This is a genomic window from Sellimonas catena (genome assembly GCF_027924685.1).
In the GTDB taxonomy this organism is placed as follows: Bacteria; Bacillota; Clostridia; order Lachnospirales; family Lachnospiraceae; genus Sellimonas; species Sellimonas catena.
Map to the genome: position 1 here is coordinate 1 of NZ_BSBO01000021.1, position 55048 is coordinate 55048.

Here is a 55048-nt window from a genome sequence, read left to right on the forward strand (position 1 = left end):
TAAGACCCCTTGAAGACGACGAGGTAGATAGGGCAGAGGTGGAAGTGTGGTAACACATGGAGCTGACTGTTACTAATAGGTCGAGGGCATAACCAAGGAATGGTGGATAGGAAAAAGCAGGATGACAAAGAAGTGGACTTATATGTGGTTTTGAAGGTACATGAAGTATCTTGAATATTCCTCCTTAGCTCAGTCGGTAGAGCATGCGGCTGTTAACCGCAGTGTCGTTGGTTCAAGTCCAACAGGGGGAGTTTTCCTTTATAAGGAAAGAATGGCTCCGTGGTCAAGCGGTTAAGACATCGCCCTTTCACGGCGGTAACACGGGTTCGATTCCCGTCGGAGTCATTTAAGTTAATTGTAACTTAAGAATAAAACGCCAACGTGGCTCAATTGGCAGAGCAGCTGATTTGTAATCAGCAGGTTATCGGTTCGAGTCCGATCGTTGGCTTGTTCCTTTAAAGGGGACACTAAAATTGTGGACCTTTAGCTCAGCTGGTTAGAGCAATCGGCTCATAACCGATCGGTCCCGGGTTCGAGTCCCTGAAGGTCCACTTTAATAAAGGTAAACAATATGGCCCGGTGGCTCAGTTGGTTAGAGCGCCGCCCTGTCACGGCGGAGGTCGTGGGTTCGAGTCCCATCCGGGTCGCTTTTTAATTTAAATATTGTTATTTATTTGGGGTCTTAGCTCAGCTGGGAGAGCATCTGCCTTACAAGCAGAGGGTCATAGGTTCGAGCCCTATAGGCCCCATTCACACGTCTGTGTGAAATATGCCACAGTGGCGGAACTGGCAGACGCACAGGACTTAAAATCCAGTGGATGGATTGTTAAGCTGTGGCGGATTTTCCTTGAAAAATCAAGGAATTTAAAACTTCATATTTTGCAAATGTGTTTGCATCCCTCCAAAACATCCCTCCATTTTTTGAGGTGGTTTTCATGGATTAGATGTACACATATTTGCCGGTGTGGCGGAATTGGCAGACGCAAAGGACTTAAAATCCTTCGGAGAGTAATTTCCGTGCCGGTTCGAGTCCGGCCACCGGCATTAAGTAAAAGAGACTAAGACATCCTGTTTTAGTCTTTTTTCTTTTTAGTGAGCTTCAATGCCCGGTAAAATATTTGTCGGCAAGGTTTCGGACATTGCATTTGCCGTCTTGATTTTCTTGTTGTAATCAAAATGCGTATAAATATTCGCTGTAGTAGAAATTGTGCTATGCCCTAACCATTTTTGAATAGCCTTTAGGTCTTCGCCAGCAGAATACAGCAATGAAGCACAACTATGACGTAGATCATGAAACCGAATTTTACGCAGACCATTCTTTTTTAAAATAAGCTGGAAATGATCTGACACGTATCCTGGTTTCAAAAGCTCGCCAGTCTCATTCTTATTGACGTAATCCAGATATTCTTTGCAGTAGGAATCACCACATACATATTGCTCATAATGCTGTTTCTGATAAACATATTTCAAGGCTTGCTCAAATTGAGGAACCAGTGGCAGTGTACGAGTGCTTGACTTCGATTTTGTTCTATCTTTCATTACACGCTGGCAATGTCCGTCAATGTAAACATCTGTGACTACATGGTTCACAGTAATCGTTTTGTTTACCAGATCAATGCTGGACCACCGGACGCCTAATGCTTCACTACGACGCATACCGTAAAATGCCGCCAAGAAGATGCATATTTCCAGCGGATCACCATGTGCAGCTTTAAATAACTGCATCATTTCTTCCACCGAGTAATATTTTGCCTCGTAAGTATTTTCTTCCGGTCTGCTTACCCGATTAGCAGGATTATCCTTCAGCAGTTTCAGTTGGACTGCATACTCAAGGCTGCTGTGGATATTAGCATGGCGTCTGATGACGGTATTTGGCTTTACATGCCGTTTTTCCAGCTCATAGGTATAATATTCCTGAATGTACTCCGGATTGTCTGAAAGCTCATTTAACGTGTAGCCTTTCTCACGGAAATATGGCTCAATTCTTTTTACTACATTAGTGCGGTATCCGGCATAGGTTGTATCCTGCACCTGGTACTTGACAACTGTCAGCCATTTCAAAATAAAATCTGCAAACAGGATTTCTCCCTTCCCAGTCTCCGGATTAATCGAAGTTAATGGGTTTTGCTCGATCCAACCGCAGTTGACTGCATGGCTGAAAGCCATCAGTAAAATATGGTGGCTGGTAGAAATAAGCTGCCGGGTACTTGCCATTTGCGGATTATCTGCTTTTCTGAGAAATAAAAAGTATTGTTCCAAATCCTGTACGGAAAGTTGCTCAATAGTGAGGACCTGCTCTTTAAAATACGGTACGATCCACTGAGCAATGTGCAGCTTGTACTGGGAAAATTCAATCGCCTCAAGTGGAGCAAATTTCAGCCATTGAGAAATATATATATGGACATATGTATCCTTGTTCCATATCGGCGGTATAAATTCTTTCCTTGTCTGCTCCAGAAGCGCTTCCGCTTTTGTTTTATTTCCTTTTATCGGAAGCCCGGTGCTGATAGACTTGCTGCATCGCTTATTATTTGTGTCCTTGTAACATAATATCATCTGGTAAATGCCATTCTGTTTTCGAAGATGACCTGCTACCATTAATCAAACCTCCTTTACAGGGTAACAGTCAACTTTCACATATTGGCATTGATATTATACCACTCTGGCACAAAATTGGCAGTACCTGTTGCAGAATTCACGGGTTGCTGTTTTTCTGGTCAAGAATTTCCAGATATGTAAGAATGTAATATTTCGGTATCTTATAAATCCTGCCGATCATAAAATGTTTGATTTTATTCTCTTTCAAAAGTTTATAGGCAGTCTTCGTGCTGATACCTAACATTTCACTCATTTGTTCTACAGTAACGACATCCGGATAGTTTTTAAACACGGATGCGTATGTCTCAGATTTTTTCGTATTGATACCTCCCTGATGATCATTATTTAATGTTTCTCTTCCAGAAGCCAGTTCCTGCGCCTTCTCAAGCCGCGTCTTCGGCGTTGCTATGCAATCTTAAAGCCTGCAGGCACGCATCATGCTGCACTATCTGCAGGCACCCGTATCCCTCTTCCGGGAGTGTATGAAATTTTCAAGGTACTTTATGGACTTTGCCATTTGTAAGGAAAATAGCGGAGAAAATGCAGAATGTGTAAAAAAATAGAAAAAAAGCTGTCCGTGTGGACAGCCTCTGAAAATTATTTATGTCTGGCAGCGAGCCGATGTAGTATACTGATTACAGCGATCATATCCTCATCGTCGAGCTGCTTTAATAAGTCAGCCGCTTTTTCGTATAGAGGAAGATTGTGAAGAGCTGTATCGAAGAACTGGCAGGGAGTTACTTCCAGATATTCGCAGATTTCCAGGAAGTTCTCCATGGTAGGCAGGGAGCGCCCGGAAGAAATGGACTGGATGTAACTTTTGTTTTTGCCGAGATCCAGGCTCATCTGATATTCGGATACATTCTTTTTTATCCGCAGTTCGGTAATCCTGTCACCGATAAATTTTTTCTCCATGTCATCCACCTCTCTTCCTACATCTTCCTTCGATTTTAAACTATTTACTTCCGGCAAATTACGGAATAAAATAGAGTTATTCACTATATAAATGCTTATATTACGGAATATAACCAGAATTTACTGCTATATACCTGATTGCAAAAAAATGTGATAGAAGCGCTGTTTTAGGGTATGATGTTAATGAGGTGTTTTTAATGAAAATCATAGGTACGCAGGAAGAATTGAAATGGGTCCGCAGGGCGCTGGCAAACAACTGTGAGGGATGTATCTTTGAAGAACGATGTAATCAAAATGCCAGTGAGGAACTGAAGAAGCATGGAAAAACTCTGACAAGCTGTGAGGAATTTATGGCAAGACAGATCACGTTTGTCAGCGAGGAGGAAACAAAAACCACAAAATAGGATATTTATACCGTTATTGCATACCATATATAGTATAAAACAAATTGACAGCACCTATATCCTGTGCTACTATACTGATATAGTTCTTTTTTATGCGTTCCCCGGCGGGGGATCATGTTTTGGGATTTTGAGAAATCCCGTACATGAAGAGGAAAAGCAGGAGCTTTTCCCGGCATAAGTTGTTTATGTTTGTAGTGAAGTGTCACCGTATGCCTGAAATGGCTGTGTGGCACTTTTTTTGTTTTATCGGTGAAGAACCAGATTGGAAAAGGATGAATGGAGAAAACAAGAGGTTTCTCTGCTCATCCTTTTTTGTTGCCGTTTATCCGGAAGAAAATGTTTCTGCCGGATTTTTGTGTATGTATGTGGCCTGCCACAATCAGCTTCGGCTGTTTATGGATAATTATTTTAAAGAAAGGTGGAAGAAACAATGAATGAAACAATGGTTTACGCAGATGGTTTTGAAAAGACATTTGCCACGGCAGAGGAGATGCTTGATTTTCTTTCAAGAAGAGGGAAAGCCTCAGAGTGGATCCGCAAGCCCATCCGGGCCCTCCGGCTGGTGCCGCTTGAAAAAGAGGCGGACAATCTGGATAACGGAGACGCAGAGATGGAGGAAATCCTGAAGGATACGGAAAAGCACACCCGGCTTGTACTGAAGGTACGAGGCGAGGCATATCCGGTCCGGAACTGTGCAATCCAGACAATCTTAGGACGTGCCGGTATCGGCGGGGACGGCCTGCGAAAGCTGGATCTGGCAACTTATGCAAAGGTTGTGAATTGCTGCCTGAAAGCAGCGAAAGGGGAATGCCTCATCAAGATTGCGGATGGAAAAGTCTCTGCAGTCCACGGGGGAGACGCCCATGATTACAGCGTACTGGACATGAAAGCAATCTTTGAGATGACCAGCGAATATCTGCACACGAATTTCAAGGGAAGCGCTTATCTGGAAGGCTCCGGAACCTATGACCATTCCGTCATGAGTGCCATGTGGACGCTTTCCGGGAACCAGGAGCTTCTGGACACCTACAGGGATGCGCTGGACCGGTACGGAGTAAGCAGAAAGAATATTACACCGGCGCTGCGCCTGACCACTTCTGATGTCGCAGCCAGCGGTGTCAATCTGTATCCTATGCTGCTGACAGACGGGAACAACCATACGCTCAGTCTGGGAAGCCCGATCACTCTGGCGCACAGGAACCACAGCACGATCCTGGATTACCGCAACAATTTGAAAGAAGTATATGCAAGATACAAGGATGCCACAGAGCGTCTGGCAGCGCTTCTGGAAATTGAGATCCATAACCCGGTGAACTGCTTAAGGTTACTGATGAAAAAGCTGAAGATCAAGGCGGCGATCCGTAATGAAGTGGTGGAGATGTATGTGGCACAGAACGGGGAACAGGCCTGCACGGCCCATGACCTTTACTATGCCATGAACGAGGCACCCTTCTATGCCGCCTGCCAGGGATTTACCGGCAGCCAGCTTTTGCGGATGGAGGAAAACCTGACCAGGGCCCTTGCCATGGACTGGAAGGAATTTGATGTATATGGCGCCGTTAAGTGTTAAGGAGGAGCTTATGAAACAGACGTTACAAATGGATTATGAACCGGAACAGGTCGTGGATATCAGTACCCTCTCCAGAGAGCAATGGCTCGCATTCCGCCGTTTGGGTATCGGAGGCAGTGATGTGGCCGCTATCATGGGAATCTCGCCTTTTGTTACCAGCCGTGATCTTTACTATGACAAGATCGGCGTTACCCCGGTGATTGAGGAACTTGAAGCCAACTGGGTTGCCAAGGAATTTGGACACAGACTGGAGGATCTGGTAGCGGAGATTTTCTCTAAGAAAACCGGCCTGGAGGTGTTTCCCGTGCGGATCATGTTCCGGCATCCGCTTTACCCGTTTATGCTTGCCGATATTGATTTCTTTGTGCGTATGCCGGATGGCAGCTTTGCCATACTGGAGTGCAAAACCTGTAATTATAACGCCAAAGAGAAGTGGGATGACGGGAAAATCCCGGAGCACTATGTCTATCAGGTGCGGCACTATATGTCGGTGGTGAACATCAGTCATGCATTTATTGCGTGTCTGTGGGGAAATAACGAGAACGACTTTGTATACCGTTCTCTGGAGCGTGATCTCATGGAAGAGCAGGATATCATCGAGCAGGAAGGATATTTCTGGCGTGAATTTGTAGAGAAGAAGGTGGAACCGCCGTTGGTGGGAAAACCGGATCTGGTGCTTGCCAGCATCCGCCGTTACAGCGGCTATGCTGATAAGTCGATCCCGGAAATCCCGATCACAACGCTGGATTCCAGAAGCCTGGAAAAGTATCTTGCTTTATCAGATGAAAAATCTCGTTTGGAGAAGCGCAAGAAGGAAATTGACGCAGAACAGCGTGCGATCAGTGTTCCCTTTGTGGAGCTGATGGGACAGGGATGCAAGGCCTTTCTGGAAGACGGAACCAACCGTTACAAGATTACCTTTAACCCGACACGCAGGACGATGATCGGGAAAGAAAATCTTGAAAAGCTGAAAATGCAGCATCCGGATATTTTCAAAGAGTATGCTACAGAAACAGAAAACCGGATCTTCCGGTTAAAGAAGGAGGCGGCGTGATGTTAAAAGGAAAAAGAGCGTATATCTGCTCTCCGTTGTCTGCAAAAACCCGGGAAGAACGAATGTTTAACATGGGGCTTGCGAAGGCGTATCTGGATACGGTCAGCCAGGTATTCCACTGCCGTACATATGCCTCCCATGCCTATCTGCCACTGATGCTGGATGACACCATACCAGAGGAACGGAAGCTGGCGCTTTCCATTGGGAAACAGCTTTTAGACTTCTGTGATGTGCTGATTATCTGTGGAGAGAGGATTTCTTCCGGCATGGAAGGAGAAATCCGTTATGCCCATGATACCGGGAAGGAGGTGTACTGGCTCAAAGGAGGCCGGGATCCGTTTCAGTTACGGAAGATAAAAAATTGGAAGGAGATCGAATATGCGGTGCAGATACCGGAAAACCATATTTCTGAATGAGGAGAATGGATACACCATTGCGGTGTTTACGACGAAGGATGCTTCTGTACCGCTTGCTGCCAGAGACAAATACTTACAGGGCCAGAAAGTGATCGGGTTTATCGCCATAGGCTTTGACCTGCCCCAGTCTGACCAGATCGAGATTGAGATGGAAGGACAGTGGGAAAAGTCCAGCCACGGCCTGCAGTATCAGGTGGAAAATTTCATGGAGATCGTGCCGCGCACGAAGGAGGGGATCTTAGGCTACCTCTCCTGCGGCTCTGTAAAGGGTGTAGGGGCAAAAGTTGCAGAGGCCATTTACAAAGAATTTGGCCTGAACACACTGGAAATCATGGAGGAACATCCCCAGGAGCTTCTGAAGGTAAAAGGAATTTCCAAGAAAAAGCTGAAGGGGATCGTGGAATCCTACGGAAAGAACAAGGTGTTCCGGGAACTCATGACGTTCCTGGCACCCTATAAGGTAACACCTAAAAAGGTGAACCTGATCCTCCAGCGGTTTCGCAATGAGTCCGTGGAGATTGTCCGCCACAGACCTTATCGGCTCTGTGCTGTGAAAGGGTTTGGCTTTTTAACGGTGGATGCCATTGGACGGCAGAATTGCAAGGCGCTCAATGATCCCATGCGGATTTCAGGCTGCCTCTCCCATCTCATGGAGTCTGCCATGAAGGAGGAGGGACATCTGTATCTGGAGCGCCCGGAGCTGATCCAGCGGGCATATGCCATGCTAAACCAGGATCTCCCGCATCAGGCAGTGACAGAAACAGACATCCAGCGGGTACTCTACCGGCTGGTCATGCAGGAAAGCATTGTGGTAGACGGCGAGCGGGTGTATGTGAAGAAGCAGTATGAGGAAGAAAACCAGACCGCTTCCATGATCGCCCGGCGTTTGTTGGATCAGGGCGAGGCGTATGACATCGAAAAGGAATTGGCGCAGGCCCAGACTGCCCTGGCGATTACCCTGTCAGAGAAGCAGAAACAGGCAGTGCGCATGGTGTTCCGAAACCAGATCAGCATTATTACCGGCGGGCCTGGAACCGGAAAGACCACCGTGTTAAAGATCATCCTTTATATCCATGCCATTGTCTGCCGATCACAGGTACAGCTCATGGCTCCTACGGGGCGTGCGGCACGCCGGATGGCGGAAAGCACCGGGCATGAGTACGCCTCAACGATGCACATGGCTCTGGGGCTTCTGGGTGACTTTGCCGATTATGAAGACGCAGTAGAATACCTGGAAGCCGGTTTTTTGAATCTGGATGAAGTATCCATGGTAGATATGCATTTGGGATATGAATTTTTCCGCAGGGTAAAGCCTGCCTCCCGTATCCTGCTGGTAGGCGACGTGGATCAGCTCCCGTCTGTGGGGGCCGGTGATGTGTTCCGACAGTTGATCGGCTGCGGGCTGATCCCTGTGACGGTGCTGGATCTGGTATTCCGCCAGGGAAAGACCAGCAACATCCACTTAAATGCCCGTAAAATGTTGGCAAACCGGACGGATTTTGGGTTTGGAGATGATTTCCAGTTTATCTCCTGCAATTCGGCAGATGAGACAGCAGCCATGGTACGCCAGCTTTACCAGGAAGAGGCCGCAAGGAACGGCCTGGACCATGTGCAGATTTTGACACCCTATCGGGTAAAGACGGTAAACGGCGCTAACGAGCTGAACCGGAGCCTGGAGGACCTGATCAATCCGCCAAGTCCTGGGAAAAAGGAACTGTCCGCAGGAGGACAGACCTACCGGGAAGGGGATAAGGTGCTTCAGAACAAGAATACGTTGATGGCCAGCAATGGGGACCTGGGAAGGATTACGGATTTTTATACGGATGAGGAAGGAACCGTAAAAACGGTGATCGAATTTCCGGATGGACGTGTCGTGACCTACGAGACGGAAGATCTGGAGATGATCGAACACGCCAATGCCATTACCATACACAAGTCCCAGGGATCCGAGTGCGATATTGTCATCATCCCCTGGGTGAGAGCCTTTTATATGATGCTGAAGCGGAATATCCTGTACACAGGCATTACCCGTGCAAAGAAAAAGGTGTATCTGGTGGGGCAATGGAACGCAGTCTGCCAGGCAGTCCATACGGACGATGCCGGCAGGCGCAATACAGCTCTTGGGGAGCGGATCACCCGTTACTATTATCAATACCTGAATGAGCGTGAGCCGAAACAGCTTCGGCTTGCGGTATAAAAATAATTTCCACTTATGAAGAAAGGCAGGCTATTCCTTATGTAGAGGGATATCCTGCCCTGTTTGTGAAAGGAGCAGATGTATGAACGAATTACTGTATCAGAAAAATCAGGCAGTGGCGGCTTTGAACCGGGTGGAGGGATTTGAACCTCTGGAATTTGCCCGGACGATCAAACAGGAGGATCAGGAGGACCAGCTTTATCTGGATGTGAAATACCGGAAACTCTGGTTCCGTCTGGCGAATCCTTTGGGGCGGATCTCCAGTCATATTGTCTGGTTTAATGAGAACGTGGCGCTGGCGGAGGCAAAGATCTATCTGAACTACACGGATGCACCGGAGAATTACATTGCCAATGCGTTTTCCATGAAATTCCGCTCAGAGGATCCAAAGTTTGGAGACAAGTTCCTGGAGATGGCAGAGACTGCCGCCGTGGGACGTGCGCTCTCTGATGCGGGTTATGGCGTCCAGTTTGCGGACGTAGGAGAAAGCAACGATCCGGCGCAGGTGGATGCGGGGATCCCCGTACCAATGCAGTATCCGGAAGCTGCCGCAGGTGCTCCCTCTTATGGAGGGCAGCCGGTTTCTGCCGGACAGCCGGGCTACAATAGCCAGAATCACTATGCAGGGAATACGCCTGCAGGAAATATGGTGTATCCGGGAAGTACGGCAGAATCCAGCCCCAGCCAGAGCATGATGAACCAATTTTATCATCAGGCACAGGCGCAGGGAAATATGATGGGAGCGTCTGTACAGCCGATGCGACAGCCTGCACCTGTGAAGAACACTCCTCTGGATGGAAACCTTCCTGTGGAGGAGCTGGTGAAGCGCATGACCTATGAACAGGCGAAAGCCGTGGTCATCGGTGGCAAAGGAAAATTTGGCGGAAAATCTATGGGGCAAGTGGCTGTGGAGAGCCCTTCCAGCCTGGATTATTTCGCTAACAGCTACCGGGGGCATAACAACCTGATCCCGGCGGCAGCCAGGGTGCTGTTAAACCAAGCGTTGCCGCTTGCAGGATAAAGTAATACACAATACCCGTAGTCTGTCAAAGGGCTGCGGGAGAAAGGAGGACGGGCATGGATGTATGACGGACCGGAGTTTGATTACGACATTTTAGATGTAGTCCATCTTCTGAGGCTTCATAAGCGACGGGGGAATTACTATGACTGTCCCTTCTGCGGCGATACCAAAGGGCGGTTTAACATTAATCCGGCAAAGAATGTATTCCGGTGCAACCGCTGTGATAAATCTGGCGGGATGCTAAGTCTCTATGGCGAGCTGCATAATTTGACACTTTCTGAAGCAAACCGTGAGATCCGGGAAGCTCTTAATCGGGGAGAATACCGGCAGGTGCGTCAGACAAGGGTACAGGAAGAAAAGGAAGAACCCGTGCAGTCGAACCTAGCGTCACTGGATGAACGACACCGTACCTATACGGAATTATTGGATCAGCTTCCCCTTTATAGTATACATAGGGAAAACCTGATCTCCCGTGGCCTTACAATCGAACAGATAAAAGAGCGACGCTACCGGAGTGTTCCGATGTACGGGCTGCATAAGATTGCAGAGACACTTCAGGAGAGCGGCTGCGTGCTGGAAGGCGTACCGGGATTTTACCGGGATACGGAAGAACGCTGGACGATGAATTTCAAGACGAAGAACTCCGGCTTCCTGGTTCCTGTGGAGTCCATGGACGGAAAGATCCAGGCGTGTCAGATTCGTCTGGACCATCCCAGGGATAACAACAAATATCTCTGGTTTTCCAGTGCTGGCTATCCACACGGTGTTTCCTCCGGAAGCCCGGTTCATGTGATCGGAGATCTGGATGCGGAAAACGTCTATCTGACAGAGGGCGGGCTGAAAGGCTCGATTGCTTATTATCTGTCTGGGCATACATTTATCTGCCTGGCAGGTGTGAATATGTACCGGAGCCTGCGCCCGGTGTTGGAGGAATTTCAGCGAAGAAAGATGAAATTTCTCTTTGAGGCGTTTGACATGGACAAGAAACTGAAAACCGACTGTGATAAGCATTATCATAAATGTTCGGTCTGCAGTGAAAAGGGTACGCCGGAAAACTGTCCGTATAAGGTGGAAAAGCGCCGGATCATCCAGAACGCCTGTGGAAAAGTCTATGGGATCTGCCAGGAGCTGTCCCTGCCGGTCAGCCGTATGGTCTGGGACCAGGATGCAGATGGTAACTGGAATGGAAAACTCAAAGGTATAGATGATTATTATTACGCAAAGCGGGCTGCACAGACAGCCCCTTTGCAGAAACAGAAGGGAGTGGACATATGAAAAAGGGAGAAAAGCTGCTGTTTCTGGCAGGGATCCTGCTTGCCATCGGCGCTCTTGCTTTTTCTGCGTGGAAACTGAGAGGAATCTATGGAGAATACCAGGAAGGCGAGGATACCTACGAAGAGCTTGCTTCATTTGTGGAGGAGCCGGAGGATAAGCCGGAACCAGACGGGGGCGAACCAGATGCAGAACCGGACGGATATTTGAAGATTGACTTTGAAGGACTGCAGGCTGTGAACCCGGACGTGATCGCCTGGATTGATATTCCCGGCCTATCCATCAGTTATCCGGTGGTACAGGGAACCGATAATGCTTATTATCTGCATCATCTGTTTACCGGGGAGTACAACAGCAGCGGCAGTATCTTTGCGGACTGGCATAACCAGCCGGATTTTGCGGATCCGAACACCATTGTATACGGCCACAATATGAAAAACGGCAGTATGTTTGGAACCCTCTCCCATTATCAGGATCAGGCTCTGTGGGAAACATCTCCTTACTTTTACCTGTATGTGCCGGGAAAGGTGCTGAAATATCAGATCTTCTCCTGTTATGCCGGGTATGTGGGGAGCGAGGCTTACACCTATGCGTTTCCGGAAGAGACAGACTTTCTGGATTTTCTGAGGAAGATCCGTTCCTATGCGGGATATGATACCGGTGTGGAAGTCGGGGAAACAGACCGGGTGGTGACACTATCCACCTGCGTCAGCTCCAGACGGGATTATCGGTATATTGTCCATGGGAAACTGGTAGAGGAAATAGAAAATTGAAGCAAAGAAACGTAACCGAAGGCTGCGCCGGTATGGGAAAGGAACACACTATGCCGGTCATTTTTATGGAGGAAAAGATCATGTTGGAAGCTGAATATGAGAAAGAACGGGAGAAAATTGAAGGGAAAGAAGATGACAGGAGTGAGGAGGAGTTGATACAAGCACTCCAGACAATCATTACTTCTTTGCAGGGACCGCTTAACATACACGGATATAAACGGTATGAGGAGTTACTCTGCCCCATTTTACCGGAAATTAAATGAAAAAATGCAGCGTAAAGGAGAAGAAAATGTATATACAGGAAAAGGATTTAAAGTTGAATAAGGGATACTATATACAACGGAAATATCTTCCCTATGAGGGAAAACTGATGTTGGCCAGGCGGCGGATCATGGAATGGTATGATTACTGGGATGGACAGGTCTATGTCAGCTTCAGCGGCGGCCTGGATTCCACCGTGCTGCTGGCGCTGGTCAGGATGACGCTGGGAAGTGAAATCCCTGCCGTTTTCTGCAATACCGGATTGGAGTTCCCCGAAATCATCCAGTTTGCCCGTTCTTTTCAAGCCTATGGCGCTTATGAGGAGATACGGCCTGCCACGAATTTCCGGCAGGTGATCCTGAAGGAAGGGTATCCGCTCATCAGCAAAGAAAATGCAAGCAAGATCCGGAAACTCCGGCATGGGAAGCTATCGCCCCGTTATCGGAATTACCTGCTGAACGGTGACGAGAGAGGAAAATTCGGTATGCTGCCAAAGAAGTGGCAGAAATACATTTACGGTCCCTATGATATTTCAGAAAAGTGCTGTCTGATCATGAAGGAGAAACCCTTTAATCAGTATGTGAAAAAGACTGGCAGACAGCCTTTTGTGGGAGTAACACAGGATGAATCCTTCCGCCGGGCGCATCAGTATGCGAAGACCGGATGCAATGTATATGACGGCAGAATGATCAAAAGCCAGCCGCTGGGTCCCTGGACGAAACAGGATGTACTCCGGTTTGCTTATGAGCATATGGGAGAAAAGATCATCCCGGAAAAGGGATCAGCCTATGAGTTCTCTATCTGCCCGGTATACGGAGAAATCACAAAGGATGCGCAGGGAATTTACCATCTGAGCGGGGAGCAAAGAACCGGCTGTATGTTCTGCGGGTTTGGAGTGACGGAAGAAAAAGAGCCGAACCGGTTCCAGCGGATGCAGACAGCTTATCCAAAGCAGTATGAGTTCTGTATGAAATCTACGGAGAAAGGCGGCCTGGGGATGCGAAGTGTGCTGGAATATCTGGGCGTACCCTATGAAACCTGGGAGTCCGTAGGCCAGATGTGTTTGGAGTTTGATGAAAATAATCAGGCAAAAGCGGCCTGAAGAATGGAGAGTGGGTATGACGATCAGAGAAGCTGGAAAAGAGATTGTGACAACCGGAGGCGGTACTTACCGGATCGGCTTTATCAATACCGATGGACAGGAAGATGAGACGGAACTGGATGGTTTCAACCTGACGGAACTGGAGGAATTATACAGGGATTTTTGTAAAGAGAATGGATTTAGACAGAATACCGTGACTTATGTGGAACGGTAAATGAAGCGCAGGCACCGGGAAACCGGCGCCTGCTTTAATAGAGAAAAATTGGGATTTAGCAAATAATTTCCTTTCTTTCTCCTCTGATTAATACTGTTTGCCCATCGGCTAATTCAATCAGATCGTCATTATCTATTTCACCACAGGGATATTCGTTTTCAGCATGTGCTATTAATGGATTGGATAAATAAGATAAACCATCCACAAAATTTCCTGCTGCAATCATACTCCCAGCGCTGATTCCCAAATATACTAAACCTTTCTCTATTGCTTGTTTTAAAGGATCAGAAAATCCCGTCCTATTCATTTCCTTCAAAAGTGTTTGGGCATTTCCGCCACAAAAAACAATTATGTCATATTGGTTAAGTTCTGGAGCACTCATTAAACGGAACTGTACAGGTATGTTACGTACATAATCCGAATATGTCCTTTTATATCCGTTAGACAGTAAATATGTCAGATTATATATAAGAATATTGTTCAATGGAATCCCCATACTCATTAGACGCTCCACACATACGATTATTCCTTCTCGCGCATTGTCATTTCCAACTGCGGCTGACGGTACCATAATCGCTTTTGTATTAATGGGTTCTTTCCTGATATATTGCCAAAATAATGCAGTAGTCTTTTCATTTAAGCCGCTGGAGCTCAAAAAAAGTGTTCTCATTAAATTTCTCCTCTATTTAAGCAAATAATTAGTATCCTATACCTTGTTTTTTGCACTTATTTTTATCTTTTCACAAATTAGGATTTGTCATAATCCTAATTCGTGAAATGAACCATCTGTAATTGATAATGATATATCAAATTTTGTATTTTCTCCGGCAATTATTTTTATTCGATATTCACCTCGTGGCAAAGTAAGCGAAGTGCTATTACTACTGTTATCCTGATTAGATATACACTCCGCTAAAGTAGTTAATTCTCCATCTGGATAAATCAATACCACTTTAACTTTCCCGTTATACAAGGTTATATCATACGAAATGTCAACAGTTGTTTCTTCTTCTGTATCCAGCGTCCATACAGTGTCCATGCCTTCCATTTTTTCTATTGTAGCATTATAACTATTGCCCTCAATTTCTTGCTCAATTCCATCGAGGTTAAAGGAATTTGTATCGCTGGTTATTTTGCTTTCATTATCATAAATATCTGCCATAGCATTAGAACATCCAGACAAAAGAAAAACGACTAGCAATGTACCAACAATCATTTTTCTCATTGCGTTATACTCCTCTCTTTACTATTGTTAATTTTCGCCTCAAATTCCAATTTTCTGCTCTACAACTTAGGATTTATCGTTTCTTCACAAGCCAATTATCATTTTGCGTTTTTCTTTCCGCGTAGTAACCACATGGCATATCTTTAAGAACACCAACAGAATTGTCTAAATCGAACGCTTCTTTTAGAGATACCAGCCTTGCTTCGTCTGTATCATGTGTTGAACCACACAAAAATTGCCACATTCCATCATCTTCATCATGAGATACATATAAAATAGGTTTGCCATCATCTATAATATGACAACAGATTATCGTGGCTGTATTAGGTGCATCATAAAAAGGGAAATCCATATGCAGCGCTCCTTCCAAATTCCAATTTCTATCCTTTTTTCTTATTTCATTCTCCAAACTCAACCTGCTTATTTAAAAGCCATACTATTTCAACGGCTATAAATCCACTCTAAATCCACTATCCACAAAACGCTTGCAAACCGTTTTTAGTGTAAGGTATAGAACAGTCAAATCAGAATTCTGCAGCTTGGGCTCATACTTTTAAATCATATTCTCCTGGACTTTGAACACTTATAGTTGCAAATCTTAATTGCTCTTTTTTATCATAAGCATTTTTTAATATCATATATCCGTTGACTATGCTAACAGCATATCTCTTCATGATACTCTTTAAATTGTTGTATACTCTTTTGCTGCTTTCATCATACCAAATTGTAGATACAGTTGTAGGCAAAATAGTATTTTCATCATATAATCCACCCAGATCGATAACAATACTTGTTTCATTTAATTTTTGATTTATATGTTTATATTTATCAAGTCGCACTGTTTCATCATCTTCTATAACAAGATATTGATTTCCTATATGACGCCCACTAAGAGAAATGCCAAAGTTGTCGATTTTAGTAATATCTGTTATCTTATCGCTATCGCTTTTGCCACACCGATAATATTTTATCATATTGTTCTTTTGGAATTCTCTGAATATGTTTTCTAAATCTTTTTTCGTTCCAAACACTCTAAAGCTTCTTGAACTCATTTTATTTTATCACCCGTACAAATCCTGATTTGTGGATTTAGCTTTCTAATTCCTCTTGGACTAATTCCAAAATAAAATCTCCAAAATCATCTGCTACTGTTTCACTAACACCATATTTTAAACCGTCATATTCCAGAATTACAATTCGAGGTTCTCCCTCATCATTGAGAGAAGAATAATCAAAATAAGCCATATACCCATCATTGTAATTATAAAACGGGAGAAAATAATATGGCGGTTATACTCTTTGCGGTCATTTAACGCATAAGCAAGACTATTTCCCTCTAATTCACCCAAATTATTCGTATCTATCCCAAAAATTTCATTACCGTAAAAAGACAGATACCCATATTTCTCATTAAAATCTCGATATTGTTTAGAAAATTTTATACCGAGTAATTTTTCTGCTTCTTCTATTTCCTGTGTTGATTTTCCACCTGCGGTAGTATAGAACCTACATTTTTTGGCCAATTCCATTGAACGCTCGTAGTTTTCCCAACTCATATTTTATTTCCTCCGCAAATTCCAATTTGTTGCTGTCTTCATTCTACCAAAGACACCTCCCGAATACTATCCAAAATATAAAATCTCAAAAAATTTCTCTCCAGAGTTGCTATCTACATATCTCCTACGTATGGAATAAGTAGAAAACAATATAAGGAGTGACGCATTATGATAAAAAAATTGACTATTCCCGTGGATCACGGGAACCGGAACATGAAGACCACCCATTTTCTTTTCACCACGGGGCTCTCTTCCACAGACCGTAAGCCTGCGGGACGGGAGGATTTCCTTCAGACTGACGGGAAGTATTATGTTTTGAGTGGCAAGCGGATCCCGTATCAGAGGGACAAGACTCAGGATGAACGCTTTTCCATCCTGACGAGATTTGCTATTGCGAAGGAATTGGAACGCACCGGTCAGATATCGGAAGAAGACGTAGTACAGGTATCGCTGCCTATCGGTGTACCGCCCAAGCATTACGCAGAACTGGCAGAACGGTATCGGGAGTATTTCCTGGGAGACGGAAAGGTACAGGAACTGGTGTATAACGGAAGAACCTACCATACCTGCATCCAGGACGTAGCTGTATATCCCCAGGCGTATGCCGCCATGATGACTGAGGGAGAAAAAATCCGGCAGATCCCAAAGGCTGTAGGGATTGATATTGGCGGATTTACTTCAGACTTTCTGCTGATGCGGAGCGGAAGCCCATGTCTGGACTACTGCGATTCCATGGAAAAGGGTGTCATCACCATGTATAACGATATCATTTCCAGTGTCAACGGGGATCACGATATGCTGCTGGAGGAAACTGACATTGACAGTATCCTGGAAGGCAAGACGGAATATTATCCGGAAATGGTGGTACATACCGTGGAAGAAATGGCCCGGAATTTTGTGACCGACCTGCTCAGCAGTGTCCGGGAACGGGGCATTGACACGAAATCTACCTATACTATATTCATCGGAGGCGGAGCCATCTTACTCCGGCGGTTCCTGGAAAGTTCCAGCCGTCTGATCAAGTATCAGTTTATGGATGATATTTTTGCAAATGCGAAAGGGTACGGCATCCTGTACCGCAGTTCTTTAGCAGGGAAGTGATGATGTGGGAAAGAAAAATCCATATGTATTTACGATAGGGTTTGACAAGAAAAATCCGGAGCATTTGGAAGTCGTAGAGATCCTGAACGGGACGGAGAAAAAGGCGGCGCTGATTGCGGAAGCAATCCTGCAGTATACGGGGAAGAAGTCTGGAGGAGATACTGGAGTCTCCCAGGAAAACATCCAGGCGATGGTGCGTCTTCTAGTACGGCAGGAAATGCAGCGAATCACTGCCCAGACTCCTGCTTCAGACGCTGGAACTTCAACCAGCCAGCAGAGGCAACCGGAGGCAGATAAGCAGTCTACAGAGGCCGTGATTGAGGATCTGAACGAAGAAGGCCCTCCGATTGATAAACGAACAATGCAGGATATTGCGGATGCCATGGCAGCATTTAGAAATATGTGATACAGGTCTTTAGTTTAGGGAGAACTCGCAGTGGTTCTCCCGATTTTTCACCGTTTTTTCAGAATTTCCATAGAAAATCCATAGAACTTCTATAAAGATTTCCGAGAAGTGTATCTTACAATGGCAGAAGAGGTGGTTATGTGGGGTTCTCTGTCCGGGTATGTAGTCCTTTCAAGAGGCCTCGCAGCGTTTGCAGCACAATAACCTGCTCTTCTTCGGAGCAGGACTCCAATTCTATCAGGATCTGCTGCATCGTCGTACTGCCGCTATTGTTCTTACGGTCTTTGATCACCGCATCAATAGAAATGTTCAGATAGGACGCCAGGGAGCAGAGACTGTCAAAACGAGGGTTCGCCTTATAAGTTTCGATATCTGAAATTGTACGAAGGGATACGTGGGACCGTTCCGCAAGCGTATTCTGCGATAAATCCAAATTCATTCTGGCTTCTCTTACAGCATCCCCCAATCGTTGTCTATACATCCAATCACCTCATTTCCTGCATATATTTTACCGCAGACAAGCAGTATATGAAATGCGCTATCATGCGTGTTGATAGGCGATATAACGCATACATAGAGGGGGAATCTACGGAAGATAAGGTGTGAACAGCCGGATGGATCAGACGCTATCTAAAACAATTTCAAAAAAATCCTGCTTCTTTTTGCAGGTGAAGAAACTCTTTTACACGCAGTATATGTGTTGGTTTCGACCACATATACTGCGTGTTTTCATGTAAAGTTAAATCCGCCGGATAGGATCGGGCTGCCGTTGGCAGTTTTCGGTCTTATTTTTTTGCCGTGGAAGTGGAACGAAAGACTGCCAAGGTGCCGCTCGCCGCCAGCCTTCTGAATTTCTTTGAAACTACAGATGAAATTCAGGAGGAATCAATATATGAATGAAAAACATACCTATACAGGAGATCGGACAAAGAACCATTTTACAGCATATTTACTGGAGTTTATCAAAGGGCGCAGGAGCAGTTACCTGGACAAAAAGATACGTACAGAGAAGAACTCCTTCTTGATGGAGGAAATTGCGGAGATTGAAGAACGGATCACTTTTGAGGAGATAAGGGAAATCCAGGAGCGGGAAGAGATTTTGCTCAAAGAGGCTGCAGGCAATTACCCGGAATGGGGAGAACTTTCGGATGAGAAACTTGTAAAATCGCTGCTGATGCTCAGTGATACAGAACGGGAGCTGATCTATCTTCATGTATTTGAGGAGCGCTCGTTTAAAAAGATCGGTCAGATGACCGGGATGACAGCAGAGCGCTGCAAGGATGCGTACTTCTATGCAATCCGTAAAATACGTAAAAGATTGGGGGATAAATAGGATGAGCTTTGATGAATTATTATTCCGGGCGAAAGCCGGCGACATGGAAGCGAAGACAGAGATCTTTGCGATGTACCGTCCATTGCTGATCAAGAACGCACTGGTGAACGGAAGATTTGATGAAGATCTGTACCAGGAGCTGGCAGTGGAGCTGATGAAGTGCATCCGGTATTTCCGGGATGCGGAGTAATTAAGAAGGGACCGGGCGGCGTAAGCTGCCCGGTCTTTGATAAGTACACTATTATGGTTTATGTAATGAAGATATGATAGAAAGTGATCCGGGCCATCCTAAAGGACAGACAGCATATGAAAAACACACGACTCAGGGCAGCCAGGTTGCTGTGTCCGGCACTTTCTTATGGATATACCTACACCAAAATACACAACCAATCATAAAAATATTTGGTTGATATGGTTTGTGAATGATTGTATATTTTGTACACTGACTATTTATTTTCATGGCATCGTTGTGCGACAGATTGTATCTTGATATAATATAACCCTACATTATAACACCAGACTTTTCGTGGGAGGTATAATTGTATTTATGGTACAAGGAGGTGATTGAGTTGAATACATATAGAACAACAGAGGTTGCAACTGTAATTGGAATACACCCTAACACAGTACGGCTATATGAAGAGTTAGGTCTTATTCCAACACCAGAACGCGAAAGTAATGGATACCGTATTTTTACAGAATTTCACATTCAACAATTCTTACTGGCTCGGACTGCATTTCAAATCGAAGTGCTTCAAGGTGGTTTGAGAAAGAAGATTGTTTCTGTGGTTAAACTCTCTGCGCACAAAAAATTTGACGAAGCACTTAACCTCACACAGGAATATTTAGAAGGTGTTCGGATGGAGAGAAATAATGCAGAAGAAGCTATCCAAATTGTACAAGATATTCTTTCGGGTGAGATTGAGGAACATCGTTTTTCTATGAAGCGAAAAGAAGTGTCGGAATATTTGGATATTTCTATGGACACTCTGAGAAATTGGGAAATGAATGGCTTGCTTACAGTTAAGCGTAAGGAAAATGGATATCGTGTCTATACAGACGAGGACATTAAAAGGTTAAAGGTTATACGTGCCCTGCGCTGTGCTAAATATTCTTTGGAAGCAATTTTGCGGATGCTCCGCCAACTATCTAAAAATCCAGATCTGGATATTAAAGCTGCGTTGAATACCCCCTTACAGTCGGAGGATATTATTTCAGTTTGTGACCGTCTAATTATATCTTTGACGACGGCAGAATACAACGCAAAAAAAATCATGGAAATGTTACAAGAAATGAAGGAAAATTATTAAAACCCTCCACTTTGCCACCAGTCTTTGAACTGGTGGTATTCTTTTTCTATCAAAGGAGGTATAGTGATGAAAACAATTATCCAAGTGCGGGGGCTTACAAAAGCCTATGGTCAACTTCCAGCGGTAGATCATGTGAGTCTATCGGTAAAGGCAGGTACCGTGTTCGGTCTGCTGGGGGCAAATGGAGCTGGAAAAAGCACAACGATTGAGTGTATTTTAGGAACAAAGAAAGCTGACAGCGGTGAAATATCTATTCTTTCTCTTGATCCTCAAAAGGACAGACGCCACCTTTTCCAAAGAGTTGGTGTTCAATTTCAAGAGTGCGATTATCAACCAGAGATTAAAGTTTCGGAGCTGTGCGAAGAAACCGTTTGTCTGTATAAGAACCCGGCTGACTGGAAAAAGCTGTGTACACAGTTTGGACTTGCGAACAAAACAAATTCAGCAGTCAAAAGTTTGTCCGGGGGAGAACGTCAACGGCTTTTTATCGTACTTGCCCTAATTCCCAATCCGCAGGTTGTTTTTCTGGATGAATTAACCACCGGACTTGATACAAAGGCCCGGCGTGATGTTTGGAAAATCCTCGAAGAACTAAAAAATCAAGGAATGACAATTTTTTTAACTTCTCATTTTATGGACGAAGTTGAGGCCCTGTGTGACGAGATTTGTATTATCAAAAAGGGAAAAATTGTGTTTTATGGAACGATTATGCAGGCCATAGAAAAGAGTGGGTGTGAAAAATTTGAGGATGCGTATTTAGCACTTGCTGGTGAGGAGGTCGATGCGGAATGAGGTCTTTTACTGTGCTCTTAAAAAATGAGTTGAAATTGAATATCCGAAACATGAATATGGTGATCTTTGCCGTTATATTGCCTTTGGTAGTGTTGGTGATCCTTGGCTTTTTGTACGGGACAAGTCCTGCTTCAGAAGGGGCTGGCTTTACCTTTTTGGAGCAATCTATTGGTGCGCTCTGTACCATTTCCATCTGTGCTGGCGGTTTGATGGGGCTGCCTCTGGTGGTATCGGAATACCGGGAAAGAAAAATACTTAAGCGGTTCAAGGTAACACCAATCAGCCCGGTTATGTTGTTGACTGTGGAATTTTTGATTTATGTTATTTATTCCGTTATTTCTCTTGCAACTATAATTCCTGTGGCTATGATGTTTTGGAAAGTTGAAATACATGGATCATGGATTGCTTTTGTCGGTAGCTGGCTTTTGACTACGGTTTCTACTTTGAGCATTGGAATGATGGTAGGAGGTATTGCCCAAAATGCTAAGACTGCAAGTGTAATTGCCTGTATATTATATTTTCCTATGCTCATATTCTCCGGGGCTACCCTGCCTTTTGAAGTAATGCCAAAGGGGATGCAAACGGTTGTACAGTTTTTTCCGATAACACAGGGCATCCAGCTTATGAAATCTACTTTTTTGGGAACACCGCTTTCCAATGCGTGGCTCCCTGTTTTCGTTATGCTGGCTATTACCATTATCTGCTCTGGCGTTGCAATTAAGTGTTTCAAATGGGAGTAAGGGTTATTTTTCTATCATATAGAGAAAATAACATAAATATCAGATGGTGGTGCTAAATGATAGAATATAAACAATGTATTAGCAAATTAATAAAAGGGGTTGAATGACTCTGAAGAAACAAATGGTGATTGAATTTCCAGAGAAGTGGCTGCCGGAGATCTGCAGCATCAAAAGAAAACTCCAGACTCTGGAAGGTGTAAAGATTTATATGGAGCCGAAGCAGATCCGATATCCGGGATTTTCCCTGGATATGCTCCAGCGTAAGGTCATGGTGGAGGAAAAGGAGGTACTGCTGACTGCCAGGGAATTTGATGTCCTTGCAGTCATGGCCCGGCATCCGGGACGTGTGTATACCTATGCTCAGATCTGTCGCATGATCTATGGAGAAATGGATGTAGGGGAAGAAATGTACAGCAGTGCCTACTGTCTGATCAGCAGCCTGCGGAAGAAGCTGGAGAAGGAACCACGGCACCCCCGGTACCTTGATACCGTATATGGTGTCGGGTATCGGTTTGAGATTGCATAAATAATAATCGTTATAACCATCAAGGGGCGCTGCTTTTTACACAGCGTCCCTTGAGTTCATTCATAAGATATTTACAACATTTTTATTCTGGGAACGGCAAAGTCGGGCGATAGTAGCCATCCACATGAAGAGGAAGGACTACCGACCCGGCTTCGATTTTTTTAATCTGAACGTCATGGGAATAGCCCAGGACAACGCAGCCACATGAAACGTTTTCAATGCCTGACCGACCAGATGCCCGGTCAACGATTGTTTGTCCGCCCATTGTTCCAATCCGTGCATTCCCATTCAGGCGCAGAATACGGGAGTTGTCCAACATATTATGTATATGGCTGTTTCCATATACACTACGAATAAGCGAAATGCCTTTCATCTTATGGACGACTGCATTCCCACACAATTCACAGATCATGGAATGGTCAGCCAGATTTTGAATCTGAACGTTTCCACAAGCATGTCGAATCAAAGAGTTCCCTGTGATCAACTCTGCCTGAGCGTGATCAGACATAGAACTTATGACAGAATTAAAACAGTAGATTTCTGCATCTCCACAAACGTTCGTTACGTTACAGTGATACAAAATATGCTTACCGCTGCTGATCATCTTGATTGTCTCATATGTCCGTAAGTATTTTTTCTGCCAATCCTCCAGTGCGGCAATTATTCTTTGTTGGATAGGTTTGTTCTTCCGTAAAGGTCTGTCAAGCCAGGAATCAGCAGAGAACATTGAAAAATCGATTTTCTGGTGCTTTGGACTGATCCACCATTCCCAACAAGATTGATATAATGTGATAATTATGGGAAAGGTGCCCTCCTTGATATATCCGGACTCGGTTTTGGCTGCCAGAATATCCTGTACCCCTTTATCTCCTCTAGCTGTTGCATAACCTTCATTTTCAAATAGTACAATTCTAAAATCCATTCTTTTCTCCTTTCTTGTGGGTGTTCCTCCGGAAATTTAATTCAATCCTCCTCTCCTGCTTTCAGGCATAAAAAAAGAGAATGATGCCGGGTGCTCATTCTCAAACTTCGTACAGAAATCTCTGCAAAATAAAAAGCCAGAAGGTACTGCCCTGGTGGCAGAATATCCCCCTGACTGATTACAAACCTAAACAGCATATCCTTTTCCGGATAAACACAAGTAATGATTACAAAGTAAGTATAATACTATATGTGGGAGAAATCAAGAAGATGCACAAGATATTGTACTATATTGATATAAAAATCGGATATGTGGTAGAATAATAGTGGCATGAACCAACTCATGCCATACGAATGTAAAGGCTCCCATCCGTTAAGATGGGAGTTCTTTACAATACATATTCTTTTTTAATACACTTTGATTGTATACAGTTCTTTGCCGTTATCAGTCGGTAATCTCTCCCCTTTACGTTCTATATTATAAAGCAAGGCTTGACTTAAAATTTTTATTCAGTTACCCTTAGATAAGAGTTACCGGTAGCTCTTTATCTAATCAATAAGGAGCGTGTAAAAATGTATCATACACATTTTAGGGGAACACACTACGAAGCTGGTTTTCGATGGGGTTCCTTACTGTTGAAACACCAAAATATAATTTTGGAAAATATTCCTTTTGAAATTACACAGGAACGAATCGACTATGCTTCATCCTGCCTTCCCATCTATGAGAAATTTTACCATGAAATCATAGAAGAAATTCAAGGACTTGCAGATGGACAGCATTGTGATGTTCGTATCTTGCAGGCAGTATTATTTAGTATGTACTCTATGCCACCAGCCTGTAATTGCTCTTGCTTTGCGTTCACGACCGGGCAGGAAATTCTCCTGGGACGGAACAGTGACTTTCTAACAGAAATCGAAAAGCTGAATATGAATGTAATATATAGGCTGACTGATGGGGCATATTCTTTTACTGGGAATACAACCGCTTTTGTAGAGGTTGAAGATGGTGTTAATGAATATGGTCTGGCTGCTGGACTGACTTCAGTTTACCCTATTCAACGCAAGCCAGGATTTAATGCGGGCCTGCTTCTCAGATATCTATTAGAAAAATGCAAAAATGTATTGGAAGCCATCTCTTGCTTACATCAATTACCAATCGCTTCCGCCCAGACCCTGACTTTGGCGGATATATCGGGAGAGATAGCGCTTGTCGAATGTACTCCGGATTGTGTAGAAGTTACAACATCATTGAGTAATACGCATTCTTTTGTCTGTGATACAAATGCTTTTCATCTTACAAAAATGATGCAATATAACAGTGTTGGCATTGATGATTGGTTTGCAGAGACAAGGTTTCAAACTATGATTTCAGCCTTCCAAAATACTAAAAAAATTGATTTGGTATTTGTGAAGAAACTGTTATCCGGTGATTATGGTTTTCTCTGTCAATATGACAGGAGTACCGGCAAAGATACCGTATGGTCTGTTATTTATGATCTGAAACAGCATAAGATCTATCGGAGTGAGGGAAATCCCAGACGCTTCAACTTCAAAGAAGATACCCGTTTTTGTTTTTGATTTTAGTCTTCTGTAACAATCAAGAAACACCTAAATATAACCGCACTCAGCGGTACCACCGAGCAGGAAATCATTGAGCGGTTTCCTGCTTTTTCTATTCTGAAATTCTCTTCCTGATGTTGCTCTTTTCATGCCTCTTACGTATGAAATAAGTAACAGAGCCATATGAAGCGTTCAGGGAAGTTTTAGTATTGAACAAACAGAAAATCATCCACTCTGCGAAAATGCAGCCCTATTATTCTTATGAAAAGTAAAAATACAGGAGGAAATTACTATGGTAAAGAAAAAAGGCGTTTTATGCTATGACCGGGAATCTGGGAGGTATGACATCTACTTTGGAAACGGAAGCTATTACGGCGGTCTGCATTGTGGGGACTGCTTTGATGTGGAGATGGATGGAGACTGGGTGCCAGTTCGGATTGAAATGGATGATGACTGGTATCTTGTGGGAGTTCCGAAAATCCGACTGGACGGCCTGACAGTCCGGGCTGATTGGTACGAGTAATCTTGTCAGGAGGGCGAACATGAAAAAGGAATGGGTGAAACCTGAGATCAAGTTTATCACGGATCCGGATATTATCCTGGGATGCCTCCATGAAGTGTATGGTCAGGAACAGAAGTCTGTATTGGCTGGGAAGAATATCCGGCATACGATGATCTTCCCTTTTCTCCGGATGCTAGCAAATAACACAAAGGGAGATATCAGGGATCTGGAGGCTCTGCATCAGCGGCTCTGGAAGATCTATGAAAAAGAACCGGAAAAGCAGGTGTTTGTACAGCAGGCAGAGAAAATCCTGGAAGCTGTCAGGAAAGGAGAAGATGGTGGATGATTTCCTTTGAAAAGGCAAAAATGGGGAAACGGCTGATGAAGCAATTCATGGCGGAAGAGGAACTGGAAAAAGCGGCGTTTATCGGGCTTATGTACCAGATGCCGATCCGGATAGGGGATGCGATAAAGCTGCGGAAAAGCGACCTTGCCGGAACGATTGTTTTAAAAACTGCCAGCAAATACGGAAGAATTTATACAAATCTGTATGGCAAACCTTATCGGATCACCAGACAACTGCGGAGTCTTCTAAACTCCATCAACAGAGACTCGGATATGATCTTTACACGAAAACCGGAATATTATATGCGGGTATTCCGTAGATACCAGGAGAACTTTCATCTTCATGACTTCCGGAGGGAACGTTTGGCTAACGAGGAACTTCTTGAGAGTCGGAGATGGAGAAAACAGTCCAAACTAAGACGAAGGTTCTCTGTTGGGATAAAAGATGGCAAGCGAATTTACAGAAGGGTGAGACGGCTCCCGTAATCATCCAGATTGGACAGTGGAAAAATCTGCTGTCCTTTTTGCGTTTTTATGCTGTGAAACGTATGGATTATATATAGGAAGTGTGTCAGAACCGTGCCAATTCCTGAACGCAACATAATAGCAATTATGTTGTGTTGGAGGCATGAAAGACAGAAGAAATCCTATCTGGACGCAACATAATTACGCAAATCTCACGGAGAAGTGAGCGCAACATAATCGCAGAGAGGAAGAAGTACCGTGGCATTACTGGAGGATTATAAAAAGTTCCTTAGAGAACAGGGAAAATCAGAGAATACCATTAAGACCTATAGCGGTCATGTAAATGAATATTATCGTTGGTATAAAGATACTTTCGGGGAGGAGCCGACGCTGCTATACCATACCAACATTTTGGATTTTCGGTCATACCTGCAGAACATTAAAAAACTGAAATTTAAAAGCATTGATACGAAACTATCCTCGCTGACCAGCTTTAATGAGTTCTTGGTGCAGATTGGAGTTCAAAAAGATCTGGTCATCTCAGCAGAGGACCGGCTGAAATTTCAGCAGGAAATTGCAAGCCCGGCAGAGATAGACAAGAAAGATGTGGAGGCGTTTCTCCAGAAGGTGTTGGTAGAGACTGGGAAGAGAAACTATGCAATCGCCGTGATCCTTGCATATGCTGGCCTGCGTGTCAGCGAGTGCATCAGCATCAGCCTGACAGATATTGATTTTCAGGCAAGGGAACTGTTGGTGACTGGAAAAGGCAATAAGCAGCGGATCGTATTCATCAATGACAAGATCATCCATGCAGTTCGTGAGTACCTGAAGGTAAGAAACTCCCAGTCTGAGTACCTGTTTATCAGCAGGAATGGCGGAAAGCTCCACCGCAGCAGTGTGAACCGTTTTTTCAATCAGTGTTCGGACCGGATTACCCCTCACAAGCTCCGGCACTACTTCTGCTCTCATGCCTTGGAAATGGGCTATACGATGGCCGAGGTAGCAAACCAGGCCGGCCATGCCAGCGAGCGGACCACGCTGATCTATACCAATACGAGCCGTGAAAAGATGAAGGAGAAATCGAACCTGCTGTAAGTAACTATAAGAATAAAATTGTCTTTGTATAAACAGACAATAAGTTGATTATAATAAAAGTGTGAGGTATAATAATGACAAAACTAACGAAGGACGTGGAATGTATGGAGATGATAAGACGAAATTTGTATTTGAATAAGATACGTCCATTCATTGACCAGGATCTGATCAAGGTATTGATTGGCCTTAGAAGAAGTGGAAAGACGATCCTGCTTTCGCAGATCCGTGATGTTCTTTTAGAGCGTGGAGTGCCAAGGGAAAATATCATAGAGATCAATTTTGAATCCCGGCGTTTTAAAAAGCTGGAGGATGCAGATAACTTCTATCAGTATGTCACGGAACAGGCAGAGCAAGCGGATGGAAAAGTATATCTCTTTTTTGACGAAATCCAGCATGTGAAAGAGTGGCACTCAGTCATCCCTTCCTTCCGGATTGATTTTGACTGCGATATCTATGTGACAGGTTCCAACAGCAAGCTGCTGTCCGGAGAACTGGCGACCAATATGGCCGGAAGGTATGTTTCTTTCCATGTATATCCCTTTGTATTATCGGAGATACAGGAATTTTATGAGGTCAATGGACTCCCATACACCAGGGAACAGCTTTTTACGGATTACCTGAAATATGGCGGTCTGCCAATGCGCCTGGTGCTGCCGGATGAACATTCCGTCCGCACATATCTGGAGGATGTTTATGATTCTGTCGTGATGAAAGATATTCTCTCCAGATATGCCATCCGCAATGAGAGTCTTTTGCGAAAGCTGCTGGAATTTCTGTTGGACAATATTGGGAACCCGTTCTCGGCAAGATCCATCTGCCGGGCGTTGACCACAGGCGGGCAGTCAACAACGGTGGACACGGTACTTAATTATATTGATAAGCTGCAGGCAGGTATGATTCTTTCAAAAGCGGAAAGATATGATATTAAGGGGAAAAACATCCTGGCTTCAACAGAAAAGTATTATGCGGGTGATATTGGGCTTCGCAATGCGAGCAAAGCAAGCGAACAGATTGATACAAGCAAATTGTTTGAGAACGTGGTGTATCTGGAAATGTTAAGCCGGGGATATGACGTGAAAGTAGGCAAGCTGGATACTCAGGAAATTGACTTCGTATGTTACAAAGGGCAGAAGAAACTCTATATCCAGGTGGCCTATGTATTGTCAGAGGACTGCATTGCAAGAGAATTTGGCAATCTGGAGAAGATCGATGACAATTATCCGAAATATGTGATCAGCAGCGACATCGTAGATATGAGCAGGAATGGAATTGTCCATTATAATATTATCGACTTTCTGCTAGATGGGAAGGATATATAACTCAGTGATAATAAAGAGCCGTCCAAAGTGGGCGGCTCCAATTAATATCCCGTTTGTTTATACATATAATTAATCTTTGACTATTTTGTTTCATTATTTCAGAGGTATAGTCAAATAAAATGTGGCCCCGCCACCAGCCGTATCTTCAAATCCTATTTTGCCTCCAAGTATTCTTGAGAGTTCTTTCGCAATACTTAATCCCAGGCCAAAATGAGATTTATCTGTTCGTGATTTATCTGCACAGTAAAAACGGTTAAATATAAAAGGTTTGTCTTCTTCAGCCACTCCGCACCCATGATCAACAACATAAAAGGTCAATTCTTTAGAAGTCTGTTTTGTTCGTATCTCAATGGTGCTGTTTTCTGGTGAATAGTAGACTGCATTATCAAGATAGATACTTAAGATCTGGAACAGTCGTTCCCGGTCTGTATAGAGTACAGGGTAGCTTTCTTCACTAATATCAAGTTTTAAGAAGATGGATTTACGGATACATACTGGCTCAAACGCTTCATACAGTGTAATCAATAGTGTATCAATATTTACATCATTCTTCTGGATGGTCCATTTATCAGCATCAGAAGACGCAAGGAGAAGCATATCTCTTACGAGCTTAGACATTCTGCTACATTCTGAGTCAATCGTTTTCAAGCAGGTTTGTGCCTGGGGGTCTTGTATTTCTGTATTATGGACTGCTTCAACATTTGCCATGATAACAGCCAGCGGTGATTTTAATTCGTGTGAAGCAGCGGCAACAAAATTTTTCTGGCTCTGCAGGATCTGCTCAGTTGGCTCAAAGGCTTTTCGCAGGAGAAACCTGCTGATAAAGAGGATGCTGATCAGGGAAACGATCCAAATAGATAAATACTTTGGCGCTTCCCGTAACAGCAGGTCTACAATAGATGTCCGCTCATAGAATAAAGCTAATGTATAAACTGTTCCCGCTTTCGTGCTGACTGTAGCCGGGATAGCATAATAGTGGTCATGATCTGCTCCATCCATTTCTATAAATCCGCCCTGTTCCGTTACCGTCTGAAATTTCTGACTGTCCGCTGCGCTTTCCGTGGAAATGCTGTTACTTATTTTTTTGAAGAGATTGGCAAAGTCAGTAGCGGTATCAGGAATACTTTGATATAGCACCTTTCCTTCAGAATCTTCTAAAATGCTGTAAACATTTGTCCCACTTTCATAGTTTGAGAGAACCGCTTGCGGGTTAGAAGTATCGTCCTCCAACTGATAGATGATCAGGGAAGTCATACGTTGAATATAGGATATATCAGCAAGCTGTTGTGACTGATACATATTCCAGAGGGAAAAACACAGGATCAAAGTAATGATGACCATTAGGATTCCTGCTAAAAACAGATGTAGTCGGTTGGATAATTGTTTAAGCATGAGTGTTCTCCAATCTGTAGCCTGTAGCATATACTGTTTTAATGATACAGGAGCTTTTAAGCTCTTTCAGCCTTTTTCTTAGAAAGGAAATATAATTATCAATATTTCCTGGAGTAATATCCGAGTCAGTTCCCCAGACCTTTAAAACAAGCTGTTCTTTTGTAAAAAGGGTTTCCGGCTGTTTCATAAATGTATACAGAAGCTCCGCCTCTTTTCCTGTCAAGTCTAATTTTTGCTCATGGCAGGTCAATTCCCTTATTTCTCTGTCAAACTGCAGATCCCCGTAAGTTAATATTACATCGTCATGGATCTCTTTGGAGCGCCTGGTTAATGCCCTTATCCGGGCAAGTAACTCCCGGTTATGAAACGGCTTAACCAGATAATCGTCCGCTCCGCCGTCCAGACCATCGATCCGGTCATCGAGGGCAGACATACCGGTAATAATAATAACCGGAATCTGTATGTCCTTTCTTCGCATCGCCTTGATTATTGTCAGTCCATCTATAATGGGGAGCATCCGGTCAACAAGGGCAAGGTCATAGCCATAATCTTTATTGAGTGCGTAAAGCATGGCTGTTTCCCCGTCATTACAGCAGTCTACGGTATGCCCGCTTTTGGACAATTCTTTCTGTATCAGATCGCATAGATCCAGGTCATCCTCCAGAAGCAATATTTTCATAATCCATTCATCCTTTTTTATTTCATATCATCAGTATAACAAGTATAGCAAAGAAATCCTCTAAAAGTTCTCTAAAAACTGAGGTCGATTTCTTTATTTCTTAGATGAGTTTTACAGAAGTTTTTTTGTATGATAGGCCCATAAAACAGAAAGGAGCTATGTCAAATGAAACATATGAAATTAGTAATGGTAACTGGAGTCTTGATTTTTGCACTCTCACTGGCAGGCTGTGGAAATTCCAAAGGGGAACAGACTGCAAACAATGGGACTTCTGTGAACAGTCAGAGCGAGAATCAAGCTGGAGACACAGGCGCATCTGACGATGGCAACGAAAATTCGACAAATCTGGACGATTTGTTAGAGACAGCTAGTTTAAGAGGCAGCGTAGCCGATTTTCAGGATGGAAGTTTTCAGGTTATCCCAGATCAGGATGATGGGCAGATAGCAAAATCAGCGGCAGAGGGAATGGAAAGCGGCATGGAAAGCACTACGGTTTCTTATGGAGAAGATTGTACCTTCCAGATTGCCAACATCAACAGTTCCACCGGCGCAGTGGAATTAGAAGCGGCTACGGCTTCCGATGTAAAAAAATCTACGTCTGTTTATGTTTATGGAGAAACACAGGATGATGGGGAAATCCATGCTACAAAAGTGCTGATTACCCGGTTTAATTAACAGGAGGGATAGATCGATGCCTTTTTATAAGAGAGGCTTCCTTTATCTGATGCGGAAACGCGGAAAGTCGGTGCTGCTGCTGTTGATTTTCCTTTTTGTCAACAGCATGATCCTCAGTACAAACATGATTTTACACGCCACAGAAAGCACAGAGGCTGCCATGCAGGAAAAAGCAGGAGCAAAAGTGGTATGTGAAATTTCAGACACCGCCAATCCGATTACAGACAAAGAAGCCGAAATGATTAAAAATATAGCGGAGGTAACGTCCATCAATCGAATGGGGCAGCAATCCGCATATTTAACGGATCTTGCGCCTGTGACCGCAAGCGCTTCCACAGAACCGGACAACTTGAAAGTCAGCCTGCTATCCTTTGATGATATGGATACAGACAGTCCCTTTGCGGATCAGTCTTATCGGCTGACAGACGGTGAACTGGTCAAGCCGGAAACCAAATATGGCGCCGTCATTAATGCAGGATTTGCAGAATACAATGGTTTGCAGATTGGCGATACACTTTCTTTTGAAACAGAAAACGGGAAAGCTGTTACCGTGGAAGTGATTGGGGAATATCTTACTGGCAATGAAAGCCAGCAGGAAAACAATACACTTGCCGTCTATCGGATGGAAAATCAGATTTATATAGATAATACGGCATATTTAGAATTATTTGACGGCAGCGGATTTTATAAAGTATCGGCATATACCGGCCAGCCGGAGCTTTTAGATCCATTGGCAGAGAGCATACAGGGCATTTTGCAGGATAAAGCGGACATTACCACGTCGGATGTCCTGTATCAGCAGATGAAAGCCCCATTAACACAAATAACAAGGGTAGTATCACTAATGCGTTTGCTTACCTTTTTCGCCGGCACGGTGATTGTCTCCCTACTGCTTTGTATGTGGATGCGGAGCAGACAAAAGGAAATGGCTGTATTTATCAGCTTGGGCGAACAGAAAGCCACTATCTTTTTGCAGGCTCTTTTGGAAGCGGCAGCCGTGTTTCTCATTGCCCTGCTTTGCTCCTGCGGTCTAGGTTCGCTGGCTGCAGGAAGCCTTACAGAACTGTTGCTGTCTTCTGTGGAAACAGGCGTTTCTCTGCAGGTTTCCTTACAGTTTACCGATATCGCATTGCTATTGGGGATTGGCAGCGGAGTGGTTGTGATTGCGGTATTGCTGTCTTTGCTGCCAGTGATCCGTGCAAATCCGAAAGATATTCTGTCACGAATGGAGGGATAATACGATGAACTTATTTCAACGGGCAATTCGTTCCTGTTTTAGAAAGCCGGTTAAAAGTCTGCTGCTTCTGCTTGTAGTTTGTATCATCAGTCTGCTTTTCCTGTCTGGTATGGCAAGCCGTTCTGCAAACATTGCTACGCAAGACAGTACACGACAGGCCATCGGTGCAGGATTTCTTCTGGAATATAATCCAGAGAGCAGAAGCCAACGATTGGAAGAAGCCAGTCAAAAAATATTAGAACGCAAGCCGGACGGTCAGGGAAGTTATGGTGGAGTCCATTTGAAAAACGTGACTGTCATGGGTTCCGAAAACCTGATGATAACGACGGATCATTCCTTTGAGTCATTAAAAGCTGATGATATTGAAAAGATTGCTGCTGTGGAGGGAATCGCCGACTATAATATAACCACGGTTCCTACTGCGGTAAAACAGGCAAATTTTGAACGGATTGAGGATGCCGATGCAGACCAGACCAATGATTTTCAGGGTGTAGCCTTGATTGGTAATCGGGATATGTCAATGGATGCCAATGTCCTCAGCGGCAATGTTACCATCCTGGAGGGACGGATGACGACAAAGGATGATACAAATGTTTGTGTCATTTCCGAAGAACTGGCAGAAAAAAAACAGCTAAAGGTCGGCGACCATCTGCAATTTCATTCAGTAAAAGCGGAGGAACCCGTGCAAGAGGCAACGATTGTAGGAATCTATCAGGTAAAAGAACAGATGAAACCTTATATGTCCGGTGATACTTACCGTTCCGAAAACGTTATTTTCACGGATTTACATTTTCCTGAGAAGGTGGAGCAGGATGATCCGCTGTATGAGAAGGCTTATTTTAAAGTGGCAAATGTGGATGATTACGATGCGGTAAAGGAGGCCATCAAGAAAACGGATATTAACTGGCAATGGTATGATTTGATCGACAACAACGGAAATCTTGACACAATGGCTTCCAACTTCAATGATTTGGAGAAAATCAGTAACACGCTGCTTCTGGTCGTGACCGGAGCAAGCTTTGTGATCCTGTTTTTGATTTTTATTTTCTGGATCAGGAACAGAACAAATGAGATTGGCATACTTCTGTCCATTGGAATTGCAAAGGGAAAGATATTTTTGCAGATTTTAACCGAAGCTGTTCTGATCGGAGTTTTGGCGCTTGCACTTTCGTTCCTGATTGCTCCGGCAGTTTCCAATGCCGCTGCTGATTATCTGGTGGGTCAGCAGGCACAACAGGCCGAATTGCAGGATGAAATGGATACGGGCAAAGTTGCCACCGATTATCAGGCACCGGAACTTACCGTCACGGATGTAGAAACAGAGATTACCTCTACTATGCTACTTGCAGATAGTCTTAGCGTAGGTGTCTTGATTGTTTTATCTACAGGTGCGGCAAGCGTCCTGATTTTCCGCAAGAACCCGAAAGATATTTTAAGCGAAATGAGTTAGGAGGAATGGAAATGATTTTAGAGGCGAAAAATGTCTTATACTCTTATAAAACGAAGCGGGATAAAATAATTCTGAAAAATGTATCTGCCACTTTTGAGGAAGCTACGTTCTATGCGATTGTCGGTTCCAGTGGTTCAGGAAAAACCACATTCCTTTCCCTTTTGGCGGGCTTGGATAACCCGGTATCAGGAACCATTCTTTATAATGGAGAGGATATTCGTAAAAAGGGGCTGAATTATCACCGGAGGCACGATATCTCTCTTGTTTTTCAGAACTACAACCTGATTGATTATTTGACAACGGAAGAAAATGTGAAGCTGGGTGGAAAGAAAGATGCAGAGAAGCTATTACAGGAAGTTAGTATTCCAAGGGAAGACTGGAAGCGGAATGTGCTGCAGCTTTCCGGTGGCCAGCAGCAGCGTGTGGCGATTGCCCGTGCTTTGGCAAGTGAAGCCAAGGTGCTCTTAGCGGATGAACCCACTGGAAATTTGGACGAGGATACGGCAGGGGAAATTATTGAATTGCTAAAGAAAACTGCACACGAATTGGGAAAAAGTGTAATTGTGGTGACTCATAGTAAACTACTTGCAGAAGAGGCAGATAAAATTTATGAGATAAAGAATGGCAAATTGTGTACAGAGTAAGGGCTGCGATCTATATGAACCCGATAGAAACAGTTATTTGATTGGAGATGGGAATATAGGATATATTTTACTCGCAGAATTTGATGATACAGAAAAGGCTATTTTAAATGAAATTATGGCTGTATTAAAAAGATATTCTGCTAAGTATAAATGTGAGGAAGAGAACATAAGAAAGATCGTTTTTCGTGGGCTTGTTATTTATCCAGATCAGCGGAGGATATTAGCAGCGGAGAATGAAGTATTTCTATCACATTATGAGTTTGATATCTTACTGATTCTTGTAAATCATCCAGGCTGGGTATTTACCAAAGAACAGATCTATGAAGCAGTCTGGGATGACATCCCTGTAAGTGTGGATGCCAAGGTTGAGTGTATGATTTACAGCATCCGGAAGAAGTTTCGGGAGTATACTGACAGGCAATACATTCGGACTGTCTGGGGTGTAGGCTACAAATTCGATCCGGAAACATAGAAAGGAGCCGTCCGTGAGGGCGGCTCCAAGTCATTTGTTATTTGCTTTTCTTCTTCGGACACCATGCCGGAGAGGTCTTTAGCGGAACCTCATCGGACCAGGCCTTTCCATAATCCAGGAATCCTGGATCTTTCGACATTCTATGTTCCTGAAAATAATCAAAAATATAATGCTGATCCGGATGCTTACAGCGAAAAGATGCCCGGCTGTTACCGTAGGGACGAAAGGAATTGCAAAATTCACATTCACTGCATTTTATCTTTTCTTTCATATTCGATTACCTCATTATTCTATTCGGATTGCCTGAGTACATAAGAGCTTGCGCCACGCTGATCTGAAATGTCTCTTCAAACCAGTGCCAGATTTCTTCCCGGTGTGTTCCAGCTGAAAATCCGTGCCAGGCTTGCTCAATACATTCTGTTTCCGGGTTCATAGGGATGTCTCCAAATTCCGTCCAGAGACGCCGGATGCTGTCCGGCAGGTACAGGATGGTAAGGGTAAAGCAAGACTCGGAAAACAGGGGCATAAGGATACGGCTGTAGACTGTCTCCCAGTCGCCACCTGCAAGCCCGCATCCCAGATAACCGGGAATGGCAACCTGCGACAATTCCCGCTGTGCTGCCAGGAACATCATGGCAGTCAGGCTCTGTCTCAGTGCTGCATAATCGGTATCTAATCCTCTGCCTGTGGGAATATTCTCGGCAAACAGATGTGCCACATACTGAGTGGCGCCGGTATCCATCCGCAGCATCAAAGAGCAGGATCCTAGAAGTTCCTCTTTATTCTTCCTGCAAATCTGCTGGTATGTCCGATACTGTTCTGCTGTCAAAATACGATGCCGGATCTGCCTGGCTACGCCTGCCCCCATGATACCCAGGCAGTTGACCTGGTGGGCGATAATGGCAGCATCAGAACGAAGCAGATTCCCTTTCCTTTCTTTGATCATAGATTTTCCTCCATTTGTTCTTAAAGATATTCATAGGTTACGTTTTGGCTCTGGCACCATTCTTCCACCAGATTCAGGTTTAGCGGGCTGTGTGTTGGGTGATTGGAGATCCAAACCGAAGGGTTAGGGCTGTGATACCATAAATCTTCCGGAGCCGGCCCTTGCGTATCCTCGAACAGAAGGACAGCAGGACGCTCCAGAAATTCTTTCTGCCGTGCGGATAACCCTTCCTTCTCCCGGTAACGGAGCCGGTAGCCGAGCTGGCACTGACTGTATTTGCAGCGTTGGAGCTGGACCTGGATACAGGGATGAATAGAAATTCCCCCGTTATCCATATAGGCCAGATAACCGGGCTTGGACCGATTGACCTGCTCAAAAGGGATATTGTCATGGTTCTGAACTGGCAGCATGGCGTTTTCCTTCTGAAATGCTATTTGAGAAAAACCAAATGTATCACAGAAATAGAAACGGCTTTCTCCCGGTGAGTGCTGTATTTCCAGAATGTCAGAGACTGACATGGAATGTCCGGTGAAACCGATCTTTTCCAGATAGCGGGCATCCGCTTCATCTTTGCGGTTGAATGTCCGGTAGATTTCTTCCAGTGTGGCGACTTCCGTTTCTCCGCAGAATACGGATTCATAAATTTCTGCAGGCGGTGATGGATACCCGGCTTTTTGAAAATAGGAAAGGGGCATAAACATCAGCCTGTCCTGATCCAATTCCGGGATGATCTGATAGATCGTTACTTTCATAAGACATCGTCCTCCTTTGCCAAAGAAGGACCTCCCTGGTTGGAAGATCCTTCGTAATCATTATGGTTATTCGTTACACAATTCTTTTTCATAGTTCAGGAGCTGCTCCCAGGTCAGCCATTCCGGTTTCCCGTCAGCAGGAAGCTCCTTCCACAATTCTTTCATACGGTCAATATGATGCTGCGGATCACTTTCGGATAAGATGGTAACGCTCCGGTTCCCGTAGCCGAGAAAATATTCGCAGTCACGCTGCATCCGGCTTAACATCATATACTGGAACTCATACGGGGATCTTCGGAACGGTTCTGACTCAAAGGTATATTCCTGCTGGATGTGGGATACTGGCTCCCCATCCAGGTCATTCCTCGTAGTAGAATACAAGTCCGGGGTTTCGGATTTCCCCAGGTTAAGGTCTTTCCAGAACTGTCCGTACTGATCCTCATAAGTTGGACAAGAAAAATCATCTATGCCGATGAATTTCAGCGTCAAGACCGTCTGTTTCTTTTCTTCCATAGTTCATTCACCTCGTTATGCAATCTCATTTTCCATTCCCATGCTCCATTTCAGCTTTTCACGCACGTCCATCAGGATAAGCCCTAACTGGTTTTCCCCGTGGCCGTTGACTTTGCCCCAGAAGTAATCGCCCCAGGTATTGCCTTCTATGAGAAGGCTGTTTCCTGTGGCAAGCAGGGCATCCCGCAGCTTTGGGTTCTGCATGAACTTGCACATACAGATTTCATACATCAGGGAAATCTTTACCTTATCCCAGTCCGGGCGCAGCGTGAGGTTCTTTCCACGCTTTTTGGCTTCTGCCGGGTTATGCAGGCGGAAAATAGAGAATTGCTGCTGCTCTTTTGCACAGCAGGTCTTCTGCGCCTGGAAAGCGGCTTCATTATTGGCGTAGGTCTGCCCCATGTAGGTAACAGGAGCCGGATAAAAATTACTGAGAAATGCGTATTTTCCTGTAAAAGAGGAGATGACATTCCTGTGAGTTTGTTTATGGATAGTTTCTTTTGGTTGATCATTGGATTTCATGCACATTCCTTTCCGCACAAAAAAAGGAACCGCCTATCCTATAGGTAGTTCCCTTCTTAAACAAAGTGCTTAAATCTTCAGTTTGTCTGTAATTCTTTTTGTTCCTGTTCTTCGTAGAACCGGTCTGCGATATAGCCCGCTGACTCCGCCCAAAGCGTATTCTCGGTATTCTGCAGAGCCTGATACGTCTTAGAATGGTAAAAGGCTCCGGCGGCATCCTGGAAAGAAAGATGGCTCCGTTCCTTGATGATGTCGATCACATCCCGGATCTGGATACACAGGTTCATCGTGATATCTTTGTTATTAAAAAAATATTTTCCTTCCATAGTTTACGAAACCTCCCTTCGGGATTCCAGTGTCAGGTGTTCCAGGGCAAGGGGCGTATGGAAAGACACCTGGTTGTTGACTTTATTATAGCGAAGCCTTTCCACTGCTTCCTCGGCTTTTAAAATACCTGACAGGTATAATTGCACAGTCTCCATTGTATTGTCATCTGCAACAGGCCCTACCACCACATCATAAGCGTGCTGGATGCCGCCTTTCGTGCGGTTTTCTTTGATAAACTCCAGCCACTCCTGATCCAGAGCAGCAAAGTGCTTGATCTTCAGGTCCTCTGTCTGGCGGAACAGGTAACGGTAAACATATCTGCCGCCTTTGTGGGAGCGCAGATAAAGACGTTTGGCCCATTCCTCCGCCTGGCTTTCCAAGACGGTACAGTAAAATCCCCGGCCAAAGTCACGGCGGTTATGGGATTTTCCCAGGTCAATCTCATCAAATGCGATGTTGGAACCGTGGTAAAGCACCAGTTCCGGAGCATTTTCTTTGATGATTTCCTCCACATATTGAAAAGTCTCTTCCATATCTAACTGATGAAGCGTTTCGTGCTGTATCAGGATTTTTTCAAAAACCTGATGCTTACAGAAGAGATCAAAGACGTCCCCTTCAGACAGATGATGCTTTTGTGCGTAATACTCGACTGCTTGTACAGATAAGATTTCCACATCGGATTGAATACTCATACTCATCATTGCCTCCATTTGCCTCTATTATACCCAAAGGAAACGGGATGTTCAACGCAAAAAAACAAGCGTATCTGCCCTTTCCATACTGCCAGACAGGTAATTTTTGGAGAAGCTGCTTGTCAGGCAGCTTTCCCAAGTGGATCATGTACAATCTTATGCAATCATTGCTAAAAACTCTGCTTCTGACAGGATCGTGACGCCAAGAGCCTGGGCTTTGGCCAGCTTACTGCCAGCTTTTTCCCCGCAGATCAGGTAGTCGGTCTTTTTGGATACCGAGCTGCCCGGCTTTGCGCCAAGCGCCAGGATCTGGTCGTTGATCTCTGAGCGGGTAAAGTTTTCCAGCTTTCCGGTTGCTACGATAGTCTTTCCTGCAAATTCAGTATTTTTTGCCATAGTGGTTTCTTCCTTTCTTTCTTCAAATGTAAATTCTTTCTGTAACGTGTCCCAGAGCATCAGATTTTCTTCATCCGTAAACCAGTCGTGAATGTTCCGGTTCAGTGTGGCGCCAAAATCCTCTAACTGTGTGAAATCATAGTCATCGGTGGCAGCCGCCCGGAAGGCATCCAGACTACCGGAGAATACGGTATCCAATACCCGGCTTTTTGTACGGCCTACCATGGGAATATCCATGCTGACCAGATAGCGGACAAAGGTGGTGTTGCGGCTGGCCTGGATTGCGTTCCAGAGCCGGTCGAAGGATTTCTCCCCGAACCCTTCCAGCCGGATGATCTCTTCCCGGTGCTGATCCAGATGGTAGATGTCATGGAAGGTCTGAAGGTATCCCAGGTTTAAAAATTTCTCCAGGGTAGACTCACTTAAACCTTCAATATTCATGGCTTTCCGGCATACGAAATGGACGAATTTTTTCAACTGCTGGCTTTCACAGGATGGATTGCTGCAGTGTACGGTTTCAATGATCCGTCCTTTTTCTCCTTTTTTTCGATGGAGTTCTGTCGGAGCGCCGCAGCACGGGCAGATAGCAGGTGCTGCATCCAGATAGTGTCCACGGTCCAGGTTCTCCTCTACATGGGGAATGATCATGTTCCGTTTGGATACCAGGATACGGCATCCCGGCACCAGCTCCAGTTCCCGGATAAAGGTGAGGTTATGAAGCGTGGCTCTGGATACGGAGCAGCCGTCAATCTCCACTGTGTCAAAGACTGCCACAGGTGCCAGTTCCCCGAAGCGGGAAGGCGTCCATTCAATACTCCGAAGGATAGTCTCGTAGGTTTCATCCTCGAATTTGTAGGCAAGCCCGTCCTTGTAGTGATGCCCGGTCCTTCCGCAGCTTGCGGAATATGCCAGGTCATCGAAAATCAGTACCATCCCGTCAATGGGAAGATCCAGTGCTTCTGCTTTCTCCTTCAGATCTTGGATCCGCAGCTGCAGATATTCCGGCGAAATCTGATCCGGATTGAGGGGAATATACGGGCAGGAGCCAAACCCCAGTTTGGATAACTGGTACAGGCGTTCCTCCCGGCTATTGCTGTTTTCTCCCTCGTCCAGTCCTTCCAGTACGTTGAAGGGAAGGAAGGTGACCCAGCGGCCTTTACAGTTCTCCGGATCCAGGCTCCGCACAGATCCGGCAGCCAGGTTCCGGGCGTTTTTATAAGGTTCCCCGTTCTTGTCCCGGAGTGTGGTATTCAGCCGTTCAAAATCCTTTCTGTGTATGAAGGCTTCCCCGGTGACAACCAGCCGCTCTTTATAAGAGATAGCGAGTGGTACATTCTCAAAGGCGGGAATGTTATGGGTGATATCTTCCCCGATTTCCCCGTCTCCCCGTGTGGATGCCTCTGCCAGTCTGCCGTTTTCGTAGGTGAGTTTTACCGTAAGGCCATCCAGCTTCAGCATAAGCAAAGCTGCGTGATCGCCACAAAAACGGCATAAATCTTCCACCTGCTTTGTCTTATCCAAGGACAGAAGCGGATGGGGATGTGGTACTTTCTCCAGTTCGCTGACGGGTGGGTAGCCTACGGTCTGGGTTGGGGAATTGGAGTAGATGATCCCTGTTTCCTTCTCCAGCTTTTTCAGTTGGTCATACATCCGGTCATACTCCGCATCGGAGATTTCCGGTGTGTTCAGGTTATAGTAGGCGTGCCGGTGCCGGTTGAGCGTCTGAACCAGTTCCTTGATCTTGTCTGCTGTATTCATTGTTCTGTTTCTCCTTTCTGTTTCCATGTCCATCCGGAGCATTGAAAAACAACCCTCCTTTCCCATGTTCAGGCATAAAAAAAGAGAATGACGCAAAATGTTCATTCTCTGACAGCGTGCAGTTCTCTGCAAAATAAAAAAAGCCAGAAGGTACTGCCTGATGGCAGAGTATCCCTCTGATTGATTACAAACCTAAACAGCGTGTGATAAATCCTTTCCGGATAGACACAAAATATATGGTACAAATTTAGTATAACACTAGATATAGTGGTGGTCAAATAAAAAATAGCTTTACACACCTATATATAGCATAACAAATAAGCAGCACCCCTTTGTACGTCAGGTTTTGACAGAAAAATCCTCTTGACGAAAGAACGTATGTTCGCCATAATAAGAGAAAAAGGAGGCGAACATGAGTTTGGAAAGAAGAAACGTTATTTTTCATATTGATGTAAATTCCGCATTTCTGAGCTGGGAAGCTGTTTACCGCCTCCACCATTTAGGTGGGAAGGAGGATCTGCGGGAAAAGGTGTCTGCTGTTGGCGGTGATATGGCAATGCGGCACGGGATTATTCTGGCCAAATCTATTCCGGCCAAAAAGTTCCATATAAAAACGGGAGAAACTATTCTGGAGGCGAAACAGAAATGTCCGGAGTTGATCCTGGTTCCGCCTAACTATGGGCTATATGAAAAGTGCTCCAAGGCATTTATGGATATCCTGCGCCGGTATTCTCCAACCGTAGAGCAATACTCGATAGACGAAGCATTTGTGGATATGACAGGTACGGAAGGACTCTGGGGCGATGCGGTGACGGCAGCATATAGGATGAAAGATCAAATCCGGGATACGCTGGGATTTACCGTCAATATCGGGATCTCGGAGAACAAGCTGTTGGCCAAGATGGCATCAGATTTCCAGAAGCCGGACCGGGTGCATACGCTGTGGCATAATGAGATTGAAGATAAAATGTGGCCGCTTCCGGTGAGTGATCTGTTTTTTGTGGGTAGGGCGACTGCCAAAAAGCTGTTTAACCTGGGGATCCATACCATAGGGGAACTGGCCCATGCAGATCCACATCTGCTGAAAGTGCATCTGAAGAAACATGGAGAAGTCATCTGGGCCTTTGCCAACGGGATGGATGTGTCCGTGGTACAGTCGGAAGCCCCGGCCAATAAAGGATACGGGAACTCCACCACCATTGCCTTTGATGTAACGGATGCGTCCACTGCGAAGCTGGTGCTGCTTGCACTGGCTGAAACGGTGGGAACCAGACTGCGGGCAGCAAAGGTGCGGGCGGAAGTAATTGCCGTGGGGATCAAAACTTACGATTTAAGCTATGCCAGCCATCAGATGACTTTACAGAACGCTACAAACATTACCATTGAGATCCATCGCTGTGCCTGCCAGCTTTTCGATGAGCTTTGGGACGGCTCGCCGATCCGGCACCTTGGAATCCACAGCAGCCGGGTAAAGGACGGTTTTAATATGCGACAGCTTGATATGTTTGATGCAACGGACTATGAAAAGCTGGAGAAAATGGATGCTGCGGTGGACCGGATCCGTGGACGGTACGGGATTGATTCCGTGAAGCGGGCGGCATTTGTAGGGAGTCCTATTGACCACATGAGCGGAGGAATTTCAAGAGAAAAAAGGACTGTTGATTATAAGAAAGTCAGGGTAAACTAGAGGTGAAGAAGTATGAGTATGGGGATAGGTACAAATACACAAAATCCCGATGAAGGGGAGCTGAAAAGGGATTTAGAAAAGATTGCCTGCGGTGTCTGGTTTACCAGCACCGGATCCGTCATGCCAAAATTGGTCAAGTACCAGGATGATGAAGGTCTGCTTCATACGATCAGTCAGATCCATGTACTGACACAGGAAAAGAAATACTACTGCGGCATCCCCATCCAGGAATACCGGTGCAGTACAGTTCTGGGAAATCAAGAGTATCTATTCCGGCTGTATTATTATCTTGAGGAAAATTGCTGGAAGATCAGTTGGGAAGGAATATAGGCCTGCAGGCGAAAGGAGAAAAAACCGATGTGCGGAAGGTATTATGTAGATGACGAAACTGCCAGGGAAATTGAGAAGCTGGTGCGGGATCTGGATAGGAAACTGCAGATAGAGCGCACCGGGGATGTCTTCCCTTCGCAAAATGCTATGATCCTAAAGGGGGAGGGAAATCATCTGGCTGCAGAACAGATGAAATGGGGCTTTCCAGGGTTTGAGAAAGGAAAACTGCTAATCAATGCAAGGGCAGAAAGCGTCCTGGAGCGCAGAACCTTCCAGGACAGTGTGCAGCACAGGCGCTGCATCATTCCGGCTAAAGGCTTTTATGAGTGGAATAAAAGCAAGGAGAAATTTTCATACGAGAGGAAGGACGCACCGGTTCTTTTCATGGCAGGGTGCTATAACTGGTATGAGGATCAGGAAAGGTTCGTAATCATTACAACAGAGGCAAACTCTTCCGTGGCGCCGGTCCATAACCGGATGCCTCTGATCTTGGAGCCGGAGGAGCTGAAAGACTGGGTGCTGGATGACGGGGCGACAGAATATTTGCTGCATAAGACGCCGGTGCTGTTAGAGGCGCACGCAGAGTATGAGCAGATGCGGTTGTTTTAGTGAAGCGTAAATAAAACTATGTTCACGGTCTTATGAAAATCTTAATAAAATCTGATGTGATTCATTGGGATTTTAGGGGAGAAAATTGGTATGCTATAAAAGAGTTATACTTTGTGAGAGGAATGGATTAGATGGCTGAAAAAGTCTTAGTTGTAGACGATGAACGCGATATTGCAGATTTATTAGAAGTCTATCTGCGAAATGAAAACTATGATGTTTATAAATATTATTCGGCAAAAGAAGCCTTAGAGTGCATTGAAAATCAAGAAATAGATTTGGCTATTCTTGACATAATGCTGCCGGACATTAACGGCTTTTCTCTTTGTCAGAAAATACGGGAGAAATATACCTACCCCATTATTATGTTGACGGCAAAGGATGAGGAAACAGATAAAATTACAGGTCTGACTTTGGGAGCGGACGATTATGTAACAAAACCTTTTCGCCCGCTTGAATTGATTGCAAGAGTGAAAGCCCAGTTGCGAAGATATAAAAAATACACGCCAGTACAGATTGAGAAACATTCTACACCCAAACTCACATACAAAAAGCTAATGCTTGACACGCAAACGTATGAGTGTGAATTGAATGGGACACCTATATCTTTGACCCCGACGGAATTTTCTATTTTACGTATTTTGCTCGAAAGACAAGGAACTGTTGTCACTCTTGAAGATTTGTTTCATCTGGTATGGAAAGACGAATATTACAGCAAAAACAGCAGCACAATCACTGTCCATGTCCGGCATTTAAGAGAAAAATTGCAGGACACGACAGAGAAACCACAATACATTAAAACGATATGGGGTGTTGGATATAAGATATAGCCCGCCCGTGATTGGAGATTGAAATGAAGAAAAAAGAAAAGATAAATTATACTGTGCCAATTCTATTTTTATTATATCTGGCACTCTTGATATGGATTATCTTATTTAAGCTGCAATTTTCTATCATCGACTTAGATCGAGTAAGGGAAATCAATCTAATTCCATTTTATTATGAGCATGAGGTTACTTTTCACGCAACAGAAGTTTTACAGAATGTGTTGATCTTTATGCCCTTTGGAATATATCTGTGTTTATTACTTCCTAAAAGTCGGTTTGGCGTGAAATTGCTTTTGATTTCCGTGGTAAGTTTGCTACTGGAAATCTGCCAGTATGTCTTAGCGATTGGCCGGTCAGATATTACAGACCTCATTACAAATATTTGTGGCGGTCTATTCGGTATTATTCTATATAAAGCGGCAATCAGACTGTTTCGGAACAAAAAACGGGTAGACCAAGTAATTATTATTTCAGCCGCGATTGTAACAGTAATAGTTGGTGGAGGACTGCTGCTCTTGCTTGCGGCAAACTAATGGAGGTGAAAAGCATTGAAGAATAACTGCTATTCCATAGAAAAACGGCTTCGGTTGCGGCTGTTCCTGCTTCTGTCCTTATATACGGTAATTGGTTTTGTCGTTATGTTGCTTTCTGATTATGTTTTAGCATTATTTCCGTCGCCCATTAGCACATGGATTTTAGAGCGGCTGGATGTAATCTTTGCCCTTTATCTTATCTTTGGCTTTGTAGGCATTTTTTATTTCTATTGGAAAAAGCCGTGGGAATACTTGAACAAGGTTATCGGCGCAACGGAGATTGTTTATGAGCAGAACGACCATGCGATTGAACTGTCTGAACCACTACGGGAAGTTGAAAGCCAGATGAACCAGATTAAAATGTCTGTCCTTTTGAGCCAGCAGGCCGCAAAGGAGGCGGAAACAAAGAAGAATGAGTTGGTGATGTATTTGGCCCACGATATTCGCACACCTTTAACAACTGTAATCGGATATTTGAGTCTACTTAATGAAGCGCCCGATATGCCGGAGGAACAGAAAGAAAAATATATCGGGATTGCACTGGATAAATCGGAGCGATTGGAAACTTTAATCAATGAACTCTTTGAAATCACACGTTATCATACAAATACCGTTCAAGTGAAAAAGCTGCCGGTTGATCTGTATGCCTTACTATCCCAAGTCATTGATGATTTCTACCCCGCACTCTCTGAAAAAGGAAATACAACCCAAATATCTATGCAGGATGGTTTAACCGTCACGGGTGATCCAGAAAAACTTGCCAGAGTGTTCAACAATTTATTGAGAAACGCAGCATCTTACTGCTATCCAAACACTGAAATTAACATAACTGCGAGCAAGAAAGGCAATCATGCTGTCGTGATCTTCAAAAATCATGGGCCAACTATTCTGGCAGACCAATTAAGCACAATCTTTGATAAATTCAGCCGTTTGGATGAAGCCAGAACATCCGATACAGGCGGCGCTGGCTTAGGTCTTTCGATTGCAAAGGAAATTGTAAACCTACATGGCGGAGAAATCACGGCACAGAGCCAAGCGGAAGAAATTACATTTACGGTAACGCTGCCTCTTTCAAACAAATCTTAGGAATTTCTTAGGAGTATTCCACATTAAAATTAGAGATTGCAAAGCCCCTGTTCGGTAGAATAGATACTGAACAGGGGCTCTGCTTTTGAGGAAGAAAAGGAGTGATGATTATGGAACTGAAAATTGAGCATTTAAGTAAGCGGTTCAAAGATAAAACCGCTGTCGATGATGTAAGCCTGACACTGACAAGTGGAGTTTGGGGCCTGCTCGGTGCAAACGGAGCAGGGAAAACAACTCTCATGCGGATGATTGCTGATATTATGGTGCCAACCAATGGGGCTATTTATTATGATGGCCAAGACATTCACGAAATGGGGAAAGCCTATCGAGAGTTGTTTGGCTTTTTGCCGCAGGATTTTGGATATTCTCGTGATTTCACGGTCAAAGACTATCTCGAATATATGGCAGCATTAAAGGATGTTCCGGCAAGGGAAACATCAAGGAAAATCAATCATCTGCTGGATATTCTTACGCTTTCGGATGTGAAGCGGAAAAAGATAGCAAAACTATCTGGCGGTATGAAACGGCGTGTAGGCATTGCCCAAGCCATGTTGAACGATCCGAAAATTTTAGTAATGGATGAACCGACCGCAGGACTTGACCCCGGAGAACGGGTACGCTTTCGTAATTTTATTTCCGAGTTTTCCCATGACCGTATTGTGTTGATCTCCACGCACATTGTTTCTGACGTTGAGTATATTGCAACACGAAATGCGATTATGAAAGATGGAAAAATTGTTGATGTAGGTACAACAGACGAACTGGTGAAGCAGATCGAGGGAAAGGTCTGGACTTGCACTATTCCGGCCAGAGATTTAGACAAGTATGAAATGCGCTTGCGAATAATCAACCAGCGCGGGGAAGATAACAACCAAGTATCTATACGGTATCTGTCTGATAAATCCGAAATTGAGGGGTCGATCACCATATCACCGCGCCTTGAGGATTTATACCTCTGGCTATTCCCTCAAGCCGATCTTTCAAAGGAGGGAAATTGATATGCGCTTATTTTGTTTAGAAGTAAAAAGGATTTTGAAATCACGCCGTACCTTGATATTGCTTGCAGTAGCATTATTTCTGGCTGTCATCATGGCTTATCTGCCCATCAGCTTTGAGTCTATCAACCGTCCCGGCGAAAACGGTACTGTAATAGAACTGAATGGCTTAGATGCTATTCAATTTAAGAGGGAATACCGGCAGCAAATTTATGGAGAAGTTACACCGGAGAAAGTCGCAGATGCCTTACGCACATATCAGAAATATGTGCAGGAATATGGTACAGCAGATGATATTCCGTTGGATGTTTATACGGAAAATATTACGGCTATCCGTCCACTTCTTGACCGCTTACCAGAAGCCTTTGCCGATCCCGATACAGGCATAGGTGCTGATCTAATGGAGATTGACCCGGATGTAGTAGAGCAAAGCCTTTATGAACAGTTTGCGTCCCACCTGAACGATATAATGAACCTTGAACAAGAAGATCATCCATCAGCGAAAGAATTTGCAACAGAAAAATATTCCGAAGTTGATAAACCATTCCAGATTTATCCGGGTTTGAGCCGGGATGCCTTTGACTATATTGAGTTGTATATTTTCATTCTTTCCATTTTGTGCGTTGCGATTGCGGCACCTACATTTGCCAATGAGTATCAAACTGGAAGCGACAGCATTATGCGCTGCACAAAAAATGGACGTGTGAAATTTGCTGTTACCAGAATACTTGCTGCTGGCTGTATTTTTGTGGTAGTGTTCATTTTGGGTATGGTGATCCATTTGTCCATAATCAACCTTGCTTTTGGGACAGAGTGTTTGAAAACATCTTTCCAAATGCTATTTTCCATCATAAATCTTCCCAATATCAATTTGGGGCAATTACAAGTGATTTTGGTATTGGCCGGGCTTTTATCTGTATTGGCAAGTATTAGCTGCACACTATTTTTATCTGCAAAGTGCAGGGACTCGTTAAGTTCGTTATTGATTTCACTTGCCGTTATGCTTTTACCGACCATCATTTATACTGCATTGGGCAGTTCCGTATGGCTTTCCACGATTTTACCATCTTCTGGTATTGGCCTGCAAAATAACTTCCTCTATCAGCTTTACGGTTTCAATTTCTTGTATGTTGGAGATATGAGCTTTTGGACACCTTACATTATTCTGATTTCAGCAGCGATTGAAATTCCTGTATTCGGCTTTTTGGCGATACGGTCTTATTGTAAACATCGAGTTGCGTAAATTGATTATATCAAAGATGGTTGGTGGCAGGATGGAAAAAACTAAAGTAGCGATTTGCCCGGAATGTGGAGAAGTTTCCATTTATCTGGATGATGTTGAGAGACTTAAGAATTTAGGAAAAGATACTTTGTAAAGATACTTGATCCGTTGCGCTTATAGGAGGTGAAAGCATCGGTTATTTTCTGATTGTTGAATTTAAAGATACTGAAACCACTATTTTACATCAAGTTCTATCTGTTATTAAAGAACATATTACGGTGGAAGAATATAGATCAGACTTGAGATATGCGACCACTTTTCCAGGACTTTCTATTCTTCCAGATCAACGCAGGATATTGGTGGAAGGAAAAGAAATATATCTTACGCATCATGAGTTTGATATGATACTATTTCTGGCTAGACATCCAGGGCAGGTTTTTAGCAGAGAACAGCTATATGAAGCTGTGTGGGATGATATTCCTGTCAGTGTCTATGCAAAGGTCATGTGTATGATCAGCAGTATCAGACAAAAGCTGAAAAGCTGCACAGATAAGGAATATATCCAGACTGTTTGGGGAGTAGGATACAAATTTGATCCGGGAACTTAAAAAAGAGCCGTCCGTGAGGGCGGCTCAAAATCATTTAGTCTTCGCCAAGAAAATAGTCCACTTTCTTAGCATATTCTTCCTGCTCTTCCATAAACAGTTCCTCCAGAAGTCCAGTCTTACCGGTTTCCCGGTATTCCTTCAGTCCTTCGATGTATCTGCCCCGGAACTTGTCCTCAATGACCACCGGCGTCAGATCTGCTTTTAAGCATTCCCGGAACAGGATCAGCCTGCCGGTTCTGCCGTTACCGTCCTGGAAGGGATGCAGCGCCTCATACCGGGCATGGAACTGAGCCATGACGGAAAGAGTCTTGACTGAGATTCCGTGATACCAGGCGAGAAGTTCCCGCATTTTTTCCGGCACTTCTTTTGGAAGGGCGGTTTCATACATTCCCACCATATTTGGACGCTCTTTATAATCCCCGATGGCATAGCCGTTGGCACGGTCTTCAAACACACCGCTTTTCAGCTCAAAATGGAACGCCTTAATGAGTTCCTCGCTTAAAGGCTCATCCAGTGTGTCGATCATCTTATTGAACATCAGGAAGTGGCCGTTGGTTTCCTCTACATCTTTGGCCCGGTAATAATCATCATTGCGGGGCAGCATACCGGTGTCAAACAGAGAAGCGGTCTGCTCCTCATTCAGTGTGGAGCCTTCGATTTTATTGGAGTTGTAAGCCAGCGTCCGCTGGGTATAGGCGTAGATACCGGAGCGGTCAAATTTTTTCCGCTCAATCCGGAAACGCCGGATCAGTTCTTCGTTCTTCATAGGAAATCGCTCCTTCTTATTCTCAATGAGTCTATTTTACCATACTGCCGGTACAAGATACAGAGGGGATTTTCTGTCGGATCTGACAGAAATCTCAAGCCTGGGATGCAGGCTGTCCGTTGGGGACTTGTAACTCCAGTTCCGCAATCTGCCATTCCATCCAGTCGCCATGCACAACAGCAGTAGCAGACCAGCCATCCAGAAAACTGTATTCCCGGTCGGAATCCTCTTGTTCCACTCCATCCAGGGCGCTTTCATAGGCAGCTTTCATTGCTGCGTACACTTCCTCATAGTCGGTACTGACGATGGGATCTGTCAGACCGTCCGTATACCCGTGTAAAACATAAATCTTTATCGGTGTATTTCCTTGTGTATTCTTGCAAACATTTGTCATCAGGCGGCCTCCTTTTCACGTCCGGGCCAGGTAATATGGCACTCACATTCGGTCAGCTCCGGATTGTGCTCTAAAGCTCCATAAACTGCCTCCCGCTCTTCAGCGGAATCATATTCCTTGTCCAGTTTAATGACTTCTGCCTGAATAAAGGGAGCGTTTGTATACGAGGCGGTAACAATGCCGTCCTCCATGACCAGCACCACACGGGGCGCCTGTTCTGGATGCGGGCGCAGTATACCGTTTAGAATCTGTTTCTCGATTTGATCAATCACGTTCTCCATCGTAACACGGTAGGAAACATTGATGTCTGCCTGTTTCTCATACAGTTCATAGGCTTTGCACAGGATATCTGTCTCATGTTCCAGCGTCTGATAGGGAAGGTTGCAAAGCCCGGTTTCTTCCGTGCGCCGTTCTTCGCAGCACTCAATGAAATCCTGGAAAAAGCAGTGCTTTTTGTAAATTTCATGGGCTTGCCGTAGCTGTGGCAAGGTCAGTGTAAAGGCAAGCTCCTGCGGTGTTTCATTTCTGTCTATTATCATAGCGTTTGTTCTCCTTTCTGAAGGAGGGCTGCGCCTGGCAGCACAGCATCCTCCTGTTTCCTGTAAATCAGTAACGTTCCCCGTAAATCCAGGGGATGATCCTTCCATTCCCCCTCCTGGTAGACCTGTCTGGTCAAAGTATTATAGATGACCGGCGTTTTTTCAATATCCGCAAGGTCAGCGACCAGGCAGGTTTCCCGGTCAATATAGGGCCAGAGTGCCGTTTCAATCTCTTCCCGCAGTTTCAGTGCCATCCGGTGGATCTTTGGTACGTCATAGTCCCTGGTGATACTTCTCCCGATTTCCTTTGGGATCCGGGAGCGGTCAATGGCATCCTGCACCACGGCGGTCTGCTCCTCCAGAGAGAACTCCGGATTGATCAGAAGGTGGCGGCAGGCGACCAGAAGGACAAATTCCTGGACGCTTTCCCGGATCTGTGCCTTCAGCTCCTCATAAGGAACACGGTATACGCTTTTTAAGGTTTCCAGAGGAACCCGTTCCCGGTTGAGCTTCAGGGTGGAGAGCAGCTTTTGCAGGCTGCTCCCCAGGTTATAAATGTCAGTCAAGCGCACATCACCTCAATCTCTGCCGGACAGCGTGCGTAGGTCAAATGGTAAACGGTGTTTTCAGTTTCAAATACGACGCCGTCCTGTGAAACCTCCAGGATCTGCTGGACCAGAGAGGTAGACAGGGACCGGGAGCCTGTCAGGATCCAGGCCCGCTCATGCAGACGCAGGGGCAGGCTGAGGGTGGCGGTCAGATGGATCTGTGTCTTTTTTACTGGCATAGCCGTGATTTTTTCATTCGTCATAAAAGAGTCACACCTCCATTCCATCCAGACTCCGTACTTTTCTGCGGAGGCGGTAGAACCGGCTGTGTACCCCGTGGGATGTAATATTACAGATCTCGGCAATTTCGTGGTAGGTGTAGCCGTCCGCCTGCAGATGGACCACCTGGCGCTCCTTCGGCGTCAGATAAGCCAGAAGCGCCAGCAGGCGGTTCCGGTCATCCATTGCCTCTGCCAGAGGTTCCTGCCGGGTGGGAAGAAAAGCGTCCAGTTCAGCGGTATCTTCCTGATACTCCTCCAGATAAGCCCGGCGCATGGGCCGGTTCTGTTTTTTCCATTCCGTTGCCAGTGCATCCCGCATGGCGATGCGGGCGATGGTGGAGAAGCGGTACTGCTGAAATTCCGGTTTCTCCAGATAATCCTGTACGGCTTTCAGATAGCCAAAGACAGCGGTATCGTAGTAATCCTCGATATTCAGGCAGCGTCCGTTCAGATACTGATAGATAAAATCATGGTGCTTCTCTGCGAAAATTCTCTGTTCTTCTGTTAATGGGTGCAATGCTTTCATAATCATTCGTCCTTTCTATTCATTCGGTTTGTATTTCCGGGTAATCATGTTTGCTATCAGGCGTGTGCAGTTACACTCGGCGCCCGATAAGCACCGTCCTGGCTCCGGGATCAGCAATAGCGCTGCTTTTTTAGAAGCCAGAGCTAAAGTGACCGGAAACAGTGCGGCAACCTTCCGGGAGCAGTCGGGAACTGGCGGGCAGAGACCTGATTGAGAAAACATTTCTCTGCCCTCCTGGATAAGAGAGCGCAGTTCCTCTGTGATCTGTGCGCCTTCTGGCAGATAGCAGCCTTTGGATGCCAGGATGCAGTCAGTGCTGCTGATGGCAAGCCCGCAGCGGATGTTCTTATAGAGAGGCTCCAGGAAATCCCGAAGTTCTTTGGAACCGGTATTCCGGGGCGTACACTTCCGGATGCGGATGGTTGTCCCGTCCGTGGCAATCTCCAGGGTGCTGCCGCTGCGGATGCCTGTTTCTTTGCGGATATCCGCAGGGATGATGATGCGCCCCTGGGTATCCATGTTTCGTATCACGGCAATACTCATAAAAACCGTCCTTTCTTTTCCGCCGGAACAGAAAAAGAAGCGGGGCTTCCGCTTCCTTTCCTGCATGGCTGTATCGTGTGTTTCTATGCTGCGTATGGGTAAGGCTGCCGCTGCATCTGCTGGCGCTGGGCCTGCTGATTTGCGAGCATCTCTTTCCCGTTTGAGATCAGCGGCGGGGCAATGCAGCGCTCCCACTCGGTCACATAGGCATCCACCCGCTTTAAGAGCAGGTAGAGATCCATGTCTGTAAGCTGGATAAAGGCAGATTTGTCCATCTGGAAGCTGCCGGACTGCATATAGGAGCCGCCGTTTCGATTCTGTACTTTGATCCCCCTTCCGTTTATGATCTGGATCCGCCACGGGTTCTTCATTTCCCTGCCATCGGATGCCAGGCTGTGCCTGGAAATGGAAAACTGCTGTGCGGTGGAGTACCCGTACTGATCGGGTTCCCCAAAGATCTTGCTGATACTCCATTCATATTCCTGAAAGCCTGCGGTAAGACGGGTGAGGAAAAACTGCACCTGCTCCGGGCTTAAATGGAACCGGGTGATGATGTTGCGGTCCCCGGTGCCGTTGGAATAATCCTGGATGGATACGCCGATGAGGGAGCGAACCTTATGGTTGTTCTCTGAGAACTCTCCTTTGGCGTGTATCTGTGCATAGCTGCCAGGCAAAGCGGCCCGCAGCCGGTCATGAAAAGAAATCAGTTTTTTGTCATTCTGGACTTTACAGATCTGATCTGATGCCAGGTTCTGATAAGACTGGCTCATAAGTTATCCCTTCTTTCTATGAATTATTTGAGGTACTGTTTAACGAGGAGCGTCAGGTTTTTCGGCAGATCGTCCAGACGGGTAATGTCCAGGAACCCTTCCTGATAGATGCGCTGGATGGCATCCTTGTCCTCGCCAATGGCTGCCGCAAACAGTACGATATTCTGTCTGGCGTATTCCAGCTTGATCCCACGGAGATCTGCTTCCGCCTCCGTGCCGCGATAACCGGTATCGGCTGGCTGACCGTCGGAGATCAGGATCAGAAGTTTCCGGTTCTCCGGTCTTTTCGCCAGATGCTCTGCAACAAAGCGGAGCGCTGCGCCGTCCCGGTTGCCGTTGCGGTCTATCATATCCATCAGCCGGTAGCGGTCATTCTCGTCCACAGAGTCAAACTCCGCATAGGAATAGAGGGCTACGCCCCGGTAATCCGTGGAATGGCCATAGATGGTCACCGGGATCCCCAGGCTGACACAGAAGTCATAAAGGACAATGGCTGTCTTTCTGGCGTGAGTGATACGGTCACCCCAGCCCATAGATCCGCTTTCGTCAATCAGGAGCCCTACTGCCAGCCGCTGTTCATCGGCTGGGAGCCTGGTCCGGATGAAGAAAGAACCGTCCTTGTGATGGAAGGAGCGCATATCCAGCCGCCGTCCATACAGAAGGTTCTTCTGCTTTCCGCCTTCCGCCTCCTCTTTTAAGAGGGGCAGTATGGAACTCTGCAGGCGCTTGGAAGCCCTGAGAAGAGGAGGTGCAACTTCCTCATACTGCCGGATCAGCCGGTCTGGGATGTCCTGTACCCGATGAATGGTCACATGGATACCGGCATGGGCATTTCCGTAATGGATATCATTTGCTGCTTTCTGTAATTCTTCTGTTAGCTGCTGTTCATAGGCTGCCTGCGCTTTTTCTGTTGCGGCTTCATTTAAGACACGGGCAATATCTGATGCCGCATCCTCATAGCCGGTGCCGGCATACTGGGATGCGTAGGTTACGCCCGGATCATTGCCGTCTAAAATAGCGCTGGTCTTGGCAAGGGCAATCCGCCCGCCTTCCTCCGCCATCACTTTTTCCGCTTCCTTCAGGCTTTCCTGACGGCCTTTGGAAGAAAAGAAATCTGCGTCTTGCGGATCGGTGCCTGCGCCTCCTTTGGCGGAAGGGATATTTTTTGCCTCCCCACCACCTTTTCCCAGAGGAATGGGCGTGCCGCCCGCAATCTGCTGATCCAGAAGATCCTGAAGCTCCTCTGTTGCTTCCGTTTCATCCTGGTGTTCCAGCTTCTCCCGCATTTCTTCTACCAGCGGTTTGATAAAGTCCCAGAACAGGACAAGCAGGCAGT

The 55048-nt window shown here is 45.2% G+C and carries 68 protein-coding genes, 7 tRNA genes and 1 rRNA gene (1 of these 76 cut by a window edge); 47 read left to right on the forward strand and 29 right to left on the reverse strand.

The genetic code is table 11. The features are described from left to right. The 8 genes from Selli1_RS10410 to Selli1_RS10445 form a co-directional block, all read left to right on the forward strand. Window positions 1-96 (forward strand): 23S ribosomal RNA (locus tag Selli1_RS10410); the annotation flags it as partial. 82 nt (window positions 97-178) lie between these two features. Next, window positions 179-251: transfer RNA gene (locus Selli1_RS10415), tRNA-Asn, on the forward strand. Between the two features lie 22 nt (window positions 252-273). Further along, a tRNA-Glu gene (locus Selli1_RS10420) sits at window positions 274-345 on the forward strand. A 30-nt stretch (window positions 346-375) separates the two neighbouring features. After that, window positions 376-448, forward strand: a tRNA-Thr gene (locus Selli1_RS10425). Window positions 449-477: 29 nt separating this feature from the next. Continuing rightward, a tRNA-Ile gene (locus tag Selli1_RS10430) sits at window positions 478-551 on the forward strand. A gap of 22 nt (window positions 552-573) precedes the next feature. After that, window positions 574-647 (forward strand) — tRNA-Asp (locus Selli1_RS10435). A gap of 29 nt (window positions 648-676) precedes the next feature. Next, window positions 677-749, forward strand: a tRNA-Val gene (locus Selli1_RS10440). Between the two features lie 209 nt (window positions 750-958). Beyond that, window positions 959-1044 (forward strand) — tRNA-Leu (locus tag Selli1_RS10445). A 45-nt stretch (window positions 1045-1089) separates the two neighbouring features. Here Selli1_RS10445 and Selli1_RS10450 read toward each other — a convergent pair. The 3 genes from Selli1_RS10450 to Selli1_RS10460 all read right to left on the reverse strand — a co-directional run bounded on the left by Selli1_RS10450 (window position 1090) and on the right by Selli1_RS10460 (window position 3513). Further along, window positions 1090-2598, reverse strand: a complete 1509-nt coding sequence (locus Selli1_RS10450) for a tyrosine-type recombinase/integrase (protein ID WP_281845055.1) — start codon at window positions 2596-2598, stop codon at window positions 1090-1092. Between the two features lie 97 nt (window positions 2599-2695). Continuing rightward, entirely contained in the window at window positions 2696-2890 is a 195-nt protein-coding gene (locus tag Selli1_RS10455) for a helix-turn-helix domain-containing protein (protein ID WP_330677554.1), read from the reverse strand. 305 nt (window positions 2891-3195) lie between these two features. Then, entirely contained in the window at window positions 3196-3513 is a 318-nt protein-coding gene (locus Selli1_RS10460) for a helix-turn-helix domain-containing protein (protein ID WP_015573094.1), read from the reverse strand. Window positions 3514-3710: 197 nt separating this feature from the next. Here Selli1_RS10460 and Selli1_RS10465 point away from each other — a divergent pair, with 197 nt between their 5' ends. The 11 genes from Selli1_RS10465 to Selli1_RS10515 all read left to right on the forward strand — a co-directional run bounded on the left by Selli1_RS10465 (window position 3711) and on the right by Selli1_RS10515 (window position 13797). Then, entirely contained in the window at window positions 3711-3917 is a 207-nt protein-coding gene (locus Selli1_RS10465; RefSeq protein ID WP_106789382.1) for a 2-ketoisovalerate ferredoxin oxidoreductase, read from the forward strand. Between the two features lie 430 nt (window positions 3918-4347). Then, the gene (locus tag Selli1_RS10470; RefSeq protein WP_281872947.1) at window positions 4348-5487 is read left to right on the forward strand and encodes a transposase; all 1140 of its coding nucleotides are present in this window, start codon (window positions 4348-4350) and stop codon (window positions 5485-5487) included. A 10-nt stretch (window positions 5488-5497) separates the two neighbouring features. Beyond that, window positions 5498-6541 carry a YqaJ viral recombinase family nuclease gene (locus Selli1_RS10475; RefSeq protein WP_281872948.1) on the forward strand — a complete coding sequence of 348 codons (1044 nt, stop codon included), beginning with the start codon at window positions 5498-5500 and terminating at the stop codon, window positions 6539-6541. Beyond that, on the forward strand, window positions 6541-6957 hold the full coding sequence (locus Selli1_RS10480) for a DUF7768 domain-containing protein (protein ID WP_087416647.1): 417 nt from the start codon (window positions 6541-6543) through the stop codon (window positions 6955-6957). The genes Selli1_RS10475 and Selli1_RS10480 overlap by 1 nt, the downstream gene beginning before the upstream one ends. Then, window positions 6920-9154, forward strand: coding sequence for an SF1B family DNA helicase RecD2 (gene recD2 / locus Selli1_RS10485; protein ID WP_281872949.1), 2235 nt, complete (start codon window positions 6920-6922; stop codon window positions 9152-9154). The genes Selli1_RS10480 and recD2 overlap by 38 nt, the downstream gene beginning before the upstream one ends. 82 nt (window positions 9155-9236) lie before the next feature. After that, window positions 9237-10175, forward strand: a complete 939-nt coding sequence (locus Selli1_RS10490; RefSeq protein WP_281872950.1) for a hypothetical protein — start codon at window positions 9237-9239, stop codon at window positions 10173-10175. A gap of 60 nt (window positions 10176-10235) precedes the next feature. Further along, on the forward strand, window positions 10236-11450 hold the full coding sequence (locus Selli1_RS10495) for a CHC2 zinc finger domain-containing protein (protein ID WP_281872951.1): 1215 nt from the start codon (window positions 10236-10238) through the stop codon (window positions 11448-11450). After that, the gene (gene srtB / locus Selli1_RS10500) at window positions 11447-12220 is read left to right on the forward strand and encodes a class B sortase (RefSeq protein ID WP_087416650.1); all 774 of its coding nucleotides are present in this window, start codon (window positions 11447-11449) and stop codon (window positions 12218-12220) included. The genes Selli1_RS10495 and srtB overlap by 4 nt, the downstream gene beginning before the upstream one ends. After that, a complete protein-coding gene (locus Selli1_RS10505; protein ID WP_281872952.1) occupies window positions 12217-12483 on the forward strand; it encodes a hypothetical protein in 267 nt (88 codons plus the stop codon). Before srtB ends, Selli1_RS10505 begins: the two co-directional genes overlap by 4 nt. A gap of 26 nt (window positions 12484-12509) precedes the next feature. Further along, window positions 12510-13583: a phosphoadenosine phosphosulfate reductase family protein gene (locus Selli1_RS10510; RefSeq protein ID WP_204930500.1), complete on the forward strand. Its 1074-nt coding sequence runs from the start codon at window positions 12510-12512 to the stop codon at window positions 13581-13583. Between the two features lie 16 nt (window positions 13584-13599). Then, the gene (locus Selli1_RS10515) at window positions 13600-13797 is read left to right on the forward strand and encodes a hypothetical protein (protein WP_087317463.1); all 198 of its coding nucleotides are present in this window, start codon (window positions 13600-13602) and stop codon (window positions 13795-13797) included. A 55-nt stretch (window positions 13798-13852) separates the two neighbouring features. Here Selli1_RS10515 and Selli1_RS10520 read toward each other — a convergent pair whose 3' ends face one another. The 5 genes from Selli1_RS10520 to Selli1_RS10540 all read right to left on the reverse strand — a co-directional run bounded on the left by Selli1_RS10520 (window position 13853) and on the right by Selli1_RS10540 (window position 16578). Next, window positions 13853-14467 (reverse strand): Type 1 glutamine amidotransferase-like domain-containing protein, encoded by a 615-nt coding sequence (locus Selli1_RS10520; RefSeq protein ID WP_281845369.1) that lies wholly within the window; start codon window positions 14465-14467, stop codon window positions 13853-13855. Window positions 14468-14554: 87 nt separating this feature from the next. Beyond that, window positions 14555-15022 (reverse strand): hypothetical protein, encoded by a 468-nt coding sequence (locus Selli1_RS10525; protein ID WP_204933090.1) that lies wholly within the window; start codon window positions 15020-15022, stop codon window positions 14555-14557. 73 nt (window positions 15023-15095) lie between these two features. Continuing rightward, window positions 15096-15431: a hypothetical protein gene (locus Selli1_RS10530; RefSeq protein ID WP_243416545.1), complete on the reverse strand. Its 336-nt coding sequence runs from the start codon at window positions 15429-15431 to the stop codon at window positions 15096-15098. 136 nt (window positions 15432-15567) lie between these two features. Next, a complete protein-coding gene (locus Selli1_RS10535; protein ID WP_281845368.1) occupies window positions 15568-16074 on the reverse strand; it encodes a hypothetical protein in 507 nt (168 codons plus the stop codon). 138 nt (window positions 16075-16212) lie between these two features. Then, complete coding sequence (locus tag Selli1_RS10540) at window positions 16213-16578, reverse strand: SMI1/KNR4 family protein (protein WP_204930101.1); 366 nt, start codon at window positions 16576-16578, stop codon at window positions 16213-16215. Between the two features lie 168 nt (window positions 16579-16746). On the opposite strand from Selli1_RS10540, the gene Selli1_RS10545 reads away from it, so the two are divergent. Beyond that, window positions 16747-17679 carry a ParM/StbA family protein gene (locus Selli1_RS10545; RefSeq protein WP_281845367.1) on the forward strand — a complete coding sequence of 311 codons (933 nt, stop codon included), beginning with the start codon at window positions 16747-16749 and terminating at the stop codon, window positions 17677-17679. Between the two features lie 4 nt (window positions 17680-17683). Then, entirely contained in the window at window positions 17684-18085 is a 402-nt protein-coding gene (locus Selli1_RS10550; RefSeq protein WP_281845365.1) for a hypothetical protein, read from the forward strand. A 136-nt stretch (window positions 18086-18221) separates the two neighbouring features. Here the strand turns inward: Selli1_RS10550 and Selli1_RS10555 are convergent, their stop codons facing one another. Then, window positions 18222-18566, reverse strand: a complete 345-nt coding sequence (locus Selli1_RS10555) for a helix-turn-helix domain-containing protein (RefSeq protein WP_087416661.1) — start codon at window positions 18564-18566, stop codon at window positions 18222-18224. Window positions 18567-18977: 411 nt separating this feature from the next. On the opposite strand from Selli1_RS10555, the gene Selli1_RS10560 reads away from it, so the two are divergent. The 6 genes from Selli1_RS10560 to Selli1_RS10585 all read left to right on the forward strand — a co-directional run bounded on the left by Selli1_RS10560 (window position 18978) and on the right by Selli1_RS10585 (window position 22786). Further along, entirely contained in the window at window positions 18978-19418 is a 441-nt protein-coding gene (locus Selli1_RS10560; protein WP_281845362.1) for a sigma factor-like helix-turn-helix DNA-binding protein, read from the forward strand. Window position 19419: 1 nt separating this feature from the next. After that, window positions 19420-19608: a helix-turn-helix domain-containing protein gene (locus Selli1_RS10565; RefSeq protein WP_281872954.1), complete on the forward strand. Its 189-nt coding sequence runs from the start codon at window positions 19420-19422 to the stop codon at window positions 19606-19608. A 379-nt stretch (window positions 19609-19987) separates the two neighbouring features. Further along, the gene (locus Selli1_RS10570; RefSeq protein ID WP_281845361.1) at window positions 19988-20728 is read left to right on the forward strand and encodes a MerR family transcriptional regulator; all 741 of its coding nucleotides are present in this window, start codon (window positions 19988-19990) and stop codon (window positions 20726-20728) included. Between the two features lie 66 nt (window positions 20729-20794). Then, complete coding sequence (locus Selli1_RS10575) at window positions 20795-21520, forward strand: ABC transporter ATP-binding protein (protein WP_281845360.1); 726 nt, start codon at window positions 20795-20797, stop codon at window positions 21518-21520. After that, a complete protein-coding gene (locus tag Selli1_RS10580; protein ID WP_281845359.1) occupies window positions 21517-22260 on the forward strand; it encodes an ABC transporter permease in 744 nt (247 codons plus the stop codon). Before Selli1_RS10575 ends, Selli1_RS10580 begins: the two co-directional genes overlap by 4 nt. Window positions 22261-22363: 103 nt before the next feature. Next, entirely contained in the window at window positions 22364-22786 is a 423-nt protein-coding gene (locus Selli1_RS10585) for a winged helix-turn-helix domain-containing protein (RefSeq protein WP_281845358.1), read from the forward strand. 82 nt (window positions 22787-22868) lie between these two features. On the opposite strand, the gene Selli1_RS10590 is transcribed toward Selli1_RS10585, so the two are convergent. Further along, complete coding sequence (locus Selli1_RS10590) at window positions 22869-23708, reverse strand: hypothetical protein (RefSeq protein WP_281845357.1); 840 nt, start codon at window positions 23706-23708, stop codon at window positions 22869-22871. A 572-nt stretch (window positions 23709-24280) separates the two neighbouring features. Between Selli1_RS10590 and Selli1_RS10595 the strand changes: the two genes are divergently transcribed. From Selli1_RS10595 to Selli1_RS10620, 6 genes are all read left to right on the forward strand, one after another. After that, the gene (locus tag Selli1_RS10595; RefSeq protein ID WP_281845355.1) at window positions 24281-25288 is read left to right on the forward strand and encodes a choloylglycine hydrolase family protein; all 1008 of its coding nucleotides are present in this window, start codon (window positions 24281-24283) and stop codon (window positions 25286-25288) included. Between the two features lie 274 nt (window positions 25289-25562). Next, window positions 25563-25793, forward strand: coding sequence for a DUF5348 domain-containing protein (locus Selli1_RS10600; protein WP_087162982.1), 231 nt, complete (start codon window positions 25563-25565; stop codon window positions 25791-25793). Between the two features lie 19 nt (window positions 25794-25812). Then, window positions 25813-26118, forward strand: coding sequence for a hypothetical protein (locus Selli1_RS10605; protein ID WP_281872956.1), 306 nt, complete (start codon window positions 25813-25815; stop codon window positions 26116-26118). Further along, on the forward strand, window positions 26115-26603 hold the full coding sequence (locus Selli1_RS10610) for a hypothetical protein (protein WP_281872957.1): 489 nt from the start codon (window positions 26115-26117) through the stop codon (window positions 26601-26603). The genes Selli1_RS10605 and Selli1_RS10610 overlap by 4 nt, the downstream gene beginning before the upstream one ends. Window positions 26604-26840: 237 nt before the next feature. Further along, a complete protein-coding gene (locus Selli1_RS10615) occupies window positions 26841-27677 on the forward strand; it encodes a tyrosine-type recombinase/integrase (RefSeq protein ID WP_281872958.1) in 837 nt (278 codons plus the stop codon). Window positions 27678-27751: 74 nt separating this feature from the next. Next, window positions 27752-28996, forward strand: coding sequence for an ATP-binding protein (locus tag Selli1_RS10620; protein ID WP_281872959.1), 1245 nt, complete (start codon window positions 27752-27754; stop codon window positions 28994-28996). Window positions 28997-29089: 93 nt separating this feature from the next. Here the strand turns inward: Selli1_RS10620 and Selli1_RS10625 are convergent, their stop codons facing one another. Both Selli1_RS10625 and Selli1_RS10630 read right to left on the reverse strand, forming a co-directional pair. Continuing rightward, window positions 29090-30388 carry a sensor histidine kinase gene (locus Selli1_RS10625; protein WP_281872960.1) on the reverse strand — a complete coding sequence of 433 codons (1299 nt, stop codon included), beginning with the start codon at window positions 30386-30388 and terminating at the stop codon, window positions 29090-29092. After that, window positions 30381-31067, reverse strand: coding sequence for a response regulator transcription factor (locus Selli1_RS10630; protein ID WP_281872961.1), 687 nt, complete (start codon window positions 31065-31067; stop codon window positions 30381-30383). Before Selli1_RS10630 ends, Selli1_RS10625 begins: the two co-directional genes overlap by 8 nt. 165 nt (window positions 31068-31232) lie before the next feature. Between Selli1_RS10630 and Selli1_RS10635 the strand changes: the two genes are divergently transcribed. Genes Selli1_RS10635 through Selli1_RS10655 form a run of 5 tightly spaced genes read left to right on the forward strand, consistent with a single transcriptional unit; the run spans window position 31233 to window position 35545 of the window. Continuing rightward, complete coding sequence (locus tag Selli1_RS10635) at window positions 31233-31742, forward strand: hypothetical protein (RefSeq protein WP_281872962.1); 510 nt, start codon at window positions 31233-31235, stop codon at window positions 31740-31742. 16 nt (window positions 31743-31758) lie between these two features. Continuing rightward, window positions 31759-32979 carry an ABC transporter permease gene (locus Selli1_RS10640; protein ID WP_281872963.1) on the forward strand — a complete coding sequence of 407 codons (1221 nt, stop codon included), beginning with the start codon at window positions 31759-31761 and terminating at the stop codon, window positions 32977-32979. Window positions 32980-32983: 4 nt separating this feature from the next. Next, the gene (locus Selli1_RS10645; protein WP_281872964.1) at window positions 32984-34429 is read left to right on the forward strand and encodes an ABC transporter permease; all 1446 of its coding nucleotides are present in this window, start codon (window positions 32984-32986) and stop codon (window positions 34427-34429) included. An 11-nt stretch (window positions 34430-34440) separates the two neighbouring features. Continuing rightward, on the forward strand, window positions 34441-35073 hold the full coding sequence (locus Selli1_RS10650; protein ID WP_281872999.1) for an ABC transporter ATP-binding protein: 633 nt from the start codon (window positions 34441-34443) through the stop codon (window positions 35071-35073). Continuing rightward, window positions 35051-35545, forward strand: coding sequence for a winged helix-turn-helix domain-containing protein (locus tag Selli1_RS10655; RefSeq protein ID WP_281872965.1), 495 nt, complete (start codon window positions 35051-35053; stop codon window positions 35543-35545). Before Selli1_RS10650 ends, Selli1_RS10655 begins: the two co-directional genes overlap by 23 nt. A gap of 37 nt (window positions 35546-35582) precedes the next feature. Here the strand turns inward: Selli1_RS10655 and Selli1_RS10660 are convergent, their stop codons facing one another. The 8 genes from Selli1_RS10660 to ligA form a co-directional block, all read right to left on the reverse strand. Then, window positions 35583-35816 (reverse strand): hypothetical protein, encoded by a 234-nt coding sequence (locus Selli1_RS10660; RefSeq protein WP_240577875.1) that lies wholly within the window; start codon window positions 35814-35816, stop codon window positions 35583-35585. A gap of 6 nt (window positions 35817-35822) precedes the next feature. Further along, a complete protein-coding gene (locus Selli1_RS10665) occupies window positions 35823-36491 on the reverse strand; it encodes a macro domain-containing protein (RefSeq protein ID WP_281872966.1) in 669 nt (222 codons plus the stop codon). Window positions 36492-36511: 20 nt separating this feature from the next. After that, on the reverse strand, window positions 36512-37243 hold the full coding sequence (locus Selli1_RS10670) for a YodL domain-containing protein (protein WP_281872967.1): 732 nt from the start codon (window positions 37241-37243) through the stop codon (window positions 36512-36514). 66 nt (window positions 37244-37309) lie between these two features. Then, on the reverse strand, window positions 37310-37756 hold the full coding sequence (locus Selli1_RS10675; RefSeq protein ID WP_087317598.1) for an LPD11 domain-containing protein: 447 nt from the start codon (window positions 37754-37756) through the stop codon (window positions 37310-37312). Between the two features lie 15 nt (window positions 37757-37771). Continuing rightward, entirely contained in the window at window positions 37772-38278 is a 507-nt protein-coding gene (locus Selli1_RS10680) for a riboflavin biosynthesis intermediates N-glycosidase (RefSeq protein ID WP_281845345.1), read from the reverse strand. Window positions 38279-38355: 77 nt separating this feature from the next. Next, window positions 38356-38604, reverse strand: a complete 249-nt coding sequence (locus tag Selli1_RS10685; RefSeq protein WP_054353166.1) for a hypothetical protein — start codon at window positions 38602-38604, stop codon at window positions 38356-38358. A gap of 3 nt (window positions 38605-38607) precedes the next feature. Beyond that, window positions 38608-39297, reverse strand: coding sequence for a DUF3990 domain-containing protein (locus Selli1_RS10690; protein WP_281872968.1), 690 nt, complete (start codon window positions 39295-39297; stop codon window positions 38608-38610). A gap of 156 nt (window positions 39298-39453) precedes the next feature. Continuing rightward, complete coding sequence (ligA, locus tag Selli1_RS10695; RefSeq protein WP_281872969.1) at window positions 39454-41451, reverse strand: NAD-dependent DNA ligase LigA; 1998 nt, start codon at window positions 41449-41451, stop codon at window positions 39454-39456. Between the two features lie 412 nt (window positions 41452-41863). Here ligA and Selli1_RS10700 point away from each other — a divergent pair, with 412 nt between their 5' ends. The 9 genes from Selli1_RS10700 to Selli1_RS10740 all read left to right on the forward strand — a co-directional run bounded on the left by Selli1_RS10700 (window position 41864) and on the right by Selli1_RS10740 (window position 49345). Further along, a complete protein-coding gene (locus Selli1_RS10700) occupies window positions 41864-43138 on the forward strand; it encodes a DNA polymerase Y family protein (protein ID WP_281872970.1) in 1275 nt (424 codons plus the stop codon). Between the two features lie 12 nt (window positions 43139-43150). Continuing rightward, entirely contained in the window at window positions 43151-43468 is a 318-nt protein-coding gene (locus Selli1_RS10705; protein WP_106789412.1) for a hypothetical protein, read from the forward strand. A gap of 27 nt (window positions 43469-43495) precedes the next feature. Then, entirely contained in the window at window positions 43496-44077 is a 582-nt protein-coding gene (locus tag Selli1_RS10710) for an SOS response-associated peptidase (protein ID WP_281872972.1), read from the forward strand. A 131-nt stretch (window positions 44078-44208) separates the two neighbouring features. After that, entirely contained in the window at window positions 44209-44904 is a 696-nt protein-coding gene (gene vanR / locus Selli1_RS10715; protein WP_058963704.1) for a VanR-ABDEGLN family response regulator transcription factor, read from the forward strand. A 23-nt stretch (window positions 44905-44927) separates the two neighbouring features. Continuing rightward, window positions 44928-45434 (forward strand): VanZ family protein, encoded by a 507-nt coding sequence (locus tag Selli1_RS10720; RefSeq protein WP_281872973.1) that lies wholly within the window; start codon window positions 44928-44930, stop codon window positions 45432-45434. 15 nt (window positions 45435-45449) lie between these two features. Then, the gene (locus Selli1_RS10725; RefSeq protein WP_281872974.1) at window positions 45450-46520 is read left to right on the forward strand and encodes a sensor histidine kinase; all 1071 of its coding nucleotides are present in this window, start codon (window positions 45450-45452) and stop codon (window positions 46518-46520) included. 110 nt (window positions 46521-46630) lie between these two features. Then, on the forward strand, window positions 46631-47518 hold the full coding sequence (locus Selli1_RS10730) for an ABC transporter ATP-binding protein (RefSeq protein ID WP_281872975.1): 888 nt from the start codon (window positions 46631-46633) through the stop codon (window positions 47516-47518). A 1-nt stretch (window position 47519) separates the two neighbouring features. Then, window positions 47520-48758 (forward strand): ABC transporter permease subunit, encoded by a 1239-nt coding sequence (locus tag Selli1_RS10735; protein ID WP_281872976.1) that lies wholly within the window; start codon window positions 47520-47522, stop codon window positions 48756-48758. A gap of 257 nt (window positions 48759-49015) precedes the next feature. Further along, window positions 49016-49345 carry a winged helix-turn-helix domain-containing protein gene (locus tag Selli1_RS10740; protein ID WP_281872977.1) on the forward strand — a complete coding sequence of 110 codons (330 nt, stop codon included), beginning with the start codon at window positions 49016-49018 and terminating at the stop codon, window positions 49343-49345. 34 nt (window positions 49346-49379) lie between these two features. Here Selli1_RS10740 and Selli1_RS10745 read toward each other — a convergent pair whose 3' ends face one another. The 9 genes from Selli1_RS10745 to Selli1_RS10785 all read right to left on the reverse strand — a co-directional run. Next, window positions 49380-50111: a Fic family protein gene (locus tag Selli1_RS10745; protein WP_281872978.1), complete on the reverse strand. Its 732-nt coding sequence runs from the start codon at window positions 50109-50111 to the stop codon at window positions 49380-49382. A gap of 94 nt (window positions 50112-50205) precedes the next feature. Beyond that, window positions 50206-50505 carry an SGNH/GDSL hydrolase family protein gene (locus Selli1_RS10750; protein WP_281872979.1) on the reverse strand — a complete coding sequence of 100 codons (300 nt, stop codon included), beginning with the start codon at window positions 50503-50505 and terminating at the stop codon, window positions 50206-50208. Then, complete coding sequence (locus Selli1_RS10755) at window positions 50505-51044, reverse strand: hypothetical protein (RefSeq protein ID WP_281872980.1); 540 nt, start codon at window positions 51042-51044, stop codon at window positions 50505-50507. The genes Selli1_RS10750 and Selli1_RS10755 overlap by 1 nt, the downstream gene beginning before the upstream one ends. Next, window positions 51041-51610 (reverse strand): hypothetical protein, encoded by a 570-nt coding sequence (locus Selli1_RS10760; RefSeq protein WP_281872981.1) that lies wholly within the window; start codon window positions 51608-51610, stop codon window positions 51041-51043. The genes Selli1_RS10755 and Selli1_RS10760 overlap by 4 nt, the downstream gene beginning before the upstream one ends. Next, window positions 51607-51855, reverse strand: coding sequence for a hypothetical protein (locus tag Selli1_RS10765; protein WP_270645190.1), 249 nt, complete (start codon window positions 51853-51855; stop codon window positions 51607-51609). The genes Selli1_RS10760 and Selli1_RS10765 overlap by 4 nt, the downstream gene beginning before the upstream one ends. 7 nt (window positions 51856-51862) lie before the next feature. After that, window positions 51863-52399, reverse strand: a complete 537-nt coding sequence (locus Selli1_RS10770) for a sigma-70 family RNA polymerase sigma factor (protein ID WP_281872982.1) — start codon at window positions 52397-52399, stop codon at window positions 51863-51865. A gap of 15 nt (window positions 52400-52414) precedes the next feature. Beyond that, window positions 52415-52942, reverse strand: a complete 528-nt coding sequence (locus Selli1_RS10775) for an AbrB/MazE/SpoVT family DNA-binding domain-containing protein (protein ID WP_270645188.1) — start codon at window positions 52940-52942, stop codon at window positions 52415-52417. An 83-nt stretch (window positions 52943-53025) separates the two neighbouring features. Then, window positions 53026-53712, reverse strand: a complete 687-nt coding sequence (locus tag Selli1_RS10780) for a hypothetical protein (protein ID WP_281872983.1) — start codon at window positions 53710-53712, stop codon at window positions 53026-53028. A 23-nt stretch (window positions 53713-53735) separates the two neighbouring features. Beyond that, on the reverse strand, window positions 53736-55048 hold the 3' portion of the coding sequence (locus Selli1_RS10785) for a nitric oxide reductase activation protein NorD (RefSeq protein ID WP_281872985.1). It continues 805 nt past the right edge of the window; the window shows 1313 of its 2118 coding nt (coding positions 806-2118); its start codon lies beyond the right edge, outside the window; it ends in the stop codon at window positions 53736-53738.

Excerpts from the sequence above, each read along its gene's own strand:
- Selli1_RS10565 (WP_281872954.1), top strand. The coding sequence starts at position 19,420 with ATGAGCTTTGATGAATTATTATTCCGGGCGAAAGCCGGCGACATGGAA.
- vanR (WP_058963704.1), top strand. The coding sequence starts at position 44,209 with ATGGCTGAAAAAGTCTTAGTTGTAGACGATGAACGCGATATTGCAGAT.
- Selli1_RS10710 (WP_281872972.1), top strand. The coding sequence starts at position 43,496 with ATGTGCGGAAGGTATTATGTAGATGACGAAACTGCCAGGGAAATTGAG.
- Selli1_RS10465 (WP_106789382.1), top strand. The coding sequence starts at position 3,711 with ATGAAAATCATAGGTACGCAGGAAGAATTGAAATGGGTCCGCAGGGCG.
- Selli1_RS10525 (WP_204933090.1), bottom strand. The coding sequence starts at position 15,022 with ATGAGAAAAATGATTGTTGGTACATTGCTAGTCGTTTTTCTTTTGTCT.
- Selli1_RS10640 (WP_281872963.1), top strand. The coding sequence starts at position 31,759 with ATGCCTTTTTATAAGAGAGGCTTCCTTTATCTGATGCGGAAACGCGGA.
- Selli1_RS10655 (WP_281872965.1), top strand. The coding sequence starts at position 35,051 with ATGGCAAATTGTGTACAGAGTAAGGGCTGCGATCTATATGAACCCGAT.
- Selli1_RS10735 (WP_281872976.1), top strand. The coding sequence starts at position 47,520 with ATGCGCTTATTTTGTTTAGAAGTAAAAAGGATTTTGAAATCACGCCGT.
- srtB (WP_087416650.1), top strand. The coding sequence starts at position 11,447 with ATGAAAAAGGGAGAAAAGCTGCTGTTTCTGGCAGGGATCCTGCTTGCC.
- Selli1_RS10630 (WP_281872961.1), bottom strand. The coding sequence starts at position 31,067 with ATGAAAATATTGCTTCTGGAGGATGACCTGGATCTATGCGATCTGATA.
- Selli1_RS10685 (WP_054353166.1), bottom strand. The coding sequence starts at position 38,604 with ATGGAAGGAAAATATTTTTTTAATAACAAAGATATCACGATGAACCTG.
- Selli1_RS10460 (WP_015573094.1), bottom strand. The coding sequence starts at position 3,513 with ATGGAGAAAAAATTTATCGGTGACAGGATTACCGAACTGCGGATAAAA.
- Selli1_RS10600 (WP_087162982.1), top strand. The coding sequence starts at position 25,563 with ATGGTAAAGAAAAAAGGCGTTTTATGCTATGACCGGGAATCTGGGAGG.
- Selli1_RS10545 (WP_281845367.1), top strand. The coding sequence starts at position 16,747 with ATGATAAAAAAATTGACTATTCCCGTGGATCACGGGAACCGGAACATG.
- Selli1_RS10610 (WP_281872957.1), top strand. The coding sequence starts at position 26,115 with ATGATTTCCTTTGAAAAGGCAAAAATGGGGAAACGGCTGATGAAGCAA.
- Selli1_RS10730 (WP_281872975.1), top strand. The coding sequence starts at position 46,631 with ATGGAACTGAAAATTGAGCATTTAAGTAAGCGGTTCAAAGATAAAACC.
- Selli1_RS10650 (WP_281872999.1), top strand. The coding sequence starts at position 34,441 with ATGATTTTAGAGGCGAAAAATGTCTTATACTCTTATAAAACGAAGCGG.
- Selli1_RS10665 (WP_281872966.1), bottom strand. The coding sequence starts at position 36,491 with ATGATCAAAGAAAGGAAAGGGAATCTGCTTCGTTCTGATGCTGCCATT.
- Selli1_RS10590 (WP_281845357.1), bottom strand. The coding sequence starts at position 23,708 with ATGGATTTTAGAATTGTACTATTTGAAAATGAAGGTTATGCAACAGCT.
- Selli1_RS10765 (WP_270645190.1), bottom strand. The coding sequence starts at position 51,855 with ATGACGAATGAAAAAATCACGGCTATGCCAGTAAAAAAGACACAGATC.
- Selli1_RS10475 (WP_281872948.1), top strand. The coding sequence starts at position 5,498 with ATGAAACAGACGTTACAAATGGATTATGAACCGGAACAGGTCGTGGAT.
- Selli1_RS10690 (WP_281872968.1), bottom strand. The coding sequence starts at position 39,297 with ATGAGTATTCAATCCGATGTGGAAATCTTATCTGTACAAGCAGTCGAG.
- Selli1_RS10515 (WP_087317463.1), top strand. The coding sequence starts at position 13,600 with ATGACGATCAGAGAAGCTGGAAAAGAGATTGTGACAACCGGAGGCGGT.
- Selli1_RS10705 (WP_106789412.1), top strand. The coding sequence starts at position 43,151 with ATGAGTATGGGGATAGGTACAAATACACAAAATCCCGATGAAGGGGAG.
- Selli1_RS10625 (WP_281872960.1), bottom strand. The coding sequence starts at position 30,388 with ATGCTTAAACAATTATCCAACCGACTACATCTGTTTTTAGCAGGAATC.
- Selli1_RS10745 (WP_281872978.1), bottom strand. The coding sequence starts at position 50,111 with ATGAAGAACGAAGAACTGATCCGGCGTTTCCGGATTGAGCGGAAAAAA.
- Selli1_RS10635 (WP_281872962.1), top strand. The coding sequence starts at position 31,233 with ATGAAACATATGAAATTAGTAATGGTAACTGGAGTCTTGATTTTTGCA.
- Selli1_RS10450 (WP_281845055.1), bottom strand. The coding sequence starts at position 2,598 with ATGGTAGCAGGTCATCTTCGAAAACAGAATGGCATTTACCAGATGATA.
- Selli1_RS10480 (WP_087416647.1), top strand. The coding sequence starts at position 6,541 with ATGTTAAAAGGAAAAAGAGCGTATATCTGCTCTCCGTTGTCTGCAAAA.
- Selli1_RS10700 (WP_281872970.1), top strand. The coding sequence starts at position 41,864 with ATGAGTTTGGAAAGAAGAAACGTTATTTTTCATATTGATGTAAATTCC.
- Selli1_RS10535 (WP_281845368.1), bottom strand. The coding sequence starts at position 16,074 with ATGAGTTCAAGAAGCTTTAGAGTGTTTGGAACGAAAAAAGATTTAGAA.
- Selli1_RS10770 (WP_281872982.1), bottom strand. The coding sequence starts at position 52,399 with ATGAAAGCATTGCACCCATTAACAGAAGAACAGAGAATTTTCGCAGAG.
- Selli1_RS10755 (WP_281872980.1), bottom strand. The coding sequence starts at position 51,044 with ATGATAATAGACAGAAATGAAACACCGCAGGAGCTTGCCTTTACACTG.
- Selli1_RS10540 (WP_204930101.1), bottom strand. The coding sequence starts at position 16,578 with ATGAGTTGGGAAAACTACGAGCGTTCAATGGAATTGGCCAAAAAATGT.
- Selli1_RS10575 (WP_281845360.1), top strand. The coding sequence starts at position 20,795 with ATGAAAACAATTATCCAAGTGCGGGGGCTTACAAAAGCCTATGGTCAA.
- Selli1_RS10750 (WP_281872979.1), bottom strand. The coding sequence starts at position 50,505 with ATGACAAATGTTTGCAAGAATACACAAGGAAATACACCGATAAAGATT.
- ligA (WP_281872969.1), bottom strand. The coding sequence starts at position 41,451 with ATGAATACAGCAGACAAGATCAAGGAACTGGTTCAGACGCTCAACCGG.
- Selli1_RS10780 (WP_281872983.1), bottom strand. The coding sequence starts at position 53,712 with ATGAGCCAGTCTTATCAGAACCTGGCATCAGATCAGATCTGTAAAGTC.
- Selli1_RS10580 (WP_281845359.1), top strand. The coding sequence starts at position 21,517 with ATGAGGTCTTTTACTGTGCTCTTAAAAAATGAGTTGAAATTGAATATC.
- Selli1_RS10720 (WP_281872973.1), top strand. The coding sequence starts at position 44,928 with ATGAAGAAAAAAGAAAAGATAAATTATACTGTGCCAATTCTATTTTTA.
- Selli1_RS10490 (WP_281872950.1), top strand. The coding sequence starts at position 9,237 with ATGAACGAATTACTGTATCAGAAAAATCAGGCAGTGGCGGCTTTGAAC.
- Selli1_RS10775 (WP_270645188.1), bottom strand. The coding sequence starts at position 52,942 with ATGAGTATTGCCGTGATACGAAACATGGATACCCAGGGGCGCATCATC.
- Selli1_RS10605 (WP_281872956.1), top strand. The coding sequence starts at position 25,813 with ATGAAAAAGGAATGGGTGAAACCTGAGATCAAGTTTATCACGGATCCG.
- Selli1_RS10520 (WP_281845369.1), bottom strand. The coding sequence starts at position 14,467 with ATGAGAACACTTTTTTTGAGCTCCAGCGGCTTAAATGAAAAGACTACT.
- Selli1_RS10675 (WP_087317598.1), bottom strand. The coding sequence starts at position 37,756 with ATGGAAGAAAAGAAACAGACGGTCTTGACGCTGAAATTCATCGGCATA.
- Selli1_RS10555 (WP_087416661.1), bottom strand. The coding sequence starts at position 18,566 with ATGTATAGACAACGATTGGGGGATGCTGTAAGAGAAGCCAGAATGAAT.
- Selli1_RS10560 (WP_281845362.1), top strand. The coding sequence starts at position 18,978 with ATGAATGAAAAACATACCTATACAGGAGATCGGACAAAGAACCATTTT.
- Selli1_RS10595 (WP_281845355.1), top strand. The coding sequence starts at position 24,281 with ATGTATCATACACATTTTAGGGGAACACACTACGAAGCTGGTTTTCGA.
- Selli1_RS10645 (WP_281872964.1), top strand. The coding sequence starts at position 32,984 with ATGAACTTATTTCAACGGGCAATTCGTTCCTGTTTTAGAAAGCCGGTT.
- Selli1_RS10470 (WP_281872947.1), top strand. The coding sequence starts at position 4,348 with ATGAATGAAACAATGGTTTACGCAGATGGTTTTGAAAAGACATTTGCC.
- Selli1_RS10660 (WP_240577875.1), bottom strand. The coding sequence starts at position 35,816 with ATGAAAGAAAAGATAAAATGCAGTGAATGTGAATTTTGCAATTCCTTT.
- Selli1_RS10620 (WP_281872959.1), top strand. The coding sequence starts at position 27,752 with ATGACAAAACTAACGAAGGACGTGGAATGTATGGAGATGATAAGACGA.
- Selli1_RS10680 (WP_281845345.1), bottom strand. The coding sequence starts at position 38,278 with ATGAAATCCAATGATCAACCAAAAGAAACTATCCATAAACAAACTCAC.
- Selli1_RS10585 (WP_281845358.1), top strand. The coding sequence starts at position 22,364 with ATGACTCTGAAGAAACAAATGGTGATTGAATTTCCAGAGAAGTGGCTG.
- Selli1_RS10510 (WP_204930500.1), top strand. The coding sequence starts at position 12,510 with ATGTATATACAGGAAAAGGATTTAAAGTTGAATAAGGGATACTATATA.
- recD2 (WP_281872949.1), top strand. The coding sequence starts at position 6,920 with ATGCGGTGCAGATACCGGAAAACCATATTTCTGAATGAGGAGAATGGA.
- Selli1_RS10495 (WP_281872951.1), top strand. The coding sequence starts at position 10,236 with ATGTATGACGGACCGGAGTTTGATTACGACATTTTAGATGTAGTCCAT.
- Selli1_RS10670 (WP_281872967.1), bottom strand. The coding sequence starts at position 37,243 with ATGAAAGTAACGATCTATCAGATCATCCCGGAATTGGATCAGGACAGG.